This is a genomic window from Enterobacter cloacae complex sp. P17RS (assembly GCF_014895885.1).
GTDB classification, from domain to species: Bacteria; Pseudomonadota; Gammaproteobacteria; order Enterobacterales; family Enterobacteriaceae; genus Enterobacter; species Enterobacter bugandensis.
The window spans coordinates 1-48120 of the sequence record NZ_JADBQK010000020.1; the positions used below are offsets into that span (position 1 = coordinate 1).

Here is a 48120-nt window from a genome sequence, read left to right on the forward strand (position 1 = left end):
CAGAGTCAAGCGTTTATTTTCGCTGTTCTCTGCTGACCCGGCGGCGTGTGTGCCGTTGTTCCGTGTCAGTGGAGGCGCATTATAGGGAGTTATTCTGAAGTGACAAGCACAAAATACAAAAAACTTTTCGTTCGCTCACTTTTCAAACTTAACGCTTATTTAAGTCGCGAATCGCCCGCTAAATGGGCAATTTCCCGCGCAAAACTGGCCACCTGCGACCAGTCGGTATAAACCACTTCTTTACGCGTATCGGTTTCGCCACCCGTCATCTTCATTATCAGGCGGATCATGAAGCGGTCATACCAGCGGTAGCGAGGATAGCGTAGCGCACCGGCAAAGACGGCGCACAGGTCTGGCTGCCACGGCGAGCCGAGCAAAAATTTGCGCGTGTAGCTGTTGGTCTGCGGCGTACGCTTCTCAGCTTTACGGGCAACCAGATTGACCGAGTAAAACGCGCCCGGCAATGTGTTGAGTACCGCCGTATGCTTTTTCACAAAGCGATCTAACGCCGGATGGAAGTGTCCGTAACGAATGGAGGCGCCAATCACCACGCGATCGTACTCCTGCCAGGCAATCTCCTCCGCACGATTCAGGTTCACCACATCCGAGTAAATGCCCAGCTCTTTTAATTCCGACGCCAGATAAGCGGCAATCTCACGCGTTTGTCCGTCTCGCGTAGAGAAAAGAATCAGTGTTTTCATCAACGGCTCCTTATTCGCGCCAGAATGTTGGGGTAAACAGCACCAGCAGCGTAAAGACCTCAAGACGACCAAACAGCATATTGGCAATAAGGATCCATTTCGCAACCGGGTTCATGCTGGCAAAGTTATCCGCCACAACCCCCAGGCCAGGCCCGAGGTTGTTTAGTGTTGCGACGACGGACGCAAAAGCGGAGAAATCATCCACTCCCGTCGCGATGATCGCCAGCATGCTGACGATAAAGACCAGCGCATACGCCGAGAAGAACCCCCACACCGCTTCGAGGATACGTTCCGGCAGCGCGCGGTTCCCCAGCTTAATGCTGTAAACCGCATTCGGGTGGACCAGGCGCTTCAGCTCACGGTTCCCCTGTTTGAACAGCAGCAGAATACGAATCACCTTCAGACCACCGCCCGTCGACCCGGCGCAGCCGCCGATAAACGCGGAGCACAACAGAAGTACCGGCAGGAACAGCGGCCAGCGCGCGATGCTGTCCGTGGTAAACCCGGCGGTCGTCGCCATCGACACCACCTGGAAAAACGCCTGATTGAGCGTGGTCAGCGCCGAGTTGTAAACATCATGGAACCACAGCACCAGGGTGCAGATGACGACCAGGGTAAGCTGGACGCCAATGAACATGCGGAACTCAGGATCGCGCCAGTACACCTTCAGGCTACGTCCGCTCAGTAAAGAGAAGTGCAGGCCGTAGTTACAGCCAGAGATCAGCAGGAAAATCGCAATGATGGTGTTAATCGTTGGGCTGTCGAAGTAGCCCACGCTGGCATCGTGAGTGGAGAACCCGCCAATGGCAATCGTCGCGAAGCTGTGCCCGATAGCATCAAACGCAGGCATCCCGGCAAACCACAGCGCCAGCGCGCAGGCTACCGTCAGCAGAACATAAATCAGCCACAGGGTTTTCGCCGTCTCGGCAATACGCGGACGCATCTTGTTGTCTTTCAGCGGCCCCGGCATTTCAGCCCTGTACAGCTGCATCCCCCCGACGCCCAGAATCGGCAGGATGGCCACTGCCAGGACGATAATCCCCATCCCCCCGAACCACTGCAGCATCTGGCGATAAAAGAGAATAGCGTGGGGTAACGAATCCAGCCCCACCAGCGTCGTCGCACCGGTGGTCGTTAAACCAGAAAACGATTCAAAAAAGGCATCCGTGATGCTGAGGTTAGGCTGTTCAGAGAAGATAAAGGGCAGCGAACCGACGCTTCCCAGCACCGTCCAGAACAGGACCACAATCAGAAAGCCTTCGCGAGATTTCAGTTCACCTTTCTGACGACGGTTCGGCCACCACAGCAGCGAGCCGATCGCCAGCGCGACAAAGAAGGTCTGGGTAAAAGCCCGCCCCGCGCCGTCCCGGTAGATAAGCGCCACCAGTCCAGGGAGAATCATCGTCCCCGAAAAGAGTATGACCAGCAGTCCAACGATTCGGGTTATGGCACGAAAATGCATCTCTGCCGCTTCCTTTGGTATTCAAAAAGTGAGGTGGGGATTATTCTTCAATCGGCAGCAATTGCAACGAACCGCGACTGAAATCAGCCAGTTTTGCTGAAAAAGCAGCCAGTTCTGCCTGAGGAAGCGCCACGCGTAATTGCACCATTGCCTGGTAATCACTGTGCGCAATCACGCCGTTAAATTGTTTGAGCAGTGTTTCAATGCCCGATAGCTGAGCGTAATCGCACAATAAAGTATATTCGGTGAGCGGCGTTTTGCGGGTGGTCGTCAGGATATTCAGTGCCTGCTGAACGCCGCCGCCATACGCTTTTACCAGCCCACCCGTACCTAACAGGATGCCGCCGTAGTAGCGCACCACCACGGCGGTAATTTCACCCACGCCGCTGCCCATCAGCTGGGAGAGCATGGGTTTACCGGCTGTGCCCGCCGGTTCACCGTCGTCTGAAAAACCGAGCTGTTGCGAATCGTCCGGTGGCCCTGCCACCCACGCCACGCAGTGGTGACGTGCGTCAGGGTGCTCCGCGCGAACGGACTCGACAAACGCTTTCGCCGCCTCTACGCCGTCAGTGTGCGCCAGCAGCGTAATAAAGCGGCTTTTCTTGATTTCCTCAACAAAGGTGACCGGTTCAGCCGGTATCAGCCAGCTTTCCATCAGGCCAGCTTCAGGTCTCGCGTCATATTCTCGATACCGTTCTCGTGAACCACCACGTTATCTTCGATACGAATGCCGCCAAACGGTTTCAGCGCGTCGATTTTTTCCCAGTTGAAGTGCTTGCTGAACTGCCCTTCACGCCACGGCGCCAGCAGGGATTCAATAAAGTAGATCCCCGGCTCGATGGTCAATACCATGCGCGGCTCAAGAATACGGGTGCAGCGCAGGTAAGGATATTTAGACGGTGCCGCCAGGTGCGTACCGGTATCATCCTGCATGAAGCCCGCAACGTCGTGAACCTGCAGGCCCAGCGGGTGGCCGATACCGTGCGGCATGAATGGTCCAGTCAGGTCGTTTTCTACCATCGCCTCTTCGCTCATGTCTTTCACAATCTGATGCTTACGCAGCAGTTTAGCAATGCGCTGATGGAACTGGATGTGGTAATCCACGTAGCTGGTTCCGGCCTTCATGGTGCCAATCAACGCCAGCTGTTCGTCGTTTACGTCCTTAATAAGCTGCGCAAAATCGGTATCCGCATTCGCCGCCCAGGTGCGGGTCAGATCGGCCGCATAGCCGTTGTACTCTGCGCCTGCGTCCAGCAGGAAGCTGCGCATCTCAGACGGAACCTGATGATCCAGTTTGGTGTAGTGGAGAACAGACGCATGCTCATTCAGCGCGACGATGTTGCTGTACGGTACGTCGGTGTCACGATGACCGGTTGCAGTCAGGTAGGCCAGGTTGATGTCGAACTCGCTCATGCCTGACTGGAACGCTTCGTGCGCGGCGCGGTGGCCATTCACCGCCGTTTTTTGCGCTTCACGCATGCAGTAGAGTTCATAGTCGGTTTTATACGCGCGGTAATAGTGCAGGTAATCCAGCACGCCTTTCGGATTGAGTTTGTCTGCCGGAATATCCAGACCGAGCGCACGTTCAGGTACAGGGCCAATGTAGCCGATGTTGCCGCGCGCCGCTGGCAGCTGGCTGCCAATGCCGTCCGCTTTTGGCAGGGCGATCACCTCAATTTCTTCGGTCCAGAAAGAGGTCGGCAGCGGTTCGACGTTGTGCCAGTAATCAACCGGCAGGTAGAACCACAGTTTCGGCTTGTTCACGCCGTCCACCAGAAGCCAGCAATTCGGAACCTGTGTCACCGGCACCCAGGCTTTAAACTGCGGGTTAACCTTAAACGGATAGGCGTGGTCATCAAGAAAAGTATTCATCAGCTCGCCGGAGTGGATCAGAAGAGCATCCAGCTTGAAGCGGGCCAGTACATCGCGGGTACGTTCCTGTAGGGTAACGATATGATTTTTATAAAGCGAAGCCAGTGAGTCCATCATTCTTCCTTTCGTTTTTTTGACCTCAAGTCATCGCATCTTAGCACACCTCACTCCGGCTGCGTGATTTCCACCGACCGTGATCAACGCAGCAATTTCTTAATAAGTAATTTGCATTTTATTAACATAAATTCCACACTCCGTCTCATCTGGTATGACCAGATCCACTTGCTGGATTCAGGAGACTGACATGCTTTACAAAGGCGACACCCTGTACCTCAACTGGCTGGAAGATGGCATTGCCGAACTGGTGTTCGATGCCCCCGGCTCAGTGAATAAGCTTGATACCGCGACGGTGGCCAGTCTTGGCCAGGCGCTGGAAGTACTTGAAAAGCAATCTGAATTAAAAGGGCTGCTGCTGCGTTCTAACAAAGCGGCCTTTATTGTCGGTGCCGATATCACCGAATTTCTTTCGCTGTTCCAGGTTCCGGAAGAACAGCTGAGCCAGTGGCTGCACTTTGCCAACAGCGTCTTTAATCGTCTGGAAGATCTGCCTGTTCCAACGATCTCTGCCGTGAACGGCTACGCGCTGGGCGGCGGCTGCGAGTGCGTGCTGGCGACCGACTACCGTCTGGCGACGCCGGACCTGCGTATCGGCCTGCCGGAAACCAAGCTGGGCATCATGCCGGGCTTTGGCGGTTCCGTGCGTATGCCGCGCATGCTGGGCGCCGATAGCGCCCTGGAAATCATTGCCGCTGGTAAAGACGTGGGTGCAGAACAGGCGCAGAAAATCGGCCTGGTCGACGGCGTCGTGAAACCAGAGAAGCTGGTTGAAGGTGCACTCGCCATTCTGCGTCAGGCGATTAACGGCGATTTGGACTGGAAAGCCAAACGTCAGCCGAAGCTGGAGCCGTTAAAGCTCAGCAAGATTGAAGCCACCATGAGCTTCACCATCGCCAAAGGCATGGTGATGCAGACGGCGGGTAAACACTACCCGGCGCCAATCACGGCGGTGAAAACCATTGAAGCGGCAGCCCGCTTTGGCCGCGACGAAGCCCTGAAGCTGGAAAACCAGAGCTTTGTTCCGCTGGCGCACACCAATGAAGCCCGCGCGCTGGTTGGTATCTTCCTCAACGATCAGTTCGTGAAGGGCAAAGCCAAACAGCTGACCAAAAACGTTGAGACGCCAAAACACGCGGCGGTACTCGGCGCCGGTATTATGGGCGGCGGCATCGCTTACCAGTCGGCCTGGAAAGGCGTGCCGGTAGTGATGAAAGACATCAACGAGAAATCCCTGACGCTGGGCATGACCGAAGCGGCCAAGCTGCTGAACAAACAGCTTGAGCGCGGCAAAATTGACGGGCTGAAGCTCGCAGGCGTGATCTCCACCATCCAGCCCGTGCTGGAATACAGCGGTTTTGATCGTGTCGACGTGGTGGTCGAAGCCGTCGTCGAGAACCCGAAGGTCAAAAAAGCGGTGCTGGCGGAAACGGAAGACAAGGTTCGCCCGGATACCGTGCTGGCCTCTAACACCTCCACCATTCCAATCAGCGAACTGGCGAGCGTGCTGAAGCGTCCGGAAAACTTCTGCGGTATGCACTTCTTCAACCCGGTACATCGTATGCCGCTGGTCGAAGTGATCCGCGGGGAAAAAACCTCTGACGAAACCATCGCTAAAGTCGTGGCGTGGGCAAGCAAGATGGGTAAAACGCCGATCGTCGTTAATGACTGCCCAGGCTTCTTTGTGAACCGCGTGCTGTTCCCGTACTTCGCCGGCTTCAGCCAACTGCTGCGCGACGGCGCGGACTTCCGCAAAATCGACAAAGTAATGGAAAAACAGTTCGGCTGGCCGATGGGCCCGGCGTATCTGCTAGACGTCGTCGGCATTGATACCGCCCACCACGCGCAGGCCGTCATGGCGGCGGGCTTCCCGCAGCGCATGCAGAAAGACTATCGCGACGCTATTGACGCGCTGTTTGACGCCAACCGCTTCGGTCAGAAAAACGGTCTGGGCTTCTGGCGTTATAAAGAAGACAGCAAAGGCAAACCGAAGAAAGAAGAAGATGCGGCGGTGGATGGTCTGCTGGCCGAGGTATGCCAGCCGAAACGCGACTTCACCGACGACGAAATTATTGCCCGCATGATGATTCCGATGATCAACGAAGTGGTCCGTTGCCTGGAAGAAGGCATTATCGCCAGCCCGGCAGAAGCGGATATGGCGTTGGTATATGGCCTGGGCTTCCCTCCGTTCCACGGCGGCGCGTTCCGCTGGCTGGATACGCTCGGCAGCGCCCGCTATCTCGATATGGCGCAGCAGTATCAGCACCTCGGTCCGCTTTATGAAGTGCCGGAAGGGCTGCGTAACAAAGCGCGCCATAACGAACCCTACTATCCAGCAGTTGAGCCAGCCCGTCCGGTTGGCGCGCTGAAAACGGCTTAAGGAGTCACAATGGAAAAGGTTGTCATTGTTGATGCGATTCGCACCCCGATGGGCCGTTCAAAAGGCGGTGCGTTCCGTAACGTGCGAGCGGAAGACCTCTCCGCGCACCTGATGCGTAGCCTGCTGGCGCGTAACCCGGCGCTGGACCCAGCAGCGCTCGACGATATCTACTGGGGCTGCGTGCAGCAAACGCTGGAGCAGGGCTTCAACATCGCCCGCAACGCGTCGCTGCTGGCGGAGATCCCGCATTCGGTTCCGGCCGTTACCGTCAACCGCCTGTGCGGTTCGTCGATGCAGGCCCTGCACGACGCGGCGCGCATGATCATGACCGGCGATGCGCAGGCCTGTCTGGTCGGCGGCGTTGAACACATGGGACACGTGCCGATGAGCCACGGGGTCGATTTCCATCCGGGCATGAGCCGCAACGTGGCGAAAGCCGCAGGCATGATGGGCCTGACCGCCGAGATGCTCTCCCGCCTGCACGGCATCAGTCGTGAAATGCAGGATGCTTTTGCCGCGCGCTCTCACGCCCGCGCCTGGGCCGCCACGCAGTCCGGTGCCTTCAAGAATGAGATCATCCCCACCGGCGGCCACGATGCAGACGGCGTACTGAAGCAGTTCAGCTACGACGAAGTTATTCGCCCGGAAACGACGGTCGAAGCGCTTTCTACCCTGCGTCCGGCATTTGATCCGGTCACCGGTACGGTAACGGCAGGGACGTCGTCGGCGCTGTCCGACGGTGCCGCCGCGATGCTGGTGATGAGCGAAAGCCGCGCCCGCGAATTGGGCCTGACGCCACGCGCTCGCGTGCGTTCGATGGCGGTGGTGGGCTGCGATCCTTCAATCATGGGTTACGGCCCGGTTCCGGCCTCGAAGCTGGCGCTGAAAAAAGCGGGCTTAACTGCCAGCGATATCGATCTGTTCGAGATGAACGAAGCGTTTGCCGCGCAGATCCTGCCGTGCATTAAAGATCTGGGGCTGATGGAGCAGATCGACGAGAAGATTAACCTCAACGGCGGCGCGATCGCCCTCGGTCACCCGCTGGGCTGTTCCGGGGCGCGTATCAGCACGACGCTGATTAACCTGATGGAACGCAAAGATGCCCAGTTTGGTCTGGCAACGATGTGTATCGGCCTGGGTCAGGGTATCGCGACGGTGTTTGAGAGAGTGTAAGTAAGGAAAAGTATCTCAAAGCCAATGACGTCAGAACAAGGCGGCAAGCGAGCGAATCCCGATGAGCTTACATTAGTAAGTGATTCGGGTGACCGAGCGCAGCCAACGCAGTTATGGCGTCATTGGCGAAGAGAGACAGTTTAGTTGCCGTTCTTCCCGCCTGTCAGGGGCGGGTTTTTTATTTAAATGAAGGCAAACGCATCGCCAAACAGGCGATCTTCACGCGCATCGCGTTCGTTACAGAACAGGTCGCGGGCAATTTTCGCCATCTCGAAACGGCCTGCAATGTAGATATCATGTCCCGCCAGCGTGCCGTGATCCTGCAGTACCGCCGTCAGCACCGTCCCGCTACGTCCACGCCAGCCCTCTTCCGGCTGCTCGACCACTGGCTCAATGCGCAGGTTAGGATGGTTAACGCTCAGCGCTTCCAGTTCAGACAGGTCGTACAGGTGCTTCTCTTCACGGCCGCCCCAGTAAATGGTGATGTCACGGTCTGGATTACGCGCCAGCGCGGTCAACAGAATAGAGCGCACATAGGAGAAGCCCGTACCGCCCGCGATCAGAATCAGCGGACGGTCTTCGTCATCACGCAACCACGCGTCGCCGTGAGGAATGTCGACCACAATCTCACGCTCTTTCAGGATGCGGTCCATCACGGCCATCGCGTACAGGTTAAGCTCAGACGCACCAATATGCAGCTCAATAAATTCCTGCTCTGCTGGCGTAGAGGCCATAGAGAAAGGACGCTTATCACGCTCATCCATCACCACCATCAGGTACTGGCCGGCACGGAATGAGAATGCCGCTTCAGGAACCAAACGGACGCGATATACGGTGTCGGTAATAGCATCTACCGACGTCACTTTACAGCTTAAGGTTGTCATTCGCTCTCTCTGTCGGGAAGTCTATAGGGCTTAACGGTCAGCTCAGGGTTTACCGTTATTCATTATGGCCAGTTCGTCCCAGATCGCGTCAATTCGCGCGGTCACAGCAGGATCTTTTTTGATCGGGCGACCCCATTCACGGTCGGTTTCGCCAGGCCATTTATTTGTGGCATCCAGTCCCATCTTTGAGCCAAGACCGGAAACCGGCGAGGCAAAATCCAGATAATCTATCGGCGTATTTTCGACTAACACCGTATCACGCGCAGGATCCATTCGCGTGGTTATCGCCCAGATAACGTCGTTCCAGTCACGGGCGTTAACGTCATCATCGCAGACAATAACAAATTTGGTATACATAAACTGGCGCAGGAAAGACCATACGCCCATCATCACGCGTTTAGCATGTCCGGGATACTGCTTCTTCATCGTGACCACCGCCATGCGATACGAGCATCCTTCAGGCGGCAGATAAAAATCAACGATTTCCGGGAACTGCTTTTGCAGGATCGGCACAAATACTTCGTTCAGCGCCACGCCGAGCACCGCCGGTTCATCCGGTGGGCGGCCAGTATAGGTGGAGTGATAAATCGCATCTTCACGCTGAGTAACATGCGTGACGGTAAACACCGGGAAGTTATCCACTTCGTTGTAATAGCCGGTATGGTCGCCGTATGGGCCTTCTGGCGCCATTTCACCCTGCTCAATGTAACCTTCCAGCACAATTTCGGCGCTGGCCGGCACTTCGAGATCGTTGGAGATACACTTCACGACCTCGGTTTTAGTCCCGCGCAGCAGGCCAGCAAACGCATATTCAGAGAGCGTATCCGGTACGGGCGTGACCGCCCCCAGAATGGTGGCCGGATCGGCACCTAACGCGACAGACACCGGGAACCGTTCCCCCGGATGTGCAGCACACCACTCCTGGAAATCCAGCGCGCCGCCGCGGTGCGACAGCCAGCGCATGATGAGCTTATTCTTGCCAATCAGCTGCTGGCGATAAATACCGAGGTTTTGCCGCTCTTTATGCGGTCCGCGCGTCACGGTGAGGCCCCAGGTGATCAGCGGCGCAGCATCTTCAGGCCAGCACTGCATGATAGGGATTTTGGTGAGATCCACCGCATCGCCTTCCAGCACTTTCTGCTGACACGGCGCGCCGCGCAGGCGTTTGGTGGGCATGTTCAACACCTGCTTAAACTGCGGCAGCTTATCGAACAGATCGCGGAAACCTTTCGGTGGCTCAGGCTCTTTCAGAAATGCCAGCAGTTTCCCCACTTCACGCAGCGCGGTAACGTCTTCCTGCCCCATTCCCAGCGCGACACGACGCGGGGTGCCAAACAGGTTGCACAGCACCGGCATTGAGTAACCTTTTGGATTTTCAAACAGTAATGCAGGGCCACCGGCACGCAGGGTGCGGTCAGCAATTTCTGTCATTTCCAGATAAGGATCAACAGGAAGTGTAATGCGTTTCAGTTCACCCTGCTTTTCCAGCAGCGTCAGGAAGTCGCGGAGATCGTGGTATTTCATGCAGTTAGTCATGGCCTCTCTGTAAGCGCCTCATTATACGGCGTAAGCCTGCTTGATGCTGTAATTTTGTTAAATTAGCGTGAACTTATCCGCTGTGTTCGAATTTCCCCCATTATAATCAACTTAGCGATCCCTCCAGGGTTTTGATATGCTTGCGCCCCGAACTAAGGGAAAGAGTGATTATGCAGGCCTGGTATTTACTGTATTGCAAACGCGGGCAACTTCAGCGCGCGCAGGAACATCTTGAACGTCAGTCTGTAAATTGTCTGACACCCGTGATCACGCTTGAAAAAATGCAGCGCGGGAAGCGCACAACCGTCAGTGAGCCTTTATTCCCGAACTATCTGTTCGTGGAGTTCGACCCTGAGGTGATCCACACCACTACCATCAGCGCAACGCGCGGCGTCAGCCACTTCGTTCGTTTTGGTGCCCACCCGGCAACCGTTCCGTCGACCGTCATTCATCAGCTGTCTGTTTATCAACAGCCTGAAGGGATCACCGACCCGGAAACCCCTTACGCGGGCGATAGCGTCGTCATTACCGAAGGCGCATTCGAAGGCCTGCAGGCGATTTTCGCCGAGCCGGACGGTGAAGCGCGCTCCATGCTGTTGCTCAATCTGCTGAACAAGCAGGTGCTGCAGAGCGTGAAAAACACCGACTTCCGCAAAGTTTAAACGTTTATCCCGAACAGGCGACGCACGTTGTCATCCGTCTGAGCGGAAAGCCAGTGCGGATCCTCTCCGCGCCAGTGCGCTACGCGCTCAACAATGTGCCCCAGCAAGGCGGGCTCGTTTCGCCGCGATGCCGGTTTGGGCTTCATATCTCGCGGCAGCAGGTATGGCGCATCGGTTTCAAGAAGCAAACGGTCTGCCGGGATTATCGGCAGCAGCTCGCGAAGCTCAAGCCCGCGGCGCTCATCACACACCCAACCGGTGATCCCCAGATACAAACCGCGGTTCAGGCAATCCAGCGCTTCCTGGCGAGACCCGGTGAAGCAGTGGAGCACTGCGCCGGGCAGTTTATCCAGCCACGGGTCCAGCAGTGCGAGAAAACGTTCATGCGCATCGCGACAGTGCATAAAGACGGGCATTTCAAGCTCTGCCGCCAGCGCAAGCTGGGCAGTGAACGCCTTTTCCTGTTCTTCAGGCGTGGAGAAGTTGCGGTTAAAATCGAGCCCGCACTCGCCAATAGCCACCACCTCTGCCGTTTTTGCCAGAGTGCGCAGGGTTTCTGCGCTCTCCGCCGTCCACTGGCTGCTGTCATGAGGGTGGACGCCTGCGGTTGACCAGCAGTGTTGATAGCGTTGCGCCAGCAGCAGCGCCTGCTCGCTCTCATGCAGGTTGGTCCCGGTCAGGAGCAGCCCTTTTACGCCAGCCTCAAAAGCACGCGCAACCACCTCGTCACGATCTTTCGCAAACTGCGAGCTGGTCAGGTTGAGTCCGATATCAAACATGCGATTCCCCATAGAACAACCGCCCTGACGGGCGGCTGGTTTTACTCTTCAGTGGTCTTTTCGGACGCATCGTCTTCATCGTCCGACCGGCGTCCTTTTCCCACGTAGAAACGCGAGAAGAATACGCCAACCTCAAACAGGCAGTACATCGGTATTGCCAGCAACGTTTGTGAGAAGACGTCCGGCGGCGTCAGCAGCATGCCGACTACGAAGGCGCCCACCAGAATATAGGGACGTTTCTTACGCAGGTCATCAGGGGTGGTTACCCCAACCCAGCAGAGCAGCACAATGGCCACCGGCACTTCAAACGCCACACCGAACGCCATAAACAGCGCCATCACAAAGCTGAGGTAGCTGGCGATATCCGTCGATACCTGAACCCCTTCCGGCGCGGTATGCGTCAGGAAGCCAAAGGCCAGCGGGAAGACAACGAAGTAGGCAAACGCCATGCCGATATAGAACAGCAGCGAACTGGAGACCAGCAGCGGGATCACCAGTTTACGTTCGTGCCTGTACAGTGCTGGCGCCACAAATGCCCATACCTGATAAAGGATGACGGGTGCAGACGCAATCAACGACACCCAGAAGGTGAGCTTAATCGGGGTGAAAAACGGTGATGCAACGTCTGTTGCAATCATCGTTGCCCCCAGCGGCATCTGCTTGATCAGCGGCGCAGAAACCACCTGATAAATATCGTTGGCGAAATAGACCAGGCACAGGAATATGAGGAATACCGCAATAATGCAGTTTAACAGGCGCTTACGCAGCTCAATCAGGTGCGTAATAAGCGGTTGAGTATCATCTACTGCCATAGTTACGCTTTATCACTCGACGAGGGGGATGATTCGGAAACAGGCGCGGCGGGTTTCGCTTCAGCCGCTTTTACCACCGGCTCTTCCGGCTGCGCCTGTTTTTTCAGTTCAGTTTCCTGCGGCGTTTGTTCAGGCGCTGCGGCCTGGTGCTCCGCACTCGCTGGCGTCACGCCCTCACGCTGCGCTTCGCTGTCCTTCACCACCGGGTTATGAATAGTGTTCGCTTCATCGCTCGCTTTTTCAGGATCGTTAACGCTGTAAGAGCGCTTCATGGATTCCGCCGCTTCGCGCAGCTCATCCATTGAGGCTTTCAGTTCCGGCGTCAGGTTATCCATGCTCGCCTTCTCAACCTTTTTCAGGCTTTCCTGAAACTCCTGCAGCTTAAGTTCCTGGGCCAGCTCGTTCTGAACGGTCGAAGCCAGCGATCTTAGCGCTCGAACCCAGCCCACGACGGTTTTCACCGCTACCGGCAGACGCTGCGGCCCCAGCACGATCAGACCAATCACAAAGACCAGCAGCAGCTCACTAAAACCAATGTCGAACACGACTTACACCTGCTCTTTATCGTGGCGTTTAGCGTCTTCCTTTTTGGCATCTTCTTGCTTATCGGAGATGGATTTAGCAGTAAAGTCAGCGTCCTGGCTGGTTTTATCCTGCTTGCTCTCATCATCGCTCATTGCTTTCTTGAAGCCTTTGATAGACGCGCCCAGATCGGAACCAATAGAACCGAGCTTTTTGGTGCCAAACAGCAGCACAACGATGACGGCAATAATGACTAATTGCCAGATACTGATACCACCCATACATATTCCTCAGGGATAGATGATTAATTGGTCAGGTCGCATTATACGTATGCGACCTGTCGATGGCGATGCAAACTCAGCGCGTTTTTCTCCATCCTGCAAGCCAGACAACAACCCCGCCAGCCATCAGCCAGGCGGGCATCATCTGCCAGTCAGGACGGTTGATCAGCAGCAACGTACCGCTCAGCAGCAGCGTTGCGCCAATGCCAAAGAGGTAGCGTGACTGTCCCTGGCGCACACGGCTGGACTGAAGCTCGCGGGCGATTTTATCCATGCTGTGCTGAAGATTCTTGCTCTGACGCAAACTGTCGTAAACCAGTTCAGGAATTTCAGGCATTTTTTCGATCCAGAACGGTCCTTTCTCTTTCAGCGAACGCACCAGCGCTGGAAGGCCAACCTGATCCTTAATCCAGGATTCCAGGAAAGGTTTAGCCGTCTTCCACAAGTCTAACTGAGGATAGAGTTGTCGACCTACACCCTCAACGTAAAGTAATGTTTTCTGAAGTAAAACTAACTGAGGCTGAACTTCCATATTAAAGCGGCGGGCCGTATTGAACAGGTTTAACAGCACGTGTCCAAAAGAGATCTCTGCCAGCGGTTTTTCAAAAATCGGTTCGCAAACGGTACGGATAGCAAACTCGAACTCTTCGACGTTGGTGTCTGGCGGAACCCAGCCGGAATCCACATGCAGCTCGGCCACCTTACGGTAGTCGCGGTTGAAGAAGGCGATGAAGTTCTCAGCCAGATAACGTTTATCTTCTTTATTCAGCGAGCCCACAATTCCGCAGTCGATACCGATGTATTTCGGATCCTCAGGATGCTCATAGCTCACGAAGATATTGCCCGGATGCATGTCCGCATGGAAAAAACTGTCGCGGAATACCTGGGTAAAGAAGACCTGCACGCCACGTTCGGCCAGCAGCTTCATGTTCGTTCCCTGCTTCTCCAGGGCCACCACATCCGAAACCGGAATACCGTAGATGCGCTCCATGACCATCATGTTCTGGCTGCAATAGTCAGAATAGACTTCAGGCACGTAGAGCATCGGGCTGTTTTCAAAATTTCGGCGCAGCTGAATGGCGTTTGCCGATTCACGCAGCAGATTAAGCTCATCAATCAGCGTTTTTTCATATTCCCGCACCACTTCCATCGGGCGCAGTCGACGGCCGTCCGGCAGCAGACGCGGAACCCAGCGCGCCAGACGATAAATTAGCTTCATGTCGGCTTTGATAATCGGCAGGATATCCGGGCGGATCACCTTGATCACCACCTCTTTGCCGTTCTCTTTCAGACGCGCAGTGTGCACCTGAGCGATAGAAGCCGACGCCAGCGGTTCTATTTCGAAATCGTCAAACCAGGTTTCAACGGGAAGGTTACCCATCGCCTCCTCGATCTGTTTCTTCGCTCTCACCCCGTCAAACGGGGCGACACGGTCCTGCAGCATCGCCAGTTCATCGGCAATGTGCGGCGGGAAGAGATCGCGGCGAGTTGAGAGCATCTGTCCGAACTTAATCCATACCGGGCCGAGCTCCTGCAGCGCCAGACGCAGGCGTTCACCCAGCGGCTGACCTTTATGGCGATTTGGCATCCAGAACAGCGTCCGCCGCCAGATCCTGAGCGGCAGCGTAATACGCATTTTGGGGATGAGCTCGTCGAGCCCGTAACTCAAAAAGGTGTGGATGATAAAATAGAGGCGCCGAATTTCACCAGGCGTCATTTGCCCTCCAGTTTTTCCAGCCGTTTGCTTAGGGCATCAACCGCACGTTCAACCGCGGCCGTCTCTTCTGCGAACCACGCAACTTCCAGCGGCCCGGGCGCCATGCGCCACTCTTCGGTCAGCACTTCTGCGGCATAACGCTGTTGGCGTTGCAGATTTTTGCGCAGGAACGCCGTGCCGCCATGAATAACTTTCCCGATCCCTTCAGCGGCGATGTCGCCAATAAAAGGCGCCAGCAGCTCTGCCGGGTCAAACTCAGCCAGATCGCTGAGCGCAACGAAGTTCTGCACGACCTGGATGTCGCCTTCCACTTCCAGCTCACCGCTGCGAATAAGCGCCGTTAATTGCTGGCGATCGCGCAGTTTTGGCAGCACGCTCATATGGGTAATGACCGAGCAATCAGCTTCACCTTCCCACTCACCCAGAACGTCAAGCTGACGTTCGCTGAAAACCAGCACGAGCGGCGTCGAGAACTCTTTTAACACAATGCGCAGTACCTTCCCGTTTAGCCGCTGACGTGCGGCTTTCAGCGCCGGAGCGCGATACAGGAAGGCATTCAGCACATTCTCGATGCCTGCGGTGACTAAGGGTTTAAAGGGCACGGGACACCTCCACTCAGAATTTGTAACCGCGATGCAGCGCGACGACACCCGCCGTCATGTTGAAGTACTCAACGTTCTCAAATTCCGCATCCTGCATCATGGCTTTTAAGGTGTCCTGATCCGGATGCATGCGAATTGATTCCGCCAGATAGCGATAGCTTTCCGCGTCGTTTGCCACCAGTTCGCCAATACGCGGCAGCACGTGGAAGGAATATGCGTCGTAGGCTTTGCTCAGCGGGTCGATAATCGGTTTAGAGAACTCGAGCACCAGCAGGCGTCCACCCGGCTTCAGCACGCGGTACATGGAACGCAGCGCTTTTTCTTTATCGGTGACGTTACGCAGACCGAAGGAAATCGTGATGCAGTCAAAAGTATTGTCCGGGAACGGCAGCGCTTCGGCGTTGGCCTGCACGTATTCCACGTTACCCACCACGCCGATGTTACGCAGCTTTTCGCGTCCCATTTTAAGCATGGAGTCATTAATATCAGCCAGTACAACGCGACCGGTTTCGCCCACCAGACGGGAGAATTTCGCCGTCAGATCGCCCGTACCGCCAGCCAGATCGAGAACCGTTTGTCCACGACGCACACCGCTGCAGTCGATGGTGAAGCGCTTCCACAAGCGATGAATGCCGAACGACATCAAGTCATTCATCACATCGTACTTCGCCGCCACGGAATGAAATACGTGGGCCACCATGTCAGCTTTCTGCGCTTTGGCTACAGTCTGAAAGCCAAAGTGCGTCGTGTCTTGTGAATCGTCAACCATCTCAGAGCCTGCTAATCAGTCAAATGTTCGTGAAGTGTAACAGATTGGGCGCAATTGCCCTACGATTCAACCACCGCGAAAGAAACGCGCTGGCTGCTCGTCTGGCGATAAATCCGGCGCTAAATCGTTGTCCTGGCTGGGTGAATTTTGTTCATCCCCGCCCTCACGCAGTCGGAACTCTTCGTCCTGCGCTGTGGCCTGTTCGACCAATTCCGGATTAATCTCGCGTTTAACCTCCACTCCCAGGCTGCGGAATGCTTCAGCCTGCGCAAGCAGGTTGCCACGCCCGGAGGAGAGCTTTTTCATCGCCTGGCGGTAGTTATCCTGCGCACGATCCAGGCTTTGCCCGACGGAGGACATGTCGTCCACGAAGAGGCGCATTTTGTCGTACAGCTTGCTGGCGCGGTCGGCAATCTGCTGCGCGTTACGGCTCTGGTGCTCATAGCGCCACAGGTTCGCAATGGTGCGTAAGGCCACCAGCAGCGTGGTGGGGCTGACCAGCATAATGTTATTTTTCAGCGCTTCGGTGATCAGTTCGGGCTGTCTGTCGAGCGCCAGCAAAAACGCGGGTTCGACCGGGATAAACATCAGCACGTAGTCCAGCGAGCGCAGCCCCGGCAGTTGCTGATAATCCTTTCTACCCAGCAGGCGAATATGGTTACGCACGGAGGCAATGTGCTCCTGCAGCGCCGATTCGCGCGTATAGTCATCTTCAGCGTTGAAGTAGCGCTCATAGGCCACCAGCGTCATTTTGGCGTCAATGACCACATCTTTGCCCTGCGGCAGACGCACAATCACATCCGGCTGCATTCGCGAGCGGGCATCGTTTTCGATACTCACCTGCGTTTCGTATTCATACCCTTCCCGCAGGCCAGAGGCCTCCAGCACGCGGGTGAGCACCACTTCCCCCCAGTTACCCTGGGTTTTGTTATCGCCTTTCAGCGCCCGCGTCAGGTTGACCGCCTCCTGCGCCATCTGGGCATTCAGCTGTTGAAGATTGCGGATCTCATGCGCCAGCGTGTGGCGTTCGCGGGCTTCCTGACCAAAGCTGTCCTGTACCTGACGGCGAAAGCCGTCCAGCTGTTCGCGCAGCGGCGTCAGCAGGCTGTTCAGGCTCTGGCGATTTTGCTCATCAACGCGGCGGTTGCTGTGCTCGAAAATACGGTTGGCGAGGTTCTCGAACTGCTCGCTGAGGCGCTGCTCGCTGTTGATCATCTGGCGGATTTTGTCTTCGGCATGCAGCTGGGTGGATTCAAGGCGGGTAGTCACTTCGCGGAGATCGGCCTCCAGCGAGGTGTTGATATCACGCAGGTTACGCAGTTCGTTATTGAGCAGTTCACACTCGTCGCGCCAGTGGTCGCTTAGGGCAAGCTGCTGTTTTGCTGCGCTTAAATCGGCGACGATCTCTTCGCGTTCAGCCAGTTGCTCGGCCTTCTGCTGTGCATGCTGATAGCTGGATATCAGCCAGCCTATCGCCACGCCAGCCAGCGCAATTACCGCATAAATCAGGATTGAGATATCCACAATGCCCCCTGCATCAACGTATTACCCGCACAAAATAAGATTGTGCTGTATAAACGTCCAGTTTGAAAGGGTTTTCCTGCGAGGCGCTACGCAAAAAATAAAGGCCGAACGCGTCGGCCTTTTATCTCAGAGAGGAGGACTAGATCAGGCGGCGAGCCGCTTCAACCACGATTTTCACCGCGTGACTTTCTGTCTGCTTCATGGTTTCGGCGTTCGGGATCTCCTGCTGAGTGCGGTTGACGATAACGCCCGCCACCATACCAGCACGCAGACCCTGGCTTGCGCACATGGTCAGCAGCGTTGCGGATTCCATCTCGTAGTTCATCACGCCCATGGATTGCCACTCTTCCATTGAGCCTTTGAAGCGGCTCACTACGCGGCCTGAGAAGGTGTCGTAACGCTCCTGGCCCGGATAGAAGGTATCAGAAGAGGCAGTTACGCCCACGTGAGTGGTTGCACCCACGGATTTCGCCGCTTCAACCAGCGCGGTGGTGCACTCGAAGTCAGCCACTGCCGGGAATTCCATCGGTGCAAAGTGCAGGCTTGCGCCGTCCAGACGCACGGAAGCGGTCGTCACCAGCACGTCGCCCACGTTAATGTGCGGCTGAATCGCGCCGGTGGTGCCGATACGCAGGAAAGTACGAATGCCCAGCTGCGCCAGCTCTTCCACGGCGATAGAGGTAGACGGGCCACCGATACCGGTAGAGCACACAATCACCGCTTTGCCATCCAGCTCTGCGCGCCAGGTGGTGAATTCACGATGGGCAGCCAGCTTGACCGGCTTATCCATCAGCGCGGCGATCTTTTCCACACGCTCTGGGTCGCCAGGGACGATAGCGAGCGTAGCCCCTTGTAAATCGTTTTTAGTGAGGCCGAGATGAAAAACATCAGACTTAGACATAGGTGACTCCTCTGTGGGTCGGTTAGTCAGAAGAAGTAAAACGGTACTTTACAGAAGCGGTAAGCATAATTTCGTGACGCATCTCACCATGAATGAAAATGATTGCATTGAATTTCCATCAAAAAGTGATTCACATCACATTAACAAGTTATATCGTCGGGTGCTGCACAAAAGATAGACCGTTTAAGGCACTGTGAGTTGTTAACCTGGTGTCTATATTTACCTTTGCGCTAACTCATTGGTACGGAGAATGCCATGACTGAAAAAACCGGATTTGCACCTGCTGCGGCTCCGCATGCTTCAACTATCGTCTCAACCTCAGAAGAGGCCATTACGGCAGGCGAGACCTCCATCCCCTCTCAGGGGGAAAATATGCCTGCATATCACGCGCGGCCAAAGTCAGCAGACGGCCCGCTGCCCATCGTGATTGTGGTTCAGGAGATTTTCGGCGTTCACGAACATATTCGCGACCTCTGCCGCCGCCTGGCGCTGGAGGGTTATCTGGCCGTTGCGCCAGAGCTCTACTTCCGTCAGGGCGATCCGAATGACTACAGTGATATCCCGACGCTCTTCAGCAACCTGGTCAGCAAAGTGCCGGACGCGCAGGTGCTGGCAGACCTAGACCACGTCGCCAGCTGGGCGGCGCGCAACGGCGGCGACCCGCACCGCTTAATGGTCACCGGTTTCTGCTGGGGTGGACGCATTAGCTGGCTGTATGCCGCGCATAACCCGCAGCTGAAAGCCGCCGTTGCCTGGTACGGCAAACTGGTGGGCGAAAAGACGCTGAACTCACCGAAGCATCCGGTTGATATCGCTACCGATCTCAATGCCCCGGTGTTAGGGCTGTATGGCGGCCAGGATACCGGCATTCCGCTTGATACCGTCGAGACGATGCGCCACGCGCTGCGGGCGGCGAACGCGAAGGCCGAAATCGTGGTGTATCCCGATGCCGGACACGCGTTTAATGCCGATTATCGTCCGAGCTATCACGCGGAATCCGCTAAAGATGGCTGGCAGAGAATGCTGGCATGGTTTAGCCAGTACGGCGGGAAGAAAGCATAAAAAAAAGCCCGGGGGGCGCCTGCGCCTTACCGGGCCTGCGCGTCATCAAGCCTGACGTAAGTTCTGCGCCGCCTTCACCATGTTGGCGAGCGCCGCACGCGTCTCCGGCCAGCCGCGGGTTTTCAGGCCGCAGTCCGGGTTTACCCACAGGCGTTCCGCCGGGATGCGCTGAGCGGCTTTTCTCAGCAGCGCCTCAATCCACTCCACGCTCGGCACGTTCGGGGAGTGAATGTCATACACGCCCGGCCCAATTTCGTTCGGGTAGTCGAACTCTTCAAACGACTCCAGCAGCTCCATGTCTGAACGCGAGGTCTCGATGGTGATCACGTCTGCATCCAGCGCGGCAATAGAATCCATGATGTCGTTAAATTCGCAGTAACACATATGGGTGTGGATCTGGGTGTCGTCCTTCGCCACTGCGGCGTTGATGCGGAATGCTTCCACGCCCCACTGCAGGTAAGCATCCCAGTCGCTGCGGCGCAGCGGCAAACCTTCGCGCAGCGCCGGTTCGTCAATCTGGATGATGCCAATCCCCGCCGCCTCCAGATCCGCCACTTCATCACGCAGCGCCAGCGCGATCTGTTTGGCGATGGTTTCACGGGTCACGTCTTCGCGCGGGAACGACCAACAGAGAATGGTCACCGGGCCGGTCAGCATGCCTTTTACCGGCTTGTCGGTCAGGGACTGGGCGTACTTCGCCCACTCCACCGTGATCGGTTCCGGGCGGCTGACGTCGCCAATGACCACCGGCGGCTTCACGCAGCGGGAGCCGTAGCTCTGCACCCAGCCGTTCTGGGTAAAGACGAAGCCGTCCAGGTGTTCACCGAAGTATTCGACCATGTCGTTACGCTCGGCTTCGCCGTGCACCAGCACGTCCAGCCCGAGGCGTTCCTGCTCGATAATCGCCTGCTTGATGTGTTCCGCAATGCCGGTGCGGTAATGATTCGCGTCCAGATTGCCCTTTTTGAAGTCCAGACGCAGGCCGCGGATCTCGGTAGTTTGCGGGAATGAACCGATGGTCGTGGTCGGCCACGCGGGAAGATTGAAGCGGGCGCGCTGGGCTTCGGCACGTACCTCGTACGGGCTCTGACGCTGGCTGTCCCGGGCGGTGATGGCCGCCAGACGTTTTTCCACCGCCGGGTTGTGCACGCGAGCCGAGTGACGACGCGCCTGAATCGGTGCGCTCCAGTCGGTAATCGCCGCCGTATCGCCGCTGTTGAGCGCGTCGCGCAGCAGTGCCAGCTCTTCACATTTTTGCAGGGCGAAGGCAAACCAGCTTTTCACTTCAGGGTCGAGACGGGTCTCCACGCTCAGATCGATCGGACTGTGCAGCAGAGAGCATGATGATGCCACCCACAGCTCGCGTTTGCCGACGATGTCTTTAATTTGGGCGTATTTCTCGCTCAGATCGGCGCGCCAGACGTTACGGCCGTTGACCAGACCGGCGGAGAGCAACCACTCCTCAGGCAGGCGCTCGTGCAGCTCTGCGACATCGTCCTTACCGTGAACCAGGTCAACGTGCAGGCCCTGAACCGGCAGCGCGGTGATAGTGTCGAGGTTCGGCGTCACGCCCTCGAAATAGGTGGTCAGCAGCAGCTTCACCTGTCCGGCGAGCGCGTCATACGCCGGTTTGAAGGCATCGAGCCACTCCTGCGGCAGCTCCAGCACCAGCGCGGGTTCGTCGATTTGCACCCACTGAATGCCGCGCTTGCCCAGCTCAATCAGCACCTGCTTATAGACCGGCAGAATATCGTTCAGCAGGCTGAGGCGGTCAAATTGTTCGCCCTTCACTTTACCCAGCCACAGGTAAGTTACCGGCCCCAGCAATACGGGCTTCACCTGGTGGCCCAGCGCCAGCGCTTCATCCACTTCGTCCAGAAGCTGCGTCCAGGTCAGCGTAAACTGCTGACCTTTGACGAACTCCGGCACCATATAGTGATAGTTGGTGTTAAACCACTTGGTCATTTCCGCCGCTGCCGCTGGCTCACCCGTTGGCGCGCGGCCACGGCCGATTCGGAACAGGGTGTCGATATCCACCGATCCATCTTTGTTCTGATGACGAGCCGGCACGTTGCCCAGCAGCAGGCTGGTCGTCAGAACATGGTCGTACCAGGCGAAATCGCCCACCGGCAGCAGGTCAATACCCGCCTGTTTTTGCTGATCCCAGTGACGGGCGCGCAGCTCCCGCCCCACCGCCAGCAGTTCTTCACGGGTGGCGTTGCCCGCCCAGTAGCTTTCTTGCGCTTTTTTCAGCTCGCGACGCAGGCCAACGCGAGGAAAACCGAGAGTGTGAGTGCGGATTGTCATGGTATGACCCCTTGTGAAATTTGTTATTTAGACGTCCAGATGTTTACACATCTATAATTGGCAGGTACTGTATATTCCTCAAGCGCAAAATGTTCATGGCGGAGTGAAGGACTTTCATGATCGAGATTAAACACCTGAAAACGCTACAAGCGTTGCGGAACTGCGGTTCGCTAGCGGCGGCAGCGGCCACGCTGCACCAGACCCAGTCCGCCCTTTCTCACCAGTTCAGCGATCTGGAACAACGCCTCGGATTTCGTCTTTTTGTGCGTAAGAGCCAGCCTTTGCGCTTTACGCCGCAGGGTGAAATTCTTCTTCAACTGGCGAATCAGGTACTGCCGCAGATCGCCAGCGCGCTGCAGGCGTGTAACGAGCCGCAGCAGACCAAACTGCGGATCGCCATTGAGTGCCACAGCTGTATTCAGTGGCTGACCCCCGCGCTTGAGAACTTCCGCCAGAAGTGGCCGCAGGTGGAGATGGACTTTAAATCCGGCGTGACGTTCGACCCGCAGCCCTCGCTCCAGCAGGGCGAGCTGGATCTGGTGATGACGTCCGACATCCTGCCGCGCAGCGGCCTGCACTATTCGCCGATGTTTGATTTTGAGGTGCGTCTGGTGCTGGCGCCGGACCATCCGCTGGCGGCCAAAACGCGCATTACGCCGGAAGATCTGGCGACAGAAACGCTGCTGATTTACCCGGTTCAGCGCAGCCGCCTGGATATCTGGCGTCACTTCCTGCAGCCGGCAGGCATCAGCCCGCAGCTGAAAAACGTGGATAACACCCTGCTGCTGATCCAGATGGTGGCGGCCAGCATGGGTATCGCGGCGCTGCCGCACTGGGTGGTGGAGAGCTTTGAACGCCAGGGTCTGGTGGTCACCAAAACCCTGGGGGAAGGACTGTGGAGCCGGCTGTACGCCGCCGTGCGCGATGGCGAGCAGCGTCAGCCGGTTACGGAGGCGTTTATTCGCTCAGCGCGGAACCACGCGTGCGACCATCTTCCGTTTGTGCGGAGCGCGGAGCGACCCAGCGGCGATGGACCCACAGTGAAGCCAGGATCACCGCCCCCCCAATAAGGAAGCTCGGCCAGTGCGGCTGTTCCTGCCAGATGGCAAGGTTCACCAGCAGCCCCGCCGGGACGTGCACGTTGTTCATGATCCCCAGCGTACCGGCGTCTACCTGCGTAGCGCCGTAGTTCCACATAAAGTACCCCAGCCCCGACGCCACCACGCCCAGCCAGACCAGAACGCTCCACTGCACGGTGGTGGTCGGCAGCTTTTGCGGGTTGCCGAGCATAAACCACGCCGCCACCGCGACGATCGCCGCGCCCATATAGAACCACGCAAACGCGTTGTGCTGCGGCATCGGGCGGGTTTCCATCAGGCGCTTATAGCCCACCATACCAATGGCAAAGCTGATGTTGGCAAGCTGGACGAACATCAGCCCTGTCCAGAAGTGATCGCTCACTTTGTCGTAGCGAATGATCGCCGCGCCAATAACCGCCAGCGCGGCGCTTAGCAGATATCCCCAGCGCAGGCGGCGCCTGCTGAGCAGATCGTAAATCAGCGTGATATAGAGCGGCGTCAGCACGGTAAAAAGCAGGAATTCGGAGACGGACAGGTAGACGTAAGCCCGGAAGCTGAACAGATACATGATGCCAAGCTGCATCGCCCCCACCAGCATGTACAGCAGAATGGTTTTCAGCGATTGCCCGCGCGTGCGCAGGAACGGCAGGAACACCAGCGCCGCCAGCCCGACGCGCATCAGCACCGAGAAGTAACTGTCGACCGAACCGGCAAGGTATTCGCCAATCAGGCTAAAGGAGAAGGCCCACAGGATAGTGGTGATAATGAGTAGCGCCACAATGCTTGTCTCTCAGAAAGAAGGACAGGCATTGTAGCGAACTCTTTAGTTGACAACTGAACAATAAACAACCAAATGAAGATTATTCAAGGAACAGTTTGCGCAGGTATTTCGGTACCGCGTTGTCTGCGTTGGTGCCGATGACTTCCAGTTCCGGATGCAGGTCCTTCAGGCGCTGGTGCGCGTTTTCCATGATGCAGCCTTTGCCCGCCATAGAGAGCATCTCGGCGTCGTTCATGCCGTCGCCAAAGGCGATACAGTCTTTAAGCGCGAAGCCCAGACGTTTCGCAACCGCTTCGAGCGCGTGACCTTTAGAAACGCCGCCCGCCATCACTTCCAGACAGGTCAGGGTAGAGAAGCTCACGTTGACGCGATCGCCCCAGCGGGCGTTGATCGCCTGCTCAAGCGGCAGCAGCTCTTCGTGGCTGTCGCAGGTGAAGAACACCTTGCTGATCCCCTCTGGATCCAGCAGGCCCGGCTCATACAGCGAGTAGTTGAATACCGCTTCCTTGAAGAAACGCATTTCATCCGGGCGGTGGCGGTTCATGAACCATTCGTCGTCGCGGTATACGTTGGTGACGATAGCCGGATTGTTATGCACCACGCCGAAGAGATCGGCAGCAATATCGCGATCCAGGTTATGGGTGAAGATCAGGTTGCCGTCGGTATCATGCACGCGCGCACCGTTGGAGGTGATCATGTACGACTTGATCTCCAGATTATCGCGGATCTGCCCCACGTCCACGTGGTGGCGGCCGGTAGCGAACACAAAGTTCACGCCACGGGCGGTCAGAAGCTTTAAGGTCTCTTTCGCATAAGGCGACAGGGTGTGGTCGGGGGAAAGCAGCGTGCCATCTAAATCAGATGCAACAACCTGGTACATAGGAAAATTTAACCTCAATAGAAAATCAGTTATGCCGGTCGAAAAACTCGACGATGGCGTTAAGCGCGACTGAGCGCATAGCGTCCTTTTCAAAAAGGATCTCATGGTACGCGCCGTTGATTACCAGCGGTTTACCCCCTTCACAAGGGTGACCGGCGGCAGCGCGCAGTTCACAATAGCGGTCATGCATGCGGTTATCCACCACACGCTCTTCTTCCGCCTGAATCAGAAGCGTCGGCGTGTCATCATCGCCTACGCCTGCCAGCACCTGCTCACCGGCCAGAATACCCTCACGCACCCAGTGCCAGGTCGGGCCGCCGACGCGCAAGCGCGGTTCATCGGCATAAAAGCGCAGGTTGCGGCGATAGCGCTGCCGACTGTGAGTTAAGACGTTGATGGCGAACGGCAATGCGCGCCAGCGTCCGGTTCCGATGGCATAGCCTTCACGAATGCGCTGATGGCCCTCAGCCCAGTCGAGAAGATGGCGCACCATCCAGTCGGGAAAACGAATGACAATACCGTACATCGGCGCGGTGAGCGCAATGGCGTCGCACTGGTGCTCATACCGCTGCAAAAACAGCGTCGAAATGGCGCCGCCCATGGAGTGCGCAAGGATGTACCGCTTGCGCCAGGGGCCGGGCTGAACTTCCTGCTGCCAGAACGCGGCAAAATCGTCGACATAATCGCTGAAGTGATCCACATGCCCGCGGTGCGTATCCGGCAGCATGCGCCCGGACAGCCCCTGTCCACGGTGGTCGATGATCAGCACGTCAAACCCCATGTTGACCAGGTCGTAGGCCAGCTCGGCATATTTAACGTAGCTTTCGATACGCCCGGGGCAGACCACGATCACCCGGTCATTTTTTTCATTGCGGAAGCGAACGAAGCGCACCGGGATACCCCCGACGCCCGTAAACTCGTCTTCCTCACGCTGCCGCCAGAAATCGGTCAGCGGCCCCATTGAGAAAGCAGCAAACGCGTTTTCTCGTGTTTCCCAGTCCTTTTTCTGCTGAAACATTGGGTTTCCACTCACGTAATCCAGGGAATATCGTTTTTTTTCGTCACTGGTCACAAAATGACTCAACAATAGCGTATTGTGGCATAAAAATAGACGGTTCGGGAGCTTCAAATGACCTTCGAGTGGTGGTTCGCCTACCTGCTGACATCAATCATCCTTAGCCTTTCACCCGGCTCTGGCGCCATTAACACTATGACCACCTCCATCAACCACGGCTATCGCGGTGCGGCGGCGTCCATTGCTGGTTTACAGACCGGGCTCGGCATTCATATTGTGCTGGTGGGGATTGGTCTGGGGACGCTGTTCTCTCGTTCGGTGCTGGCGTTTGAAGTGCTGAAGTGGGCCGGTGCGGCGTATCTGATTTGGCTCGGTATCCAGCAGTGGCGCGCGGCAGGCTCGATTGACCTGAATACGCTCTCCAGGACGCAAACGCGCGGCCATCTGTTTAAGCGCGCGGTGTTCGTGAACCTGACGAACCCGAAAAGCATCGTGTTCCTCGCCGCCCTGTTCCCACAGTTTATCGTGCCACATCAGCCCCAGGTGATGCAGTACGTGGTGCTGGGCGCGACCACCATCATCGTCGATATCATCGTGATGATTGGTTACGCGACGCTGGCGCAACGGATAGCGGCGTGGATTAAAGGGCCTAAGCAGATGAAGGCCCTGAACAAAGTCTTTGGTTCGCTGTTTATGCTGGTTGGCGCGCTGCTTGCGTCAGCGCGTCACGCTTAGCGAGAAATGATGAGATGAATGCCGAAGCCGGCGAACAGCGCGCCGGCGAAGCCGTCGATCCACTTCGCGATGCGCTGGTAGCCGCGACGCATTGCCGGTAAGGCGAACAGGCTGGCAACAATAGTGAACCAGGCGAACGTCTCAACAACGATCAGCAGGAAGATCCCCCAGCGCGCGCCTGCGCCGACGCTGTCACCCACAAACAGCGAGAACACGGAGCCGAAATAGATAATCGCTTTCGGGTTTGCCAGGTTAGTCAGGAGCCCTTTTACAAAGCTGCGGCCGCCCGTTGCCAGCTCTACCTTTGGCTCTTCCGGTTTTTTCTCTTCTTTCTTCAGCGCCCCGCGCAGCATCTGGTAGCCCATCCAGCACAGGTACAGCCCGCCGCCAACCATAATGATGTTATGCAGCCACGCCATCTTCGCCAGGATCAGGTTCAGACCGAGCAGCGCGACCGCCGCCCAGACCATAACGCCCATGGTAATACCGAGCACGCCCATCATCGCTTCTTTGCGGGAGCGGCTGACGGCAGTTTGCGACACGAAGAAAAAGTCTGGTCCAGGGCTCATCAGCGCAACGATGTGCACTAACGCCACGGTGAGAAATAGCATTAACATAATTAGCTCGCGGGGAAATAATTCAGTGAGTCATCATCCTGGCACTTTTTCGCCCGTCTGACTACTCCTCATCATCACCATCGGCGTGAGAGCGGATAAGCGCCATAAACTCTTTACCAAAGCGCTCCAGCTTGCGCGTGCCGACGCCGTTGACGCTGAGCATCTCGCTGGCGCTGAGCGGCATCTGTTCCGCCATCTCAATCAGCGTCGCGTCGTTGAACACCACGTATGGCGGGATGTTCTCTTCGTCAGCGATAGCTTTACGCAGCTTGCGAAGCTTGGCAAACAGCTTGCGGTCATAGTTACCGCCGTAGGATTTCTGCATCACGCGCGGCTTGAGGGCAACCACGCGCGGCACGGCGAGCTTGAGCTCAACATCACCGCGCAGCACCGGACGCGCTGCTTCGGTCAGCTGTAGCGCGGAGTGTTGAGCAATGTTCTGCGTGGCAAAGCCGAGGTGGATCAGCTGACGAATAATGCTGACCCAGTGCTCGTGGCTCTGGTCTTTACCGATGCCGTAAACCGGCAGCTTGTCGTGGCCCATGTCGCGGATACGCTGGTTATTGGCACCGCGCAGTACTTCCACCACGTAGCCCATCCCGAAGCGTTGATTCACGCGGTAAATGGTCGAGAGCGCTTTGCGCGCGTCCATCAGGCCATCGTACTGCTTTGGCGGATCCAGGCAGATATCGCAGTTGCCGCACGGCTCCTGTCGCCCTTCACCAAAGTAGTTGAGCAGCACCAGACGGCGGCAGGTTTGCGCTTCAGCGAAGGCACCCATCGCGTTGAGCTTGTGGCGCTCAATGTCCTGGAGTTGTCCCTGCGGCTTCTCTTCCAGACAGCGGCGCAGCCACGCCATATCAGCCGGATCGTAAAACAGCATCGCTTCCGCAGGCAGGCCGTCACGCCCGGCGCGGCCGGTCTCCTGATAGTAGGATTCGATATTGCGCGGAATGTCGAAGTGCACTACAAAGCGCACGTTCGGCTTGTTGATGCCCATCCCGAACGCCACCGTCGCGACCACGATTTGCAGGTCGTCGCGCTGGAATTTCTCCTGCACGTCGGCGCGGATATGGTTTTCCAGCCCGGCGTGATAGGCCGCGGCGCTAAAGCCGCGATTTTGCAGACGCGCGGCGGTGTCTTCCACCTTCGCGCGGCTGTTGCAGTAGATGATACCGGACTTGCCGCGCTGCTCCTGAACGTAGCGCAGGAGCTGGTCCAGCGGCTTGAATTTTTCCATCAGCATGTAGCGGATGTTCGGGCGGTCGAAGCTGCTGACCTGAATATACGGGTCGTTCAGCCCCAGCAGGCGAACGATATCCAGACGCGTGGTGTCGTCCGCCGTGGCGGTAAGCGCCATAAACGGCAGTTCAGGGAAGCGCTGACGCAGCTGGCCGAGGGCGGCATATTCCGGGCGGAAATCGTGTCCCCACTGGGAGATACAGTGCGCTTCATCCACCGCCAGCAGGACCGGGTTCCAGTGCGCGAGATGGTCGAGGAAGTTATCCAGCATCAGGCGCTCTGGCGCGATATACAGCAGGCGGATCTGCCCGGTGCGGCATCCAGCCATCACCTCTTGCTGCTGCTCGCGGGTTTGGGTCGAGTTCAGGCAGGCCGCCGCCACGCCGTTGGCGAGCAGCTGGTCGACCTGGTCTTTCATCAGGGAAATGAGAGGCGATACCACGACCGTCAGGCCGTTAAGCACCAGCGCGGGCACCTGATAACAGAGGGATTTACCGCCGCCGGTCGGCATCACCACCAGGCAATCGCGGCCTTCCAGCACGGTTTCAATGATGGTTTCCTGGCCCGGGCGGAACTGCTGGTAGCCAAAGGTTTCATGCAAAACCTGTTTAGCCAGCGACTCCTGATTCAATACTTCCGCCTGCGCCACGTTAACCCCATTTGCGAAAAATAAAACAGGCGCTATTTTCAGCGCCTGAGAGAGAAACTTCAACGTTTAACGCAAAAACATTCGAGCAGCTTAGAGAATATCGTTCAGCATTACGCCCACGCCAACGCGGGTCTGGTTGAAGTTGTAGTCGATCAGCGACTCGCCGTAGCCGCTATACACCTGGGTATAGAGACGCACGTGCTTCGTCACCGGGTAGCTCAGACCGAGCTCCGCACCGCCGTAGCCGGTGTTCCAGTTGTACTGCCCCTTCGCGCTCAGCACGGCATCACCAAGCTGGTAGCCGACCTTGAGCTGGTAGTAGCCCATATATTTGGTGATATCCGGGTTGTCATCGGTGCTGCCGACCACATACCACGGCTTCACTTCCACCATCCAGTTACCGTTCTGCGCCATCAGGCGCGTATAGGCGCGGTTCCAGCTACGGGAGGTTGGATCGGAACGTCCGTTAGAATCATGGTTAAAGCCCACTTCGACGTCGCGCAGCGTCCAGCCAGCAAATTCATAGTCCGTTGCGAAGCCGAGGAAAAGCTGCGGCTCATAGTTGGTTTCACGGAACGGTGAAGATTCGCCGCTGTTGGAGAGCTGCCACCAGGATTTCTGCGTATAAGACGCGCCGAGCACCGAGTTTGGCCCCAGAATACCGCGCCAGAACGGGAACGCGAGGCTAAGCTGGAACTTCACCTCATCCTTACGCGCATTATCAGACCAGTTATAGGAGCTTATCGCTTCTTTGTTGAGATCGCTGGTTTGGGTATAAATCACGTAGTTCGTGTCATACGGGTAGAGCGTGAACGGATTGTCATGCTCCTGCAGCATATTGGCGATAATGCTGCCCTTAACGGCAGGTTTATCATGGACTTCTTTAATCGTCGCTTCCTGCGCATATGCTGTGAGGGGCAGCGCAACCGCCGCCAGTAACCAGGCCAGATACGTCCGCATCGGTGGTGTTCTCCTGCAAAGAGTAAAATTACCTGAATAGTTATGAGGCGAACATTCTACAGACTTCTGCGATAACTGCTGCATCCTCGTTTCTGAAAGTGGAATTCCTTATTGCTGAAGCATAAAATCAACATTTCATTAACAATAAGGGTGTAATGCCTCATGTCAGCCATGCTTACCGCCGAAGAAGTGTTAAAACTCGTGGGCGAGATTTTTGTTTACCACATGCCGTTTAACCGTGCACTGGGTCTTGAGCTGGAGCGTTATGAGAAAGAGTTTGCCCAGCTGAGTTTCAACAACCAGCCGATGATGGTGGGTAACTGGGCGCAAAGTATTCTGCACGGCGGGGTGATTGCCTCCGCGCTGGACGTGGCGGCAGGCCTGGTCTGCGTGGGCAGTACGCTGACGCGCCATGACACCATCAACGAAGATGAACTCCGCCAGCGTCTGGCGCGCATGGGCACCATTGATTTACGCGTCGACTATCTTCGCCCGGGGCGCGGAAACCGCTTTACCTGCACCAGCAGCCTGCTGCGTGCCGGGAACAAAGTTGCCGTTGCCCGCGTTGAGCTGCATAACGAGGAGCAGGTTTATATTGCCAGCGCAACCGCCACTTATATGGTGGGTTGAGGCGGCAAATTCGGGTAAAATTGATTCACTTTTTTGTCATGGATTTTCCCGATGGATGCTAAACAGACGCGGCAGGGCGTTTTACTCGCCCTTGCCGCTTATTTTATTTGGGGTATCGCCCCGGCGTACTTCAAATTTATCGCCTATGTTCCGGCCGACGAGATCCTCACTCACCGCGTCATCTGGTCGTTCTTCTTCATGATCGCGCTGATGAGCCTCAGCCGTCAGTGGTCCGGCGTTAAAACGCTGCTGCAAACCCCTAAAAAGGTCTTCCTGCTGGCGCTTTCTGCGGTGCTGATCGGCGGCAACTGGCTGCTGTTTATCTGGGCGGTGAATAACCACCACATGCTCGAAGCGAGCCTGGGGTACTTCATTAACCCGCTGGTGAATATCGTGCTGGGGATGATTTTCCTCGGCGAACGCTTCCGCCGGATGCAGTGGGTGGCGGTGATTCTCGCCTTCTGCGGCGTGCTGGTGCAGCTGTGGACGTTTGGCTCGCTGCCGATTATCGCCCTCGGTCTGGCGTTCAGCTTTGCTTTTTACGGCCTGGTACGTAAGAAAATTGCGGTGGAAGCGCAAACCGGGATGCTGTTTGAAACCCTGTGGCTGCTGCCGGTGGCGGCGATCTATCTGTTCGGTATCGCCGACAGCGCCACCAGCCATATGGGCAGCAACCCGTGGTCGCTGAACCTGATGTTGATGGCGGCGGGCGTAGTGACCACCATTCCGCTGCTGTGCTTCACCGGTGCGGCAACGCGCCTGCGCCTCTCCACGCTGGGCTTCTTCCAGTACATTGGCCCGACGCTGATGTTCCTGCTGGCGGTGGTGTTTTACGGCGAAGTGCCGGGTGCGGATAAGATGGTGACCTTCGCCTTTATCTGGGTGGCGCTGGCGATTTTCGTCGCCGATGCGATTTATACCCAGCGCAGAACCCGCAGAGGAATGTAGGTGTTTTGTAGGGCGGGTAAGCGCAGCGCCACCCGCCAGATTTTACAGCCAGTTCCGGCGCTTAAAGTACAGATACGGCGCCAGCCCGGCGAGGATCATAAAGATAATCGCCCCCGGGTAGCCAAAGCTCCACTTCAGCTCCGGCATAAACTCGAAGTTCATCCCGTAGCTGGACGCCACCAGCGTTGGCGGCAGGAACACCACGGACACTACCGAGAAGATCTTGATGATGCGGTTCTGCTCGATGTTGATAAAGCCCATCGCCGCCTGCATCAGGAAGTTCACCTTCTGGAACAGAGATTCGTTGTGCGGCAGCAGAGATTCGATATCGCGTAAGATCTCACGCGCCTGCTCCAGCTGACCGCCCGGCAGACGCGCCTTGCGCACCAGGAAGTTCAGCGCGCGCTGGGTATCCATCAGACACAAACGCACCTTCCAGCCGATATCTTCCAGCTCTGCCAGCGTCGAAAGCGCTTCGTCGTACTCATCCCCCTGATGGCCTTCCATGATCACGCGGCTCAGCTTTTCCAGATCGCTGTAGATGTTTTCAATTTCGTCCGCCAGCTGTTCAATTTTAGTCTCGAACAGATCGAGCAGCAGCTCGTAAGCGTTGCCGTCCACCATCGCCTGGCTGCGGGCGCGCATGCGGTAGAGACGAAACGCCGGCAGTTCGCGTTCACGCAGAGTAAACAGACGACCGTCGCGAATGGTAAACGCCACGGTGGAGTTGCCCGCGTGATCTTCCGCATCTTCAAAGAAGAAGAAGGAGTGAATGTGCAGGCCGTCTTCATCTTCAAAGAAACGCGCGGATGCTTCGATATCTTCCAGTTCCGGGCGGGTTGCCAGGCTTTGCCCCAGCTCAGATTGTACGCGAAGGCGCTCATCGTCGTCCGGCTCGACCAAATCCACCCATACGGCATCAATGAGGGGCTGTGACTCTTCGGCTTCAAGCCGAGTCAGTCGGTTATTTTCGAGTTGAAATGCGCTCAACATGACCGGGACTCCCAATGCAAAAAATATCGGACAGTTCGGTGGGCACACAGAAACAAATTGGGTTTCAGACCATTAAACAGCCTGACTCAGCGCGACGGGAATAATGCAGTCGCTGACAACCACTAAGGCCATCAGCAAGAGGAGATAGCCTTAGGAGTTGTTCCTGGATGACAGGGAATTGAGCCAGTATCTACTGGGTGTGTCCAAGGCGAATGTCCTCTTAGCGTAATCGTGCGCGCATGTTACGCCAGCAGTAACTGTGGCGTCAACACGCAACGGAACGCTGAAGGGCATTAATTGACCTTCACTGTATAAGGCTAGCAGATTATTACAAAATAATGATATTTTTCTGAATGTTAGACTGTTTCCAGCTTCGCGTAGGCCGCCACCAGCCATTTGATCCCCTGCCCCTGGAACGCGACCTGCAGGCGGCTGTGCTCGCCGCTGCCTTCCAGATTCACAATGGTACCTTCGCCAAACTTCGAATGGCGCACGCGCTGGCCCAGCTTGTAGCCGGTGTCGGTTTCAGAGATCGGCGAGCCCATGCGCGGATGGCTAACCGGACGGCTGATGCTGGCGCGCAGACGCACCTCTTCCACGCACTCTTCCGGCAGTTCGCCGATGAAGCGCGACGGTCGGTGATAGACCTCTTTGCCGTACAGACGGCGGGTTTCGGCGTAGGTTAGCGTCAGCTTCTGCATCGCTCGCGTCACGCCCACGTAAGCCAGACGACGTTCTTCTTCCAGACGCCCGCCTTCATCCAACGACATCTGGCTTGGGAACATGCCCTCTTCCATGCCGACGATAAACACCTGCGGGAACTCCAGACCTTTGGCGGAGTGCAGGGTCATCAGTTGAACCGCGTCCTGCCAGGTGTCCGCCTGCCCTTCACCCGCTTCCAGCGCGGCGTGAGAGAGGAACGCCTGCAGCGGCATCAGGTCTTCGTCTTCTTCGTTGTAGCTGAACTGGCGCGTTGCCGTGACCAGTTCCTCTAAGTTCTCTATACGGGTCTGCCCCTTTTCGCCTTTTTCCTGCTCGTACATGGTACGCAGCCCGGAGTCTTTAATCACCCGGTCGGTCTGCACGTGCAGCGGCATGTCGGCGGTTTCCTGCGCCAGGGCATCAATTAATTCCAGGAAGCGCTGGAGCGCGCTGGCGGCGCGCCCGGCGAGGGCTTTTTCCTGCAGCAGCTCGCGGCACGCCTGCCACAGCGTCAGCTGGCGGTCACGCGAGGCCTGACGCACCACGTCCAGCGTACGGTCGCCAATCCCGCGGGTCGGCGTGTTCACCACGCGCTCAAACGCCGCGTCGTCGTTGCGGTTGGCGATCAGGCGCAGATACGAAAGCGCATCTTTGATCTCCTGACGTTCGAAGAATCGCATGCCGCCGTAAATGCGGTACGGCATGCTCACCTGCAGCAGCGCCTCTTCCAGCACGCGCGACTGGGCGTTGCTGCGGTAGAGAATGGCGCACTGCTCCAGCGCGCCGCCGTTGTCCTGCCAGGTTTTGATGCGGTTCACCACGAAGCGCGCTTCGTCGAGCTCGTTGAAGGCGCAGTAAATCGAGATCGGTTCGCCGTCGACGCCGTCGGTCCACAGCTTTTTGCCCAGACGCCCGTTGTTGTTCTCAATCAGGGCGTTGGCCGCGCTCAGGATGTTGCTGGTTGAGCGGTAGTTCTGCTCCAGACGGATGGTTTGCGCGCCGGGAAAATCGTTGAGGAAGCGCTGGATGTTCTCCACCTGCGCGCCGCGCCAGCCGTAGATCGACTGGTCGTCATCACCCACGATCATCACCTTGCCGGTATCTCCGGCCAGCAGGCGGATCCATGCGTACTGGATGTTGTTGGTATCCTGGAATTCGTCCACCAGGATGTTGGTGAAGCGTTCGCGGTAGTGCTGCAGGATATGCGGTTTGTTCAGCCACAGCTCGTGGGCGCGCAGCAGCAGCTCGGCGAAATCCACCAGGCCGGCGCGGTCGCACGCTTCCTGATAGGCCTTATAGACGTTCTGCCAGGTCTGCTCGACCGGGTTACCGAAGCTCTGAATGTGGTGCGGACGCAGACCTTCGTCTTTCTGACCGTTGATGTACCACATCGCCTGACGCGGCGGCCACTGCTTCTCGTCGAGGTTCATCGCCTTGATCAGGCGCTTCAGCAGACGGAGCTGATCTTCGCTGTCGAGGATCTGGAAATCCTGCGGCAGGTTAGCGTCCATATGGTGCGCGCGCAGCAGACGGTGCGCCAGGCCGTGGAAGGTGCCAACCCACATGCCGCCCTGGCTGGTGCCCATCAGCTGGGCGATACGGTGACGCATCTCCGCCGCCGCCTTGTTGGTAAACGTCACGGCCATAATCGAGTACGGTGAGCAGTTTTCCACGCTCTGCAGCCAGGCGATACGGTGAACCAGCACGCGTGTCTTACCACTCCCCGCCCCAGCCAGAACCAGCAGGTTGGTGCGCGAGGCGGCAACCGCGTCACGCTGTTTGTCATTAAGGCTGTCGAGCAGGTAAGAAACGTCCATTGGCACCGTCACGTCATGTCGGGCAGGCAAATGTTTCCACTCGCCAAAACCCTGTTAATTTATACAGAACAATTGATGATTATATCAGCGTCGTGAGGGATGCCAACCGCGAAATTTCCACGTGCGGCAGAAGACGGCTGTCTGTTGCGGTCATCAGCTCCGCATTTTCTGGCTTGATCCAGCAGGCCTGCATGCCGCAGCGGATGGCACCGGCCACGTCTGTGGTCAGGTCATCGCCCACGTGCAGGATCTCACCCAGCGGCAGGTTAAGCTTCTCCGCTGCCAGATGGTACATGTCGCTGAACGGCTTCGCGCGCCCGTGCGGACCCGCGCGCAGCACGAATTCAAAATAATCGCTGAGGCCAAACAGCTCCGGCTGGGCATTGCCGTTGGTGATGGCCACCAGCGGCCACTTTTCGGCAAGCTTCGCCAGCGTGTCGTGGGTTTCCTGTGGCACGTCGATGCGGCTACGCCATTTGGCGAAGTTTTCCATTGCCGCTTCGGCACCGACGGCGGCATCCTGTGCGCTCAGACCCGCGTTCAGCATCGCCTGCTCAACCGCGCGACGACGCCATTCGGTCACGTCGTGGTAAATGTCCGGCTCGGTCTCCCGCAGGGACTGGCGCAGCTTCTGGAAGTCCTTGTTTTGCATCGCTTTCAGCGCCGGATGGTAGTTCTGCACAAACGCCAGCGACTCCTGCTCGGTACGCAGGATCACCTCGCGGTTGTCATAAAGGGTGTCATCAAGGTCAAACGTCAGGGCTGAGATCTGACCGAGTGGGCGGTAAAAACGCATTATTTCCCCCGTTTGGCGCGTGGATGCGCCGCGTCATACACCGAGGCAAGGTGTTGGAAGTCTAAGTGGGTATAGATTTGAGTGGTCGACAGATTCGCGTGGCCAAGCAGTTCCTGTACGCCGCGCAGATCGCCGCTCGATTCCAGCATGTGTGTCGCAAAGGAGTGGCGCAGCTTGTGGGGATGCACGTGGCTGTTCAGCCCCTGCTTGATGCCCCACTCCGCAAAGCGCTTCTGCACGTTACGCGCGGAGATCCGCTTGCCGAGCTTTGATAAAAACAGCGCATCCTCTTCCGCGCCAAACAGGCCGCGCAGATCCAGCCAGTGCTCAATCCAGGAGACGGCGTTGCGGCCAATCGGCAGGCGGCGCTCTTTGCTGCCCTTGCCCATCACCCACACTTCGCCGGATTCCAGATCGAGATGCTTTAAGTCGAGGTTCACCAGTTCGGAGAGACGCAGGCCCGCGCCGTACATCACCTCCAGCATCGCGCGGTCGCGCACGGCCAGCGGATCGTTCAGATCGATATCCAGCAGGCGGTTTACGTCGTCGACGTCAATATTTTTCGGCAGATGGCGCGGGGCTTTCGGCGTGGCGATCCCTTTTGCCGGGTTGGCTTTCAGGCCGCCCTGGCTGACCAGCCAGTCGAAAAAGCTGCGCAGGGCAGAGAGCCGGAGCGCAAGGCTCGCCGGGCTAAGATTTTTTTTACGGCTACGCACGACGAACCCGCGTACCGTGGCGGCGTCACATTGTTGCCAGCTTTTCAGGCCGATTTCTTCGGCAATCTGCATGATGGCATCAAGCTGACGCTGATAGTTAAGCAGCGTAATGGGGCTGAGCTGACGCTCAACGCCCAGATAGCGCAGAAACCGCGAGACGTCAGTGGCGAGCAGTCCGTCCGTCATACGCGTTCAATCCAGCGCTCCAGCAGCTCGGGCAGCATCAGGGCGATCTCCTGCAGCAGGTGCGTGGCTTGCCCCTGCTCATAGTGGTGCGCGTCGCGGCTGGTAAATAATATTACCCCCAGGTCGCCATCGCGCCCCATCAGCGACATCGCTACCGAGCCAATCGCTTTGGCTTCCGGCAGCACTACCAGCAGCTCAGGTCCGTTCAGCGGCCCCAGATAGTGATGCTCATGGCCCAGGCGCTGAATGCGCAGCGGCTCAAACGCCTGACGGCTGAGCGCCAGATGGGTGAACCCCGACGGTGCGCCAATGCGCCAGCGATCAGGGAACAGACGAATCGTTGCGCCCGCCAGCCCCAGTTCGCGCGCCCAGCGGTGGAAGCGGCTGAGAAACTCTTCAAGGCTGTGCGCCGAGGCCAGACGCGCCTGCAGGTGCAGAAGGCGATAGAACAGGCTTTCGTTGGTGCTGGCCTGCTCCATCAGCAGCGTCATGTTCTCTTCAAGCTGGTTGATGTGGTTACGCGCGCGCGCCATGTGCCATTCGACCAGCGACACGGTCCCGCGAACCGGATGCGGCACGCGCATTCGTTCGACGACGCGTGCATTGCGAATAAAAAACTCAGGATTGTTCAGCAGATAATCAACAACAGCGCTATCGTCCAGTTCCGTCACTGTTTCCTGCAGTTCTTCCCCTGGTTGTTTCATAGATGGATAAACCCGTCATAAACATGTGTCGCCGGGCCAGTCATGTACAGTGGATGACCCGCTCCTTTCCAGGCGATATCAAGACGACCGCCCGGTAATTCCACGCGAACCTCTTCTGCCAGTAACCCCTGGGAGATACCGACGGCCACCGCCGCACAGGCGCCGCTTCCGCAAGCCTGGGTTTCGCCCGCGCCGCGCTCGTAAACCCGCAGACGGATGTGTTCACGCTTCATCACCTGCATAAAGCCGATGTTCGCCCGCTCCGGGAACCGCTCGTGGCTCTCCAGCACCGGACCGAGCGTTTCGACCGCCGCGGTTTCCACGTCATCCACCTGAATCACGCAGTGCGGGTTACCCATCGAGACAACGCCGCACAATACTGTCTGCTCGGCCGCCCGCATAATATAGGTCTTTTCCGCTTTGTTTGCGCGAAACGGCACGGCGGAAGGCTCGAAGTTAGGCTCGCCCATATTGACGCGCACCAGTTCATCGTCGGTAACGCTGAGCACCATACGACCGTTGGCGGTACTGACGCGGATATCGCGCTTATTGGTGAGCCCTTTCAGGCGGACAAAGCGGGCGAAACAGCGCGCGCCATTGCCGCACTGGTTAACCTCACTGCCGTCAGCGTTGAAAATACGGTAGTGGAAATCGAGGTCAGGATCGTAGGGCGGCTCAACCACCAGCAGCTGATCGAACCCCACGCCCACGTGCCGATCCGCCAGGCGGCGGATCAGTTCCGGGGAGAAAAACACATTCTGCGTTACCGCGTCGACGACCATAAAATCGTTGCCAAGGCCATGCATTTTAGAGAACTGCATCATTTGCTCCATTGCGCGGGTACAGAACGTTGTCGTCAGAGGTTAACCTGAGTCGGACCGCCGTTATCGCCACGATCGTTAGTCTTTGGCGTGGAAGACTCGATGCCGCTGTTAACCGGTTTTGTCGGCGGCGGCGCGGTTTTATCCGCAGGCGGGAAGTAGAGTGGTCCCTTCAGTCCGCAGCCGGTCAGGCTAAACAGCGTGATGAGAACGGCAAGCGTTCGGAAAGCGTTTTTCATTATAAAGTTGCCCGTAAGTTCAAATCTGTTTCTATCATCGCAGGAGAAGACACAAAAGCAAGAGTTTGCCGCTTTCCTGCAACGGGAATTATTTAGCGTTATACTGCCGCCATCACGAAAAACAGGAACAAAACCATGAACGACAGTGAATTCCATCGCCTTGCCGACACCCTGTGGATGACCATCGAAGAACGTATCGACGACTGGGACGGCGACAGCGATATCGATTGTGAAATCAACGGCGGCATTCTGACCCTGAGCTTCGAAAACGGCAGCAAAATTATTATTAACCGTCAGGAGCCGCTTCACCAGGTGTGGCTGGCGGCCAAACAGGGCGGCTATCACTTTGATTTGAAGGGTGACGAGTGGGTTTGCGATCGCAGCGGCGAAACGTTCTGGGATCTGCTGGAACAGGCGGCGACCGCGCAGGCGGGCGAGGACGTGAGTTTCAGGTAGTTTTGTTGCCCGGTGGCGGCTGCGCCTTACCGGGCGAAAAGCCTCAGGAAAAATACTGCTGCAACAGCGGTGCAGTATCCTGATTCGCAGGCGCCGCAGGGGTAATCGCCTGCGTACGGAACGGGATCACCTGCGCTCGGCCATCCACGTTCACAATCTGGTAGAACTGCGGCAGATTGAAGTTGATAAAGCTGGAACCGTAGGTGAAGCGGTCATGCGAGGAAGAGTAGAAGCGGCTGACGTCGCGCACCAGCTCCTCTTTGCTGCCTTCACAGTGGTGATACACCTCGGCGCGGTTGGTCTCATCCAGAATGTAGATGTTGAACCCGGCATCGTCGCCCGACTCTTCAAAGAAGAACTGAATAATCCCTTCACTGGCAAAGCCATCCACCACCTGCGGCAGCTTGACGTGGTTGGTTTCCACCTGAACCGACAGGCCGTGCAGCTTGTTGTGTGAAATCGCGCCGTAGAACTCGATAGCGTTTTCCAGCTTCTGCACCGACACGTTCAGACGCTCGAAGAACAGGCCCCACGTCTGCCCGGAGACGCGCAGCGCTTTAAAGCGCCCGGTTTCCTGACGGGTGCTGGAGAGGCGCAGTTCGATGCATTCAGACACCAACTGCTGCACGCGAGTACGAATTAAACCGCGAAGGTGCTGGCTGTAGCAGAACACTTCGACGCTGTCCGGCGGCGCGGCGTCCTGGTGCATCTTGCCGAGAATGGTTTTCAGCGCTTCAATCATCGCCTGCTCGCCGTTGAAGTGCAGGGTACGCACTTCGTTCCACGAGTTGCGGTACAGCAGGTCTACGCTGCCCACCAGGCAGTTTTGCTGCTCGCCAAAGCTGAAGACGTCCAGCTTGCGGAAGTCAAAATGGACCACCTGATTGCGGAAGGCCGCCGTCGGGTCGTATTCCAGGTTGACGATGATCGCCAGATGGCGAATCTCACACGGGCTGTAGAGCGCTTTTGGCGTCGGCGCAGGCAGACGCAGCGGGAAGTGGTGCGACACATCCGCCACCATCTCCTGCAGCTTGGCTAAATCGACAACCTCATTGCCCTTGATAAACAGGCGCGTGCGCGAGGTCAGCAGGCCGTTAAACCAGGCCCACGCCACCAGCTTGTTCAGATAGCGGTTATATTCCAGCGGCTGATGGCTGATAATCGAATCCATGCTTGGCGCACGGTTGTACAGATACCACCCGGTGCGGTTTGCGCGGCCCGGCGGCACATAGATAAAGGTCAGGTTTGGTTCAGACAGGTCAGGCGAAATCTGCGGGTTAACCAGGGTCACTTTGCCCGGCAGCGCTTCAAACGCGGCGTACAGCTTACGGGTTAACACCCCGATATCCTGCGGGCTGGCGGAAACGCTAAGGTTATTGCGGCGCGCAAAACGGATCAGGTTACGGTAGCTTTGCATCATCGCGTCGAGCAGTTCGTTGTGCGCTTCACGCACCTGATCGATTTTCCAGTTGGCCCGGTTGTCGAGCATGGACAGACGCGCTTCGTCCCATCCCCACTCTTTTACTAACTGACTGACCACTTCACGACGCCAGCCCACGCAGGCGCGCTCACGGCTCAGCTTCTCACAGACTTTGAGATAGAAACATCGACGCACCAGGTCAAGACGCGTGGCGTCATCAATGGCTTTCAGGTATTCGGTAACGCGCTCCAGCATCATGCAGTAGGCGTCGAGCCCGTAGGAGACAATTTCGCCATCGTGCAGGCGCTGCTTGATATCTTTCGCCAGCAGGCGCGGCGTAGGGTATTCCCACGAGTAGGCTTCCAGCAGCAGGGTTTTCAGCACCGCTTTGTACGGTGAATCAATGCTCTTGTAGAGCTGCCAGAGGCTTGCGCCAAAGTACTCTTCGGCGGACAGGGAGCTGAGGCCGCCCAGATCCAGCCATTCGTTTGGCGTCAGTACGCCCTGCGCGTAAAGCGACATGACGTAGTCGTCGTAATGCTCTTCTTCTTCGCACGGGACCATATTCCACAGAATACGCTTCCCGGCCAGGCGAACGGCAGTACGGTAAAATTCATCCAGCAACAGGATGTGCTGAGTCGAGCCGCAGTCCTCACCACCCAGACTGCCGCTTTCATTATGGCGGAAACGGTTTTCATCAATCAGGAAGAAGCTCACTTCCACGCCAAGCGAGGCCGCCCAGCTTTCCAGCAGGCTGCATTTACGCTGCAGCAGCTGGCGCTCTTCGTTATCGAGCCAGGATTGATGGCAGACCCAGATATCCAGGTCCGAAGAACAGCTCTGCCCTACCGATGAGGTGCTCCCCATCGAGTAAACGCCGGTAATCGGCAGTTCACCTTTCGGAGAAACCTGAGGCGGCATGCCGCGGTAGAGTTCCAGCTCGTTCAAATAATGCTGTTGGGTTTCATCAGGCGTGAAGAGGCAAATGCCCTGGGGAACGTTACCATCAAGGTAGCCAGGCATCAGCGGGTGGTGATAGTGCAATAATGTCGGCAGCAGACTGTATACCTGCTGGAAAGCAGGGCCCATGGCAGCAAGCGCGCGATCCACACGCAGTTGATTTATGGCATCCAGTCTCTGTTTCAGAGTCTCAATATAGAGGTACAAGACGTATCGCCTGATGTTTCCGGGTGTCGTAAGCTATTCAAAACACGAATAACAGCGAGCCCGCAGTATTTCAAAAAGATAACCGTTACCCTTTTTTCGCCCTTGTCATTATGGTGGTACCGACGAAAAAATGGTCTAAAACGTGATCAATTTAACACCTTGCCGGTTGACCGTAAAGAAAGATGCGCTACATACAAGTGTAGCACCGTTCTGTACGTGTAAATTCCTGAATACGGCTATGGCTGACGAATACGCCGCCTTGTCCCTCTCACGCTTCATCAACCGTAAAACTGCCATCCCAGAGTCAACAATGTTAGGATGGTTAGCGATTGATAATGACGGTAACAAGCATGTTAGACAATGTTTTGAGAATTGCCACACGCCAAAGCCCTCTCGCGCTCTGGCAGGCACATTATGTTAAGCAGCGCCTTGAAGCCTGCCACAGTGGATTGCGCGTCGAGCTGGTGCCGATGGTCACGCGCGGTGACGTGATTCTGGATACGCCGCTGGCGAAAGTGGGCGGCAAGGGCCTGTTTGTCAAAGAGCTGGAACTGGCATTGCTTGAGAACCGCGCCGATATCGCCGTACATTCGATGAAAGACGTGCCCGTCGAGTTCCCGGAAGGGCTGGGGCTGGTGACCATCTGCGAGCGCGAAGATCCGCGTGACGCGTTTGTCTCGAACCACTATGACTCGCTCGACGCGCTGCCGGCGGGTAGCGTGGTTGGCACGTCCAGTTTACGCCGTCAGTGTCAGCTGGCGGAGCGTCGTCCTGACCTTATCATCCGCTCGCTGCGCGGTAACGTTGGCACGCGTCTGGGCAAGCTGGATAACGGCGATTACGATGCCATTATTCTTGCGGTTGCAGGCCTGAAGCGCCTGGGGCTGGATGAACGCATTCGCGTGGCGTTGCCACCAGAGCTGTCGCTGCCGGCCGTCGGCCAGGGCGCCGTCGGCATTGAGTGCCGTCTGGACGATGCGCGCACCCGCGAGCTGCTCACTCCGCTGAACCATGACGAGACCGCAACCCGTGTAAAAGCCGAACGGGCGATGAATACTCGCCTCGAAGGCGGATGTCAGGTGCCGATTGGCAGCTATGCTGAATTAACAGACGGTGAACTGTGGCTGCGCGCGCTGGTGGGCGCGCCGGACGGTTCACAGATGGTGCGCGGCGAACGTCGCGGCAAGCCGCAGGATGCCGAAGCGCTTGGCGTGTCGCTGGCGGAAGAGCTGCTGAATAACGGCGCGCGTGAAATTCTGGCCGAGGTCTATAACGGAGAACCCCCTGCATGAGTATTCTTGTCACCCGCCCTTCTCCCGCAGGAGAGCAGTTAGTGAGCCGTCTGCGCGCACTGGGGCAGGTGGCCTGGAGTTTTCCGCTCATTGAATTCTCCCCCGGTCGGGAGCTCTCTGCGCTCGCCGACCAGATGAATACCCTGCAGGAAGGCGACCTGCTGTTTGCGCTATCGCAGCATGCCGTGGAATTTGCCCATGCGCAGCTGCAACAGGCGGGGACACGCTGGCCGACCGCTCCGCGCTATTTCTCTATCGGCAGAACCACCGCGCTGGCCTTACATACCGTGAGTGGAACAGACGTTCGCTACCCGTTGGATCGGGAAATCAGCGAAGTCTTGCTACAATTACCTGAATTACAAACTATTGCCGGAAAGCGCGCGCTCATTTTGCGCGGCAACGGTGGCCGCGAACTGCTGGGTGAAACGCTGCGGGAACGCGGGGCTGACGTCACGTTTGTTGAGTGCTACCAGCGCTGTGCGAAACACTACGACGGTGCTGAAGAGGCGATGCGCTGGCATGCGCGCGGTATTAATACGCTGGTGGTCACCAGCGGTGAAATGTTACAACAGCTTTGGTCGCTGATACCGCGTTGGTATCGCGAAAACTGGTTACTCCGCTGTCGGCTTCTGGTCGTCAGTGAGCGTCTGGCGAACCTCGCCCGGGAACTGGGCTGGCAGGATATTCGGATCGCTGATAACGCCGACAACGATGCGCTGCTGCGCGCATTACAATAACTCTCAAATGGGAAGCCATAATGACGGAACACGAAAAATCCTCCGCCGTGGTTGAAGAGACCAGGGAGACTGTGGAGACAACGCCACAGCCAGAGACGACTGAGAAAACCGCTGAGAAGAAAAACGGCAGCAATAAAACCAGCCTCGCGCTGAGCGCGATTGCCATCGCCATTGCGCTGGCAGCAGGCGTCGGCCTGTATGGTCTGGTAAAGCAACAGAGTGCTAACCAGACGGCCACCAGCGATACGCTGGTCAATCAGCTTACCTCCCTGCAAAAAGCGCAGGAAACGCAGAAAACCGAGCTGGAAGCGGTGATTAAGCAGCAGGCCGCCGCGCTTGCCGAGGCGAACAGCAAACAGGAAGAGCTGACCAAACAGCTGGGCGAAGTACAGCAGAAAGTCGCCACGATCTCCGGCACCGATGCCAAAACCTGGCTACTCTCGCAGGCCGATTTCCTCGTCAAACTCGCCGGGCGTAAGCTGTGGAGCGATCAGGACGTGACCACCGCCGCCGCGCTGCTGAAAAGCGCCGATGCGAGCCTGGCCGACATGAACGACCCGAGCCTCATTACCGCGCGCCGTGCGATTACCGAAGATATCGCCAGCCTCTCCGCCGTTTCACAGGTGGATTACGACGGCATTATCCTCAAGGTGAACCAGCTTTCGAATCAAATAGATAACCTGCAGCTGGCGGATAACAATGACGACGACTCCCCGATGGACTCTGACGGTACCGAGCTGTCCAGCTCCCTGAGCGAATGGCGCATAAACCTGCAGAAAAGCTGGCAGAACTTTATGGACAGCTTCATCACCATCCGCCGTCGCGATGAAACCGCCGTACCGCTGTTAGCGCCGAATCAGGATATCTATCTGCGCGAAAACATCCGTTCCCGCCTGCTGGTCGCGGCGCAGGCCGTGCCGCGCCATCAGGAAGAAACGTACAAACAGGCGCTGGATAACGTCTCGACGTGGGTACGCGCCTACTACAACACCGATGATGCAACGACCACCGCCTTCCTCGAAGATATCGACAAGCTGAGCCAGCAGAACATCACCATGAACGTGCCGGATAAACTGGCCAGCCAGCCGATTCTGGAGAAGCTGATGCAGACGCGCGTGCGTAACCTGCTGGCGCAGCCGGGCGTTCCGGCCGGGCAGACCGGCACAGCGGCGGCACCAGCGCCTGAAAGCGCGCCACAGGGAGAGTAATGATGCTAAAAGTCCTTTTACTCTTCATCCTGCTGATCGCCGGGATCGTCCTGGGCCCGATGCTTGCGGGTCATCAGGGATACGTCCTGATCCAGACCGATAACTACAACATTGAAACCAGCGTAACAGGTCTGGCGATCGTTCTGATCCTCGGCGTCGTAGTCCTGCTTGCCGTTGAATGGATCCTGCGCCGTATTTTCCGCACCGGTGCCCATACCCGCGGCTGGTTCGTTGGCCGTAAGCGCCGCCGCGCCCGTAAGCAAACGGAACAGGCACTGCTAAAGCTGGCCGAAGGCGATTACCAGCAGGTTGAAAAGCTGATGTCGAAAAACGCCGATCACGCGGAACAGCCGGTGGTGAACTATCTTCTGGCCGCCGAAGCGGCGCAGCAGCGCGGTGATGAAGCCCGCGCTAACCAGCATCTGGAACGCGCGTCAGAACTGGCGTCTGGCGACCCGATCCCAGTGGAAATTACCCGCGTCCGCCTGCAGCTCGCGCGCAATGAGAACCACGCGGCGCGCCACGGCATTGACCGTCTGCTGGAAATCGCACCGCGTCATCCGGAAGTCCTGCGCCTTGCGGAGCAGGCCTATATTCGTACCGGAGCGTGGGGCTCGTTGCTGGACATCATTCCGTCGATGGCGAAGGCCGAGGTGGGTGATGATGAACATCGTGATGAACTTCAGCGTCTGGCATGGATTGGCCTGATGGATCAGGCGCGCGCCGACCTGGGCAGCGAAGGCCTGAAAACCTGGTGGAAGAATCAGAGCCGGAAAACGCGCCAGCAGGTCCCCCTGCAGGTGGCCATGGCGGAACATCTTATTGAATGTGACGATCATGACACTGCCCAGGAGATCCTTCTCGACGGCCTGAAGCGCCAGTACGACGATCGCCTGGTCATGGTGATCCCGCGCCTGAAAACCAATAACCCTGAGCAGGTCGAAAAAGTGCTGCGCCAGCAGATCAAAACCGTCGGTGACCGTCCGCTACTGTGGAGTACCCTGGGCCAGTCGCTGATGAAGCACGGCGAATGGCAAGAGGCGAGCCTGGCCTTCCGTGCGGCACTGAAACAGCGTCCGGACGCGTTTGACTACGCGTGGCTTGCCGATACGCTGGACAAACAGCATAAGCCAGAAGAGGCGGCCGCCATGCGGCGCGATGGGCTGTTGCTGACGCTGCAAAATAACGGTAACCCGCAATAAATAAAAAAGGAGGCCAGACGGCCTCCTTTTTTTATCGCCTTTCTCCTGCTACATTCTTTACACCCACATCTGCAAACGAACCCGCCAATGTAACGATGTCTTTTCATTAACCTTTTTTCACACACGCGCACTTTCTGCAGCGTGGATTAAATCGTTTTTGAAAGGAAATCTTCATGAACTCGCTTTTGTATGCGCTTATTGAAGCGCTGCGCTGCCACCGCTGGCTGCGCCTGCTTGCCTGTGCTTTTATCTTTTCTTCGCTGGGAAATGGTTTAACCCAGGTCGTGGTCTTTGGTTTACTGTTAGCGTGGTCGGCCCCGCCCGCCCTGCTCACCCTCGCTTTTCTTTTCGCAACGGTTCCGGGATTCATCGGCAGCGCGATCGGCGAAAAGCTGTGCTCGCGCTATTCTCCAGTATTCCTGCTGATAGTGACCGAGGGGCTGGGATTGCTCGCCCTGCTCTTCCCCCTGCTCGGTGCGGGTTATCACAGCATTGCCTCGCTACTCGCCGTGCAATCCACCGAAGCGCTGCTCAGCGGGATGAGCTGGCCCGCGCTGACATTGCTCTTTAAACGCGGACTAAGCGAAACAGAGCTGCCTGCTGCGACCTGTCTGGAAAATGTGATTTTTGCTTCTCAGGTGTTATTAGGTACTGGACTCGGCGTGGTGCTATTCAAGCAGACCTCCGTGTTTACCCTGCTGGCCATTGATGCCGCCAGCTTTCTCGGTTCACTGCTCATGTTATGGCTGGCTGGACGCCGGTTTTCTGGGTCATTGCTACCTCTCCCCGGTGAAGAGGCAGCCCCCGCGCCACTGAGCTGGCGGACGTTGACCGTTCGGCAAAAGCGCAGCCTGCTCATTTTGCCGGCGCTGGCGGCCGTCGGCTCACCGGCTATGGCGCTACTTCCGGCCCTGGCGCAGCAGCTCCATCCTCAGGATGCGGCGGGCCTTGCTCTGCCTCTGCTTTTCGCAAGGAGCATGGGGCAACTTTGCGGCCCCATGCTGCTAAAAAAAGAGAGCCTGACGCGCTTTGCCGTCCACACGCCGCGAATCATCGTTTGTCTCGGTATTTTTCTTGCCGCTTATGGAATGCTGCCGTTGTTGTCCGGGTGGATGGCATGTGCGCTGGGGATGATCTTTATCGCGCATCTGGCCTCAAACGTTCTCTTCGCAGCCGGCACGTTTGGCGTACTCAGCAGTTTTCATATCACGCAAACCGCGTCAGCCAGCGGTAAAGCCTGGCGCTGGCAAACGCTCAGCGCCTCGCTTTTCACCGGCATTACAGCGATAGTGGCTGTTGGGCTTGGCTCAGTGCTGGCGCTCTATACGGTCTCGTCAGCCGCCCTGCTGTTGGTCGCCCTGATCATGCGTGGGTATCGGGAATAAGACATAAAAAAACGCCTGCTATAAAAGCAGGCGTTAAAACAGGTCTGTAAGACAACATATTTGGTGCTTCACTCAACGTTATGTCCATGGTGTCTGATGAGGCCGAAGCGACATCTGTCAGTGGACGATAAGCACCGTAAATGGCTCTGCGTCATTCCTGAGTTTATGAGGCACTAAGGCGAACATAAGAGATGGAATGAGCATCTACGCGTATATTATTGCACGTTACGTGCCAGATTTACACGCAGAACTTTTACATGGCGCAACATTTTAAGATAAAAGGAAATTATGCTGTTAAGTAGCCTCTGAAGCTTCATAGCGTATCGGCAAAAGCAGAAATATGTCGCCAGGAAGAGACAGTAAATCCCACAAATAATTATTTATTTTATTTTCAATGGCTTGCATGTCACTGAATCGCGACAATGATAAAGGGTGCTTTCTGGAGATAACGACAGGGGAGAAAACTTACAGAAAACAAAAAACCCCGCCGAAGCGGGGTTCAAAATTGGTCGGCGAGAGAGGATTCGAACCTCCGACCCACTGGTCCCAAACCAGTTGCGCTACCAAGCTGCGCTACTCGCCGATGTACTGCTTTTTTGAATTTTTAGTTCAATTCATTTAAAAAGTCGTGGTGCGAGGGGGGGGACTCGAACCCCCACATCCTAAGGACACTAACACCTGAA

General features: G+C 57.0%; 45 protein-coding genes and 1 tRNA gene. 14 read left to right on the plus strand and 32 right to left on the minus strand.

The window, feature by feature from the left end; all coding sequences use genetic code 11:
* Positions 1–155: 155 nt before the first annotated feature.
* The 4 genes from hemG to pepQ are packed head-to-tail and all read right to left on the minus strand — an operon-like array spanning position 156 to position 4149.
* A complete protein-coding gene (hemG, locus tag IM265_RS15295) occupies positions 156–701 on the minus strand; it encodes a menaquinone-dependent protoporphyrinogen IX dehydrogenase (protein WP_028014767.1) in 546 nt (181 codons plus the stop codon).
* A gap of 10 nt (positions 702–711) precedes the next feature.
* The gene (gene trkH, locus IM265_RS15300; protein ID WP_013099227.1) at positions 712–2163 is read right to left on the minus strand and encodes a Trk system potassium transporter TrkH; all 1452 of its coding nucleotides are present in this window, start codon (positions 2161–2163) and stop codon (positions 712–714) included.
* A gap of 40 nt (positions 2164–2203) precedes the next feature.
* A complete protein-coding gene (locus tag IM265_RS15305) occupies positions 2204–2818 on the minus strand; it encodes an IMPACT family protein (RefSeq protein ID WP_041911843.1) in 615 nt (204 codons plus the stop codon).
* Complete coding sequence (gene pepQ / locus IM265_RS15310) at positions 2818–4149, minus strand: Xaa-Pro dipeptidase (RefSeq protein WP_028014769.1); 1332 nt, start codon at positions 4147–4149, stop codon at positions 2818–2820. Before pepQ ends, IM265_RS15305 begins: the two co-directional genes overlap by 1 nt.
* A gap of 190 nt (positions 4150–4339) precedes the next feature.
* Here pepQ and fadB point away from each other — a divergent pair, with 190 nt between their 5' ends.
* Positions 4340–6529 (plus strand): fatty acid oxidation complex subunit alpha FadB, encoded by a 2190-nt coding sequence (gene fadB, locus IM265_RS15315; protein WP_088204710.1) that lies wholly within the window; start codon positions 4340–4342, stop codon positions 6527–6529.
* A 9-nt stretch (positions 6530–6538) separates the two neighbouring features.
* Positions 6539–7702: an acetyl-CoA C-acyltransferase FadA gene (fadA, locus tag IM265_RS15320; RefSeq protein WP_008501515.1), complete on the plus strand. Its 1164-nt coding sequence runs from the start codon at positions 6539–6541 to the stop codon at positions 7700–7702.
* A gap of 182 nt (positions 7703–7884) precedes the next feature.
* Here the strand turns inward: fadA and fre are convergent, their stop codons facing one another.
* Both fre and ubiD read right to left on the minus strand, forming a co-directional pair.
* Positions 7885–8586, minus strand: a complete 702-nt coding sequence (gene fre, locus IM265_RS15325; protein ID WP_028014772.1) for an NAD(P)H-flavin reductase — start codon at positions 8584–8586, stop codon at positions 7885–7887.
* A 42-nt stretch (positions 8587–8628) separates the two neighbouring features.
* On the minus strand, positions 8629–10122 hold the full coding sequence (gene ubiD / locus IM265_RS15330; protein WP_028014773.1) for a 4-hydroxy-3-polyprenylbenzoate decarboxylase: 1494 nt from the start codon (positions 10120–10122) through the stop codon (positions 8629–8631).
* Between the two features lie 170 nt (positions 10123–10292).
* Here ubiD and rfaH point away from each other — a divergent pair, with 170 nt between their 5' ends.
* The gene (gene rfaH, locus IM265_RS15335) at positions 10293–10784 is read left to right on the plus strand and encodes a transcription/translation regulatory transformer protein RfaH (protein WP_020882871.1); all 492 of its coding nucleotides are present in this window, start codon (positions 10293–10295) and stop codon (positions 10782–10784) included.
* On the opposite strand, the gene tatD is transcribed toward rfaH, so the two are convergent.
* From tatD to udp, 9 genes are all read right to left on the minus strand, one after another.
* Entirely contained in the window at positions 10781–11563 is a 783-nt protein-coding gene (gene tatD, locus IM265_RS15340) for a 3'-5' ssDNA/RNA exonuclease TatD (protein ID WP_028014774.1), read from the minus strand. The two genes, rfaH and tatD, sit on opposite strands and share 4 nt — an antisense overlap.
* Positions 11564–11604: 41 nt before the next feature.
* Positions 11605–12375 (minus strand): Sec-independent protein translocase subunit TatC, encoded by a 771-nt coding sequence (tatC, locus tag IM265_RS15345; RefSeq protein WP_028014775.1) that lies wholly within the window; start codon positions 12373–12375, stop codon positions 11605–11607.
* A gap of 2 nt (positions 12376–12377) precedes the next feature.
* Complete coding sequence (tatB, locus tag IM265_RS15350; RefSeq protein WP_028014776.1) at positions 12378–12920, minus strand: Sec-independent protein translocase protein TatB; 543 nt, start codon at positions 12918–12920, stop codon at positions 12378–12380.
* Between the two features lie 3 nt (positions 12921–12923).
* On the minus strand, positions 12924–13178 hold the full coding sequence (gene tatA / locus IM265_RS15355; RefSeq protein ID WP_013099238.1) for a Sec-independent protein translocase subunit TatA: 255 nt from the start codon (positions 13176–13178) through the stop codon (positions 12924–12926).
* 76 nt (positions 13179–13254) lie between these two features.
* Positions 13255–14895 (minus strand): ubiquinone biosynthesis regulatory protein kinase UbiB, encoded by a 1641-nt coding sequence (gene ubiB, locus IM265_RS15360; RefSeq protein ID WP_028014777.1) that lies wholly within the window; start codon positions 14893–14895, stop codon positions 13255–13257.
* Positions 14892–15497 (minus strand): ubiquinone biosynthesis protein UbiJ, encoded by a 606-nt coding sequence (gene ubiJ / locus IM265_RS15365; RefSeq protein WP_028014778.1) that lies wholly within the window; start codon positions 15495–15497, stop codon positions 14892–14894. Before ubiJ ends, ubiB begins: the two co-directional genes overlap by 4 nt.
* Positions 15498–15510: 13 nt before the next feature.
* Positions 15511–16266, minus strand: a complete 756-nt coding sequence (gene ubiE / locus IM265_RS15370) for a bifunctional demethylmenaquinone methyltransferase/2-methoxy-6-polyprenyl-1,4-benzoquinol methylase UbiE (protein ID WP_028014779.1) — start codon at positions 16264–16266, stop codon at positions 15511–15513.
* Positions 16267–16332: 66 nt separating this feature from the next.
* On the minus strand, positions 16333–17790 hold the full coding sequence (gene rmuC / locus IM265_RS15375; RefSeq protein WP_041911838.1) for a DNA recombination protein RmuC: 1458 nt from the start codon (positions 17788–17790) through the stop codon (positions 16333–16335).
* A gap of 139 nt (positions 17791–17929) precedes the next feature.
* On the minus strand, positions 17930–18691 hold the full coding sequence (gene udp / locus IM265_RS15380) for a uridine phosphorylase (protein ID WP_003860792.1): 762 nt from the start codon (positions 18689–18691) through the stop codon (positions 17930–17932).
* A gap of 255 nt (positions 18692–18946) precedes the next feature.
* On the opposite strand from udp, the gene IM265_RS15385 reads away from it, so the two are divergent.
* On the plus strand, positions 18947–19753 hold the full coding sequence (locus IM265_RS15385; protein WP_047366706.1) for a dienelactone hydrolase family protein: 807 nt from the start codon (positions 18947–18949) through the stop codon (positions 19751–19753).
* 45 nt (positions 19754–19798) lie between these two features.
* Here the strand turns inward: IM265_RS15385 and metE are convergent, their stop codons facing one another.
* Positions 19799–22060 (minus strand): 5-methyltetrahydropteroyltriglutamate--homocysteine S-methyltransferase, encoded by a 2262-nt coding sequence (gene metE, locus IM265_RS15390; protein WP_193032072.1) that lies wholly within the window; start codon positions 22058–22060, stop codon positions 19799–19801.
* Positions 22061–22176: 116 nt separating this feature from the next.
* On the opposite strand from metE, the gene metR reads away from it, so the two are divergent.
* Positions 22177–23130, plus strand: coding sequence for an HTH-type transcriptional regulator MetR (gene metR / locus IM265_RS15395; RefSeq protein ID WP_193032074.1), 954 nt, complete (start codon positions 22177–22179; stop codon positions 23128–23130).
* Here the strand turns inward: metR and IM265_RS15400 are convergent.
* The 3 genes from IM265_RS15400 to pldB form a co-directional block, all read right to left on the minus strand.
* Positions 23018–23917 carry a carboxylate/amino acid/amine transporter gene (locus IM265_RS15400; RefSeq protein ID WP_032644934.1) on the minus strand — a complete coding sequence of 300 codons (900 nt, stop codon included), beginning with the start codon at positions 23915–23917 and terminating at the stop codon, positions 23018–23020. The genes metR and IM265_RS15400 overlap by 113 nt on opposite strands.
* Before the next feature lie 82 nt (positions 23918–23999).
* Entirely contained in the window at positions 24000–24800 is an 801-nt protein-coding gene (yigL, locus tag IM265_RS15405; protein ID WP_028014784.1) for a sugar/pyridoxal phosphate phosphatase YigL, read from the minus strand.
* 25 nt (positions 24801–24825) lie between these two features.
* Positions 24826–25818, minus strand: coding sequence for a lysophospholipase L2 (gene pldB, locus IM265_RS15410; protein WP_041911835.1), 993 nt, complete (start codon positions 25816–25818; stop codon positions 24826–24828).
* A gap of 111 nt (positions 25819–25929) precedes the next feature.
* On the opposite strand from pldB, the gene rhtB reads away from it, so the two are divergent.
* Positions 25930–26550 (plus strand): homoserine/homoserine lactone efflux protein, encoded by a 621-nt coding sequence (gene rhtB / locus IM265_RS15415; protein ID WP_028014786.1) that lies wholly within the window; start codon positions 25930–25932, stop codon positions 26548–26550.
* On the opposite strand, the gene rhtC is transcribed toward rhtB, so the two are convergent.
* From rhtC to pldA, 3 genes are all read right to left on the minus strand, one after another.
* Positions 26547–27167: a threonine export protein RhtC gene (gene rhtC, locus IM265_RS15420; protein WP_010426287.1), complete on the minus strand. Its 621-nt coding sequence runs from the start codon at positions 27165–27167 to the stop codon at positions 26547–26549. The two genes, rhtB and rhtC, sit on opposite strands and share 4 nt — an antisense overlap.
* Positions 27168–27228: 61 nt before the next feature.
* Positions 27229–29058: an ATP-dependent DNA helicase RecQ gene (gene recQ, locus IM265_RS15425; protein WP_032644788.1), complete on the minus strand. Its 1830-nt coding sequence runs from the start codon at positions 29056–29058 to the stop codon at positions 27229–27231.
* Between the two features lie 90 nt (positions 29059–29148).
* The gene (pldA, locus tag IM265_RS15430) at positions 29149–30018 is read right to left on the minus strand and encodes a phospholipase A (RefSeq protein WP_063944128.1); all 870 of its coding nucleotides are present in this window, start codon (positions 30016–30018) and stop codon (positions 29149–29151) included.
* 162 nt (positions 30019–30180) lie between these two features.
* Between pldA and yigI the strand changes: the two genes are divergently transcribed.
* Positions 30181–30648 carry an acyl-CoA thioesterase YigI gene (gene yigI, locus IM265_RS15435; RefSeq protein WP_028014789.1) on the plus strand — a complete coding sequence of 156 codons (468 nt, stop codon included), beginning with the start codon at positions 30181–30183 and terminating at the stop codon, positions 30646–30648.
* Between the two features lie 51 nt (positions 30649–30699).
* The gene (gene rarD / locus IM265_RS15440; RefSeq protein ID WP_193032076.1) at positions 30700–31596 is read left to right on the plus strand and encodes an EamA family transporter RarD; all 897 of its coding nucleotides are present in this window, start codon (positions 30700–30702) and stop codon (positions 31594–31596) included.
* Positions 31597–31638: 42 nt separating this feature from the next.
* Here the strand turns inward: rarD and corA are convergent, their stop codons facing one another.
* The 8 genes from corA to IM265_RS15475 all read right to left on the minus strand — a co-directional run bounded on the left by corA (position 31639) and on the right by IM265_RS15475 (position 38570).
* Entirely contained in the window at positions 31639–32589 is a 951-nt protein-coding gene (gene corA, locus IM265_RS15445) for a magnesium/cobalt transporter CorA (RefSeq protein ID WP_008501540.1), read from the minus strand.
* A 150-nt stretch (positions 32590–32739) separates the two neighbouring features.
* A complete protein-coding gene (gene ysgD, locus IM265_RS22060; RefSeq protein WP_212743980.1) occupies positions 32740–32796 on the minus strand; it encodes a YsgD/CorL family protein in 57 nt (18 codons plus the stop codon).
* A gap of 149 nt (positions 32797–32945) precedes the next feature.
* Positions 32946–35108 carry a DNA helicase II gene (gene uvrD, locus IM265_RS15450; protein WP_041911833.1) on the minus strand — a complete coding sequence of 721 codons (2163 nt, stop codon included), beginning with the start codon at positions 35106–35108 and terminating at the stop codon, positions 32946–32948.
* Between the two features lie 79 nt (positions 35109–35187).
* Positions 35188–35904, minus strand: a complete 717-nt coding sequence (yigB, locus tag IM265_RS15455) for a 5-amino-6-(5-phospho-D-ribitylamino)uracil phosphatase YigB (protein ID WP_028014792.1) — start codon at positions 35902–35904, stop codon at positions 35188–35190.
* On the minus strand, positions 35904–36806 hold the full coding sequence (xerC, locus tag IM265_RS15460; protein WP_032644794.1) for a tyrosine recombinase XerC: 903 nt from the start codon (positions 36804–36806) through the stop codon (positions 35904–35906). The genes yigB and xerC overlap by 1 nt, the downstream gene beginning before the upstream one ends.
* Positions 36803–37510, minus strand: a complete 708-nt coding sequence (locus IM265_RS15465; RefSeq protein WP_045260992.1) for a DUF484 domain-containing protein — start codon at positions 37508–37510, stop codon at positions 36803–36805. Before IM265_RS15465 ends, xerC begins: the two co-directional genes overlap by 4 nt.
* A complete protein-coding gene (gene dapF / locus IM265_RS15470) occupies positions 37507–38331 on the minus strand; it encodes a diaminopimelate epimerase (protein ID WP_028014795.1) in 825 nt (274 codons plus the stop codon). Before dapF ends, IM265_RS15465 begins: the two co-directional genes overlap by 4 nt.
* A gap of 35 nt (positions 38332–38366) precedes the next feature.
* Positions 38367–38570: a lipoprotein gene (locus tag IM265_RS15475; RefSeq protein WP_041911830.1), complete on the minus strand. Its 204-nt coding sequence runs from the start codon at positions 38568–38570 to the stop codon at positions 38367–38369.
* Positions 38571–38705: 135 nt separating this feature from the next.
* Between IM265_RS15475 and cyaY the strand changes: the two genes are divergently transcribed.
* Entirely contained in the window at positions 38706–39026 is a 321-nt protein-coding gene (gene cyaY, locus IM265_RS15480) for an iron donor protein CyaY (protein WP_003860816.1), read from the plus strand.
* A gap of 43 nt (positions 39027–39069) precedes the next feature.
* On the opposite strand, the gene cyaA is transcribed toward cyaY, so the two are convergent.
* Positions 39070–41613, minus strand: a complete 2544-nt coding sequence (gene cyaA / locus IM265_RS15485) for a class I adenylate cyclase (RefSeq protein ID WP_048959723.1) — start codon at positions 41611–41613, stop codon at positions 39070–39072.
* A gap of 350 nt (positions 41614–41963) precedes the next feature.
* Here cyaA and hemC point away from each other — a divergent pair, with 350 nt between their 5' ends.
* From hemC to IM265_RS15510, 5 genes are all read left to right on the plus strand, one after another.
* Positions 41964–42905, plus strand: coding sequence for a hydroxymethylbilane synthase (gene hemC, locus IM265_RS15490; protein ID WP_193032078.1), 942 nt, complete (start codon positions 41964–41966; stop codon positions 42903–42905).
* On the plus strand, positions 42902–43642 hold the full coding sequence (gene hemD / locus IM265_RS15495) for a uroporphyrinogen-III synthase (protein ID WP_193032080.1): 741 nt from the start codon (positions 42902–42904) through the stop codon (positions 43640–43642). Before hemC ends, hemD begins: the two co-directional genes overlap by 4 nt.
* A gap of 20 nt (positions 43643–43662) precedes the next feature.
* Entirely contained in the window at positions 43663–44850 is a 1188-nt protein-coding gene (gene hemX, locus IM265_RS15500; protein WP_041911826.1) for a uroporphyrinogen-III C-methyltransferase, read from the plus strand.
* Positions 44851–44852: 2 nt separating this feature from the next.
* On the plus strand, positions 44853–46052 hold the full coding sequence (hemY, locus tag IM265_RS15505; RefSeq protein ID WP_028014802.1) for a protoheme IX biogenesis protein HemY: 1200 nt from the start codon (positions 44853–44855) through the stop codon (positions 46050–46052).
* 173 nt (positions 46053–46225) lie between these two features.
* Positions 46226–47437 (plus strand): MFS transporter, encoded by a 1212-nt coding sequence (locus tag IM265_RS15510; protein WP_193032082.1) that lies wholly within the window; start codon positions 46226–46228, stop codon positions 47435–47437.
* Positions 47438–47943: 506 nt separating this feature from the next.
* Here IM265_RS15510 and IM265_RS15515 read toward each other — a convergent pair.
* Positions 47944–48020, minus strand: a tRNA-Pro gene (locus tag IM265_RS15515).
* Between the last annotated feature and the right edge of the window lie 100 nt (positions 48021–48120).

Bases quoted from the DNA above. Each gene is read 5' to 3' on its own strand.
- IM265_RS15465 (WP_045260992.1), bottom strand. From the start codon at position 37,510: ATGAAACAACCAGGGGAAGAACTGCAGGAAACAGTGACGGAACTGGAC.
- rfaH (WP_020882871.1), top strand. From the start codon at position 10,293: ATGCAGGCCTGGTATTTACTGTATTGCAAACGCGGGCAACTTCAGCGC.
- rhtC (WP_010426287.1), bottom strand. From the start codon at position 27,167: ATGTTAATGCTATTTCTCACCGTGGCGTTAGTGCACATCGTTGCGCTG.
- rhtB (WP_028014786.1), top strand. From the start codon at position 25,930: ATGACCTTCGAGTGGTGGTTCGCCTACCTGCTGACATCAATCATCCTT.
- hemD (WP_193032080.1), top strand. From the start codon at position 42,902: ATGAGTATTCTTGTCACCCGCCCTTCTCCCGCAGGAGAGCAGTTAGTG.
- corA (WP_008501540.1), bottom strand. From the start codon at position 32,589: ATGTTGAGCGCATTTCAACTCGAAAATAACCGACTGACTCGGCTTGAA.
- IM265_RS15510 (WP_193032082.1), top strand. From the start codon at position 46,226: ATGAACTCGCTTTTGTATGCGCTTATTGAAGCGCTGCGCTGCCACCGC.
- IM265_RS15385 (WP_047366706.1), top strand. From the start codon at position 18,947: ATGACTGAAAAAACCGGATTTGCACCTGCTGCGGCTCCGCATGCTTCA.
- ubiE (WP_028014779.1), bottom strand. From the start codon at position 16,266: ATGGTTGACGATTCACAAGACACGACGCACTTTGGCTTTCAGACTGTA.
- tatD (WP_028014774.1), bottom strand. From the start codon at position 11,563: ATGTTTGATATCGGACTCAACCTGACCAGCTCGCAGTTTGCGAAAGAT.
- pepQ (WP_028014769.1), bottom strand. From the start codon at position 4,149: ATGGACTCACTGGCTTCGCTTTATAAAAATCATATCGTTACCCTACAG.
- tatC (WP_028014775.1), bottom strand. From the start codon at position 12,375: ATGGCAGTAGATGATACTCAACCGCTTATTACGCACCTGATTGAGCTG.
- IM265_RS15305 (WP_041911843.1), bottom strand. From the start codon at position 2,818: ATGGAAAGCTGGCTGATACCGGCTGAACCGGTCACCTTTGTTGAGGAA.
- hemY (WP_028014802.1), top strand. From the start codon at position 44,853: ATGCTAAAAGTCCTTTTACTCTTCATCCTGCTGATCGCCGGGATCGTC.
- ubiD (WP_028014773.1), bottom strand. From the start codon at position 10,122: ATGACTAACTGCATGAAATACCACGATCTCCGCGACTTCCTGACGCTG.
- hemG (WP_028014767.1), bottom strand. From the start codon at position 701: ATGAAAACACTGATTCTTTTCTCTACGCGAGACGGACAAACGCGTGAG.
- pldB (WP_041911835.1), bottom strand. From the start codon at position 25,818: ATGTTTCAGCAGAAAAAGGACTGGGAAACACGAGAAAACGCGTTTGCT.
- yigB (WP_028014792.1), bottom strand. From the start codon at position 35,904: ATGCGTTTTTACCGCCCACTCGGTCAGATCTCAGCCCTGACGTTTGAC.
- trkH (WP_013099227.1), bottom strand. From the start codon at position 2,163: ATGCATTTTCGTGCCATAACCCGAATCGTTGGACTGCTGGTCATACTC.
- metE (WP_193032072.1), bottom strand. From the start codon at position 22,060: ATGACAATCCGCACTCACACTCTCGGTTTTCCTCGCGTTGGCCTGCGT.
- ubiB (WP_028014777.1), bottom strand. From the start codon at position 14,895: ATGACGCCTGGTGAAATTCGGCGCCTCTATTTTATCATCCACACCTTT.
- metR (WP_193032074.1), top strand. From the start codon at position 22,177: ATGATCGAGATTAAACACCTGAAAACGCTACAAGCGTTGCGGAACTGC.
- fre (WP_028014772.1), bottom strand. From the start codon at position 8,586: ATGACAACCTTAAGCTGTAAAGTGACGTCGGTAGATGCTATTACCGAC.
- rarD (WP_193032076.1), top strand. From the start codon at position 30,700: ATGGATGCTAAACAGACGCGGCAGGGCGTTTTACTCGCCCTTGCCGCT.
- yigL (WP_028014784.1), bottom strand. From the start codon at position 24,800: ATGTACCAGGTTGTTGCATCTGATTTAGATGGCACGCTGCTTTCCCCC.
- pldA (WP_063944128.1), bottom strand. From the start codon at position 30,018: ATGCGGACGTATCTGGCCTGGTTACTGGCGGCGGTTGCGCTGCCCCTC.
- IM265_RS15475 (WP_041911830.1), bottom strand. From the start codon at position 38,570: ATGAAAAACGCTTTCCGAACGCTTGCCGTTCTCATCACGCTGTTTAGC.
- tatA (WP_013099238.1), bottom strand. From the start codon at position 13,178: ATGGGTGGTATCAGTATCTGGCAATTAGTCATTATTGCCGTCATCGTT.
- dapF (WP_028014795.1), bottom strand. From the start codon at position 38,331: ATGCAGTTCTCTAAAATGCATGGCCTTGGCAACGATTTTATGGTCGTC.
- hemX (WP_041911826.1), top strand. From the start codon at position 43,663: ATGACGGAACACGAAAAATCCTCCGCCGTGGTTGAAGAGACCAGGGAG.
- fadA (WP_008501515.1), top strand. From the start codon at position 6,539: ATGGAAAAGGTTGTCATTGTTGATGCGATTCGCACCCCGATGGGCCGT.
- udp (WP_003860792.1), bottom strand. From the start codon at position 18,691: ATGTCTAAGTCTGATGTTTTTCATCTCGGCCTCACTAAAAACGATTTA.
- uvrD (WP_041911833.1), bottom strand. From the start codon at position 35,108: ATGGACGTTTCTTACCTGCTCGACAGCCTTAATGACAAACAGCGTGAC.
- hemC (WP_193032078.1), top strand. From the start codon at position 41,964: ATGTTAGACAATGTTTTGAGAATTGCCACACGCCAAAGCCCTCTCGCG.
- cyaY (WP_003860816.1), top strand. From the start codon at position 38,706: ATGAACGACAGTGAATTCCATCGCCTTGCCGACACCCTGTGGATGACC.
- xerC (WP_032644794.1), bottom strand. From the start codon at position 36,806: ATGACGGACGGACTGCTCGCCACTGACGTCTCGCGGTTTCTGCGCTAT.
- yigI (WP_028014789.1), top strand. From the start codon at position 30,181: ATGTCAGCCATGCTTACCGCCGAAGAAGTGTTAAAACTCGTGGGCGAG.
- fadB (WP_088204710.1), top strand. From the start codon at position 4,340: ATGCTTTACAAAGGCGACACCCTGTACCTCAACTGGCTGGAAGATGGC.